A 57,671-nucleotide genomic window follows, 5' to 3' on the forward strand; every position below is an offset into this window, starting at 1 on the left:
CAAAAAATTATGTGTCGCTGAACTTGAATCATTCCTCAATTGCTATCGTGATTTTTCTTAACTTATTCAGCAAGCCCCACTTACCCATTCACGGAAATTTCAGGAACCAGAAAGCGATTAAACACTCGCGACGGCTTCGAGTTCTGCCGCCTCTTTCTCGTTCATCTCGTCGAGTTTCTGCCAAACTTGCTGCATCAATTCATCCAATCCAAGTCTACTAACGGCGGAAATCAACAAAACAGGAGCGCCGCTAATTTCTTTAAGTCGGCTGATTAAATTACCGATTTCTTCGCTTTCGAGATCGATCGCATCTACCTTATTAAAAGCCAAAATCTGCGGTTTATCGGCTAAACCACGCCTGTAAGCCTTCAATTCTTCCTGAATTGTGACATAATTGGCGATCGGATCTTCATCCGTAACATCGATCAAATGCAGCAACAACCGAGTCCGCTCAATGTGCCGCAAAAACTCGTAACCCAAACCAGCACCTTCGTGCGCTCCTTCAATCAATCCCGGAATGTCTGCAAACACCGTACCGTCGCCAGTCGGTTTTTTGACTACGCCCAAATTCGGAACTAAAGTTGTAAACGGATAATCTGCTATCTTGGGGCGAGCTGCAGACAAAGCAGAAATTAAAGTGGATTTGCCAGCATTCGGCAGCCCGAGAATTCCCACCTCAGCTAATAGCTTCAATTCCAAACGCAAAAATTTGTGTTCACCTTCTTTTCCCGGCATCGCATAATCTGGAGCGCGGTTAGAATTGGTCAGAAAACACTTATTCCCCAAACCGCCTTTGCCGCCTTGGGCAACGCAAAAAGTCTGTCCGGGCGTTACTAAATCTGCTAAGATTGCCTGAGTTTCCGCGTCGTAAACAACTGTACCGCAGGGAACTTCGATCGTGCGATCTTCCCCGGAAGCCCCTGTCATATTCTTCGGTGCGCCGCGCTTCCCGTCTTCGGCTTTAAAAATCCGGTTGTACTGAAAATCTAACAGCGTTTGCAGGCTTTCCACTGCCACCATAAACACAGAACCGCCCCGCCCGCCGGTGCCGCCGCTCGGCCCGCCCGCCGGTACATACTTTTCTCTGCGAAAAGCTACCATACCGTCGCCGCCTTTGCCGGCTGCGACTTGAATATCTGCTCGATCGATAAATTGCATAATTTAGTCAGTAGTCAATAGTCAGTGTCAATAGTCATTACTTATTATTATACCAGATGCAAGTACCATATCCCCCTTTTCCTTTAGTCCGCGTCGGCGGACGACAGCCAAGTTTAGTCGCGATTTACAATTGCCGGAAAAATATAATTATACCAATTCTGAAAAGTAGTGCAGAGTGAGAGATGGTACGCGAGCATCTGTAGGGAAACGGCACTGCCGTGTCCGGCTCCGAAATCTTTTAATAATCTGTATAAAAAGTTGAGGATGATACCAAGACTTTTGTTGAATTAGTATTATCAAAGCCGATTTGATATTAGCAGGAATCACGCACGAAAACAGAATAAACTGGGTTTTTATAGCCATTCTTGCAGGAGTCGTAAATTTTTTACCCCACCTCAACCCTCGCCGAACCCGCTCGATCGGGAGTAAGAAATTCACAAAATATGCGAGGATTGCTATATCAGAGACGAATACCTGTAAAAATATTTTATTGTGCCAAAAATAGGTTTCTAAATCATCTAAAATACTCTACTGAAAAGTAGTAATTGCTACTTACACGACTTCTGCAAATACTGATTTAACGTGCTAATTATAGCGGTAAGGTGCTTATGGGCGCATCCTACAGATAGAGGTTTTGCGCCCCGGAATGAATTACCAATTAGCAATTACCCATTCCTATTAACAATAGGACGATACATCTTCCTTACATTCATCTGCCAAATAGCAGAGAGCTCGAAAGCGCATCCCCACCAACTGTTCGTAAAGCGGGTTAATCTTGCACATCGCCGGAATGTGCACGATTTTGCGTCCGAATAAGACGACATCTCGCTCAAACGGACACTGCGGCGGAATCATTTTGCAGACAAAGTGTGCCAGCTTGGGGTCGTGAATTTCCCACCCGTCAAGCCAGTCTTTGACGGGTTGCAGGACATTTTTGTGGTGAGGTTTAGGTAGGCGAGATGACAGGGGTGTTCCGGCGGCGGGGGCGACATTCGCATCAAAGACGATTTGGCTGCTGGGCCCCTGCGGATCATCGCACTTGCTGTCTTCGATGGTGTGTCGCAGAGCTTCGATCGCCTCTACATTGTGCCCCAAAGCTGTGCAAAACTTATAGATTACCTCGTCTTCGCTGAGCGAGTAGGTACCGTCTGCCAAGGCTACCATGACTGCTGTCCTCAAAAAATCCTCGCCTTTGGCGGTGTCTTCCCCTAACACAGCGGCTAATTCCTCTGGGGCAATCGGTTCAAAACCCGCCTCAAAAGATACCGGGTGGAGTTCATCCTCAGTTAGATTTGCAATCATTTTTTGCTCGTCTTCGTCAAAGTTGCCGTCTGCCCAAGCAATTGTCAGCAATCCCCGCAGCCAAGCAGTAATCTCTTCATTGGTGCAGGAAGATTTAGCGTTACTCATTAGCATTTCCACTTGGATGTACCAGTCAATTTGTTCGTTTACAGCGGGCTCAATATTCCCCTCCCAATAATTTTTACTGGTTTTTTGGTCGATGGATGATCTATTTGTGGAAGGTTGGTGCCTGAAGATTGCTCCAAACGCTTGTAGTGGATGTGTTAAAAGCATATTTGTTTCTCAGCAGCATCGCTGACTAGCGAGCTAATCTATTGGCTAATCCTATCCCCTAAAAAGTCATCTATCGCGAGGAATAGGTTTGTTGAATTCATCTTAACTCTAGTTGCACCCATCGAGATGGCGAGCGAATTTTATTCAAACCCGATTGCCATTAGCCACCCAATTTTTCGCAACAAATAAAAGGTTGGCAAGCGTTCGATCTAATCAGACACTGGGTTTGTCGCCCAGGGGCGATCGAACTTCGCTCTCTTTACATTTTAATATATATTTTTGTAAATTTTTCTGTCCAGGCTGGACAATATTAACAGCGAGCCGGATTTAAGCTGTTGAAAAAAAATATCTGAGGAAACTGTTACTGCCTGTTAACAGTTTTAATTGCTGTGTCCGCCTAGATATGACAAATATTTTTAACTTCGGCGGCACAAAATCCAGCGCAATTCCATTGGCGGGCGGGCGTTTGCCATCGGGAAGACATCTCGACCGGTGGCCCAACTGGGAAACCAGGGCGTCGGGGGCCAGGCTCCTTCCGGCAGGTGGTGGCGTTCGTACTCAAACACCAATTCGTCGGATATTTGGACTAAGGGCAACCCTTCCATGGCGGTGGCGAGTTCTTGGGGCGTAAATAAAGTAGACCAGGAGAGTTGGGCCACTTGTCGCACTAGGGCATCCGGCTGGTAGTCGCCGACGGTTAAAAACGTGCTGAACAGCAAAAGACCTCCGGGACACAGGGAATCGCACATTTTAGCGAGGAAAAGCCGTACTTGATCGCTGTCTCGAAAATGTGAGATGACTTCGGCGGCAACTGCCAACTGGTAGCGGGCCGGTTTCATCCGCATTAAGGGATCGAGCACATCGCCTTCAGTCACTGTCACGGGAAGGTTTTCGGCCGTTACTGCAGCTTTCAATTGTTCTGCAAAAGCTGGAGTTAGTTCGATCGCATCTACAGAATAGCCCAATCTCGCTAGGGGCAACGTATTGCGGCCGGTACCAGCCCCCACGTCCAAAATCCGCACTCGATCGGGCGTACCCAATTTAGCAGCCGTTGCCATCAATTTTGCGTCTGGATGAGAGCCGAAAAGCGGAGGTTCTCTGGTATCTACCCAGCTTTTGTACTGTTCTCCAACTGTTGAGGTAGTAACAATGACTTTGCAAGCTAAACCGGTTTGCGGCGGCTGCACTGACTCGTATTGCAGAATCAACATCGATGCTGTGGAGGTGCGGTAGCCTTGTTCTAACTTGGTGGCTAAAAGCTTGCTGAGTTCGTCTCTGCGGTCTTCGGGCAGGGGTCTGTCGAGAGTGCTAAATAGCTTTTCTATCGACTTGAGATAGTGGCTTAGCATTCCCGGTACGCAGGGAAAAATTAATTCTCCGCGAGCGTTTATGCGAGTATTAATTTTGTAGAGGATAGCTTGCTGGAGAATGTCGGGATTTACTACCAGCGGTAGCTGTTCGGTCTGGTTGATTGTACTTTCGGCGCCCATAGATTCCGCGAAGAAGTCATTAGTTATTAGTCATTAGTCATTAGTCAGAGGGAAGGCTATTGAGAGCTGACTGTACAATTTAAGAGTATAAAAAAGCCGATTTTAGATTTATTGGGTTTGGTTGCTTAGTGTTTTTAGATTGTAGAAAATCCGATTTGAGAGCTTTATTTTGGATAAATCTCAAATCTCAAATCTCAAATCGACCAAGCCCAAAACGCGAGTAGGTTCCAAAATCGGAGTTAGTATCAAGATAAGCTGTAGCGCATTTAAATTGTATGTTTCACGGCGAGGTGGAAAAAGCGTCAAATCCTCTCGCCTTCTCCCCTCTCTCCTTCCCCTCGTCAGCCATAACAGGCAATGTATATGGGTAGCAAATTAAAGCTGGGCTTAGTTGCTGCCGGTAAAAGTCACTTGGGGGAATCTTGACTGAGCTTCAGTCATCGGGCGCCGTCTGCCTTCTTCTTGCCAGTAGTTGATTACTTCTGTCGCTTGGTTGAGGATTTCGACGCGATCGTTATCAGCAATCCAGTGTTTGGCTTCGAGTTCGTTTTTGAGGTCTTCCCACGCATCTTTGCGAGGCCAGAAAAAGTAGGATGTCAGCGGGCTAGTTCCTTTGCCGACAACTTGGTCAACGGCGAGGGCAACATTCTCTTCTAGCCAGAGAACTTTTAAGATGAACTTGGACAAGCAAACCTCCAGGGTTCCGATCGAACTTGTTAAAAATTTCTACAATCGCTAAGCGTAGCACACTCTGTTCGATAATTGGTCATCGGCCATGAAAAGTTTTGTGGCGCGGCTGGTTTTAGCGCCACTCAGGGGCTGAGAACAGATAAAATTTGGGTTCTCACCCGCCCTAGGTACAAGGATGGTTAAGTTGTGAACAGAGTTATTGTAGTCTTCGACATTGACGGTGTGGTGCGGGATGTGTCCGGTTCTTATCGGCGGGCGATCGCGGATGCGGTGGAACATTTCACGGCGGGTGCTTTTCGCCCGAATTCTCTCGATATCGACTCTTTGAAGTCTGAGGGAGTGTGGAATAATGACTGGCAGGCATCTTTCGAGTTAGTTTGCCGTTATTTTGAGGGGATTGGGCGATCGAGAAACGAACTCGCTCTCAACTATGACGAATTAGTGGCTTTTTTCCAAAGTCGCTATCGCGGGCCCGATGAGAAAAATTGGACTGGTTACATTTGTAGCGAACCGCTGTTGTTAAGTCCGGCTTACCTGGAAAATTTAACAGTGGGAGGTATTTTTTGGGGCTTTTTTAGCGGGGCGATGCGAGATGAAGCTGCTTATGTTTTATCAGGGAAACTGAGTTTAAATTCCCCTGTGTTGGTGGCGATGGAAGATGCACCGGGAAAACCCGATCCGGCTGGACTTTTCGCGGCAATTGAACAGTTGGAAAACCTGCACGGTTTAGAAAAAAATTTGCCCGTGATTTACGCGGGAGATACGGTTGCCGATATTTACACGGTTGTGAAGGCGCGGGAAGTGCAACCAAATCGGGTTTGGCTGGGAATCGGAATTTTGCCGCCTCATGTTTTGGATGATTTTGTGCGCTGCGATGCTTATGCTGCAGCGCTGAAAACTGCTGGTGCAGCAGCGGTTTTCAGGAATGTCGAAGAGTTGACGGCTGCGCGGATTGGGGAATTAGTTCTGTTGACTGTTGACTGTTGACAGTGAGTCAAAAAAATGAAAATTGCGCGAATTATTTGTTGGCCTCGGGATTCGACTTTACGCCCGACGATGAAGCGCGGATTTGATTTTATTCCGGCGCAGCCGGAATTGATATTATTGACAAACAAATGTAATTTTGTTAAATAATTTGGCACCTTATCCTACTGACAAGTAAATGTAGTTTTGTTACATTTATTTGTCAATTTTTGCATCTTTGAGTTGACAATATCTGCTGCGGTGGCTTAGTACAGAGTAGAGGTCAAGCTCTAGGAGAAAGCAACTATGTTAGTTTCGCGATCGAGTGATAAACAACCTACGCCGGAAGAAACTCGGCAACTAGAAAAGCTCCAAGTCCAAATCGAGCGAGCTGTTGCTGACGGCAAGATATCTAAGCAAGAAATGGAAGACATCAACAGAGCGATTTGGGCTGACGGAAAAGTTTCTGTTGAAGAAGTGGAACTGTACAGAATGTTGGTGACAGATAAGATTGTTGTCGGAGAAGTTGAATACGAGTTTTGAGAAGAAAATTGGGAGCATCTCACGGGAGCATCTCAATGAAAGCAGCCAAGCTAGAAAGTGGAGTTAGGAGTCAGGAGTCAGGAGCCAGGAGAAAAGAGTCAGAAGTCAGAATAAAGGAGCCTGAAGAAGTATTTTTATAAATATGAGATGCTCCCGTTGGAATTGTTATTCAATAGTTTGTTTACTGCTAGCTTAGGATGATATTTGGCAATTCTTGGGAGCATCCCTTTTAGGAATTATACCCCACCATTATGGGGATGCTCGCAGTTTTTTATTGGTGTTGTGAGATTATTTCAAGTGCAAGAATTTGTCTAATGCACTGACTACAACTGGTGGCCAGCGACGGTTATTGGCAACCCAATCGAGGTCTTTGTAGCGGGGATCGAGGCCAACCGCAGCTACCCAATTGCTCTCAGCTTCGCCGCGCTTTCCTGCTTCCCAAAGACAGGCGCTGAGGGCGGCTCTCATGTCGGCAAATTGGGGGTATCTGCGGACGATATTTTTCATGTTGCGAATAGCTTCTTTGGTTTGCCCGTTTTGATAAAGTGCGAGGGCGTGATTGGCGCGCGCAAAGGCATATTCGGGGGCTAATTCAAAGGCTTTGCTGTAGTCGGCAATTGCTGGTTCCCATTTTCCTAAACCGGCTTCGGCGTTGCCTCGGTTGTTGTATGCGGCTGGATCTTTGGGGTCTAATTCTAGCACGTGATTGTAATCGGCGATCGCTTCTTCCCAGCGTCCTAAACCTTCTAAGGCGGTGCCGCGGTTTAGGTATGGATCGGGGGCGTCGGGAGCTAGTTCGATCGCTTTTTCGTAGTCGGAAATAGCTGCTTGTAGTTTGTTTTGGCTGACTCTAGAATTGCCTCGGTTGCTCCAAGCGGCGGCTTGTGAGGGAAATTTGTCAATAATTTGAGTCCAAAAAGTTTCAGCGGCGGGAAATTTGCCTTCATTTGTAGCTTCAAAAGCTTTTTGTACGAGTTCTCCCAGTTCCTGTTCGGGAGTGGCGATATCTGTTGGTTGTACTTGTGCGGTAGCGGGCGCGATATTTCCCAACCAAACTAACCCGGTTACAATTAATACTGTAAAAAATGTCAAAAGTGAGCGAATCATCGTTGTTGGCAGTTTAAACTTTACTAAACATATTATTAACCGAAATTGGGGGCGTTGCTTGGATGGTACCAGTTTCAAAAAAGGATGTGACTGTAGGCAACCTCCGAACCCTTATTTCATCAGTCATTTACAAATCTAAAATCTAAAATCTAAAATCTCAATAAGTTAGGGAGAATTTGGTGAAAAAACGGTTGCTAATTTTGGGCGGGACGGGGGATGCTGCGGAACTGGCGGTAAGAGCGTCTCAAATTGCTGAAATAGAGGTGATATCTTCGCTAGCAGGACGCACTCAACAGCCTTTTACCCCCAAAACGGGTACGGTGCGAATTGGGGGGTTTGGTGGGGCGGCTGGGCTGGCGCAGTTTTTGCTCGATCGCCCGATCGACTTGTTAATTGATGCTACTCATCCGTTTGCCGCTCAGATTTCTGCCAATGCTGCTGTTGCTGCGGCTGAATGCAATGTGCCCTATTTAATGCTGGTGCGTCCAGCTTGGGAGAGGGTGGAGGGCGATCGCTGGATTGAAGTTGCCAGCCACTCGGAGGCTGCAAAAGCTTTATTAGGGCTGTCTCAGCGGGTGTTTCTCACGATTGGTAGGCAGGAATTGGCTGCGTTTGCAGGTTTGGATGCTATTTGGTTTTTAATGCGGGCGATCGATCCTCCAGCACTAAATACTCCTGTTCCTAATGGTAAATTGTTATTAGCAAGGGGGCCTTTTTCATTGGAAGACGAGCGTAGATTACTATTAGAATATCAGATTGATACAATTGTTAGCAAAAACAGCGGGGGCGGTGCTACTTATGCTAAAATTGCTGCGGCTAGGGAACTGGGAATTCCGGTTGTGATGGTGCAGCGACCGCCGATACCCGATGTTGAGCAGGTTGCTGATGTTGAAGGGGCGATCGCTTGGCTGAGGGAGCAATTGAATTAATTTAATCTTACTCACATCTTGCCTCAATTTTAGTAACAGGCAAGATGCCTGTTTCACAAGACATAAATTTTTTTTTGGGGTGGGCATCTTGCCCGCCCCCAAAGGTTACTAACAGGCAAGATGCCTGTTTCACAAAACATAAACTTCCTTCCCGCCTCTGCCTGGGAATACAAATTGATCTGCTGTGCCTCGAATACCCAATTACTTAGATTTTTTCGGACTATTCAAAGAGTTAAGATGATTGTTCATATCCTGCAAATATTTTGATAAAACAGGATACTGTGAAGTTGCTAGTAGTGCATCTTTTTTCTGGCTGACAGTTGTTTCTAAGGGCAAAACGCGATAGTTCGTTTTATTGTTCTGAGTATAGCGGTGTACCCAAGTCGGAAAGGTTTTGATGCTGGTAATTTCTGTAGTTTTTTCGGGAAATGTTTTGCGAATATTTACTTGCAAAATTACGCCTAAGTCTGTATATTTTTTATTTTGACCGGAAATGAAGTTTCCCATTGAATAAATTGCTACAGCTTTGCGAGTTTTGCCATTTTTTCCGGAAAAGTTAAAAATTTTGTAAGGTTGGACGACGTGGGGATGGCTGCCGAGAATGATGTCTGCACCAGCTTTTAATAGGTTTTCAACTAATTGTTTTTGTTCGCTGTTTGGCTGTCGCTGATATTCATTGCCAAAATGCAGGGAAATTGCGATAATATCTGCTCCTTGTTTTCGGGCTTGGGCAATGTCTTTGATTATCTTTTTTTGGTCTATTAGCGAAACTAAGTAGTCTTTGCCTTTGGGTATGGGAATGCCGTTTGTGCCGTATGTGTAGGCTAGCAGGGCTAGTGAAATGTTGTTTTTGGTGCTGATTAAAGTGCGTGAAGCCTCGGCGGCTGATGTGGCTGTTCCTGTTGAGGCAATTTTGCGATCGCTCAGATTGGCGATCGTCCTAATTACTCCTTTTTCTCCACGGTCTAAAGCATGATTGTTGGCGGTTGTCAAGATATTAAATCCGGCTTTTTTAGTCGCATCCGCTAATTGAGCCGGTGCGTTAAATAGCGGATATCCCGTATATCCGCCCGCATCTTCGCCCGCTAAAGGTGTTTCGAGATTTCCGATCACCCAATCGCCTGTTGATAGGATACTTTTAACTGGTGCGAAGAAAGTGTCAAAATTGTATGTTTTCTTTTTTGCGTCGTAGCCCGATCGCGTTTGGGTACTGTGCATCATGATGTCGCCGACAGCAATTAGTTTTGCTTCTTCGATCTCAGACTGTGGTTTGGGGGGAACAGGGGTTGCTATTGGCGATCGACTTTCTGTAGGCTGTGTGTTGGTTTTTGGCGTTTGGATATTGCAGCCTGCGATCGAAAGCATAGCAATTATCGAGAGCAACCGACGAAAATTCATGATTTTTTAGAGTAATTTGTCGGCTAATATGGTATCATAAATAATTTACTTACTGCTCAAAAAATGAAAAAAAACTATCTAATTCTTGCCTTAATTGTTTTTGTAGCAATTACGGGTTTTGGGGTTTTAACTTACGCTCAAACTTCGGGCGATAGACCTTTTGAATTTGCCTTAATTGGCGATTTGCCCTACAGTGCCGAACAAGAAGCAAAATTTCCGAGTTTGATTGCAGATATCAATCGATCGCCCGCAGCGTTTGTCGTCCACGACGGCGACATTAAAAACGGTTCTAGTGTCTGCGATGATGCAACTTTTGTCAGCCGCAAGCAGTTATTTGACAATTTTGAGATGCCGTTTATTCTTGCCTATGGCGATAATGAATGGACAGATTGCCACCGTTCAAAAAACGGCAGTTACGATCCAGTAGAAAGACTCGCTAAACTGCGGGAAATCTTTAGCCCGGGTAATCAAAGTTTGGGAAAGCGCACCTTAACTCTTACCCGTCAAAGCGAAAACCCGCAGTTTGCTAAATTCCGCGAAAATGTTCGCTGGATTTATCATGGCGTTGTGTTTTTCGCGATTAATATGCCGGGAAGCAACAACAATTTTGGCCGCACTCCCGAAGCAGATGCAGAATATGCCGATCGCAATTGGGCTAACTTAGCCTGGATCAAAGAATGTTTTGCTTTAGCCAAACGCAGCAACAGCAAAGGAATTATGTTAGTTGCACAGGCAAATCCCGGATTTGAACTCGATCCGACGGACAAAAGAAGAAGTGGCTACAACGATTTTATCGCAACTTTGGAAACAGAAACAGGCAATTTCCCAGGGCAGGTTGTATTCGTCCACGGCGATACTCACTATTTCCGCATCGATAAACCTTTACCCTATTTTACCGATGAGACTCAACTACCGAGAATGAAAAATTTTACTAGAGTTGAAACTTTTGGTTCTCCAAACGTGCATTGGTTGCGGGCTTTTTATGACCCTACCAATCCTAATTTGTTTGAATTTAAACAGCAAATTGTTCCGGAAAATTAGGCTATCTAACACCATTTTAATGCAAGATAAATATTTTTTTTGCTTAGACTGAAGATAGGTATAATCGAGGAATTTATTTATGACAATCGCAACTGGGCGCCTCACCCTGGAAGAATTTCTGAAACTGCCAGAAACTAAACCGGCCAGCGAATACATTGAGGGGGAAATTATCCAAAAACCGCTGACCAAAATAAAGCACAGCCGATTGCAATCCAAAGCCTGCAACGAAATTAATCAGGTGACGGAAACTCCAAAGATAGCTTATGCGTTTCCAGAGTTGCGGTGTACGTTTGGCGGTCGATCGATTGTTCCAGATATTGCGGTATTATTATGGGAACAGATTCAATTTGATGACAGTGGCGAACCAGTAGATGATGTGCTAATTGCACCGTATTGGGCGATCGAAATCCTGTCGCCACAGCAAAGCTCAAATCGCGTAACTAGAAAAATTATTCACTGTCTTCAACATAATTGTCAGTTGGGGTGGCTGATCGATCCAGATGATCGATCGATTTTAGCGTTTTTGCCCAACCAACAACCGCAATTCTGCGAAGGTAGCGATGTCCTTCCTATGCCCGAAATGATTCCCCTAAATATCACTGCCGAACAGATGTTTAGCTGGTTGAGAATGCAACACATGAATCAGGGCGATCGTCTTTTGTGTACCACTTTTAAAAATCTCCCGGTGTGGTTTGTAGTGAAGACTTTAGTTGTCATTTCAAGTCAGGAGTGAAGTCCTTACTACAAACCAAATTCCCTATTTCCGCCACCTGTCAAATTGGTCTTCGGAACAGCCATTAATAAATTGATTGCTCACCCAACCGTCAAGGAGTGTAAAAGTTTCATTAGGAGGATTACCTGAAAACCTGGCCGCAATTTTCACCCACTTACCTTGTCTGCTGACAGCCCTAACTCCGTCTCCCCTTTTCAATTTAGCAACAACCGGGTACTGATTGCCTGGGCCTTTGCGAATGTTAACAGCGCCACCTTCACCTGTAATAAACGAGCATTGAGTTTGCTTTTTTAAAGCTTCGGCTTTGGCGGGAGAAAGACTTTGCTGCTTGCCGAAAACAGGAAAACTGTAAAGTGAGAAGCTAAGACTTGCAACGACGGCTGCAATAAAAAAGGCTTTTGATTGAGTAAAAATTAGCATTATTTCATTTCCTTGGATTGGCCGAACTGAAGTCCTGACTATGATTTTTTAGAAAAAAACTTCAGTCGTTACTACTAACTATTATTTGACAGAGGCAAACCATTCGGTAACACCTTGGGCGATCGCCTCGGCTAACTTCTTCTGTTCTGTCGGATTCACAATCCATTCAAACTCTTCGGGATTGATCATAAATCCCAATTCCATTAAAACAGATGGAGCAACGGCAGGACGAGTCATTGCTAAGTTGTTCCAGAATACACCATAGCTCGGACGGTTCAACTTGGCAACTAAATAATTGTGCAAAAAGGTTGCCAAACTGTGCGCTTGCGGGTGAAACCAGAAAGCGCCCACGCCTTTAGTCTTAATGGCGTCGCCGTTATCTGGCAAAGCATTGTAGTGAATTGAAATTGCGATCGCAGGTTCTTCTTTTTGAATCATTTCCACCCTGGGTGGCAAATCCAAATCGACATCTTCTACCCGCGTCATTAGCACATTCGCGCCCCGATTTACCAATTCCTCTTGCACCAATTTCGACACAGTTAAAGCTACTGTTTTTTCTCTAATCCCCACTGGACTCACAGCACCTCCATCCTCCGGCCCGCCGTGTCCCGGATCGATCAGAATCTTAATTCCCGACAGCGGCTTTGCTTGCGAATTGGGCACCGCGCTTGTATTCGCAGGCGGGTGTTTTAAAGACAACACTAAAGTTGTGCCGTCGTATCTCAACTTGTAACCCCACTGTTGGGCGGATTTGAGATTAAAAGTGTATTGTACTTGCAGCGGCGATATTTGTTGCCATTCCAAACGCGAAATTACGGGGTCATCCTGGATGCGAATAATGTCAGTTTGAGCGGTAGTATTGTACAGGGTTAAAGTGAAAGTGCGTTCTCCTTCTTGCACCGTGACTGGGACGGGTATTTCTAAGGGAAATAATACCTCTGTCCAGCCGGAAACTTGACGCGAACTGGCGCTGCGAATAATCGATCGCGGAGGCACTGCATCCTTGACAACTCGCACTTCTGATGCTTTAATCCAAGCACCGTAATCGAGCCTGAGCCATTCTCCCTCGCGCCCGATAACTGTTGCTCGCGTTCCCTTCGGCAGCGGTGTCATCCGAGAAAAATCTGTACTCGCGCCGGTTCGGGCAACACCGGGATCTGCTGTTACTTCGGCTATTTCTAAGTCAGCCGGAGAAAGAATAGAAATCTTGCCAGTACCCTCCTGGCTGATAGTTTTATCGTTCATTGTTAGCTCAAATACAGGCACTCCTAAATCCACTTTTTCCCTTTTTGGTAGCGAGGAGTTAGAGTCATTTTCCCCCCTGACCAAGGGGGGGTTGGGGGGGGTTTGACCGCAGCCTTGATACTGTTCGCTGCCGCCTTTTTTGATCGGGGAGTTTTCACCTAACAGTACAGATTTGTTGTCGGGTAGTTCGACTTGCGATCGCGCTTTTAAAGGAATAGTAACGCCCGCCAATTTTACCGAAACTTGAGCATTCGCAGGTGCGATCGCCCCAAAGCAAATATATTCCCCCGGCAAACTCGCCACATCGACTTTCGGCGTCAGGGAATCTTTAGCAAAAGCCAATCCTACAGGGACTTGCGGCTGATTCGACTCCCGCGTCACCTTAATTTTGACTTCCTGATTTTCGTAACGCAAGGTAAAGAGATTTTCGCCGAGTTGCAGCGGAAAAGTTGGGGCGAAATGCCCGGATGCGGTGCGCGAAATTTGGTTGCCATTTACTAACACTTGTCCCGGTGCGGGCGCTGTGCCGATTAAAAAGATGCGATCGGCTGTAGTTTTGTGGTTGGCTGGAGGATAAGAGACGAACAAAGGTTGAGCCGCCACAGCTACAGAGGCGATCGCCATTATCAGCCCAAACACACATAATGCTAAAAATTTTCTCATTCTAAACTGCAACTAATTGAGACTCTGTTGGTTATTTATACTAGAACTTGCGCTAAGAAACCCGGGAGAAATCCGGGAATAAACCGGGTTTCTGAGAATTAGCCGTAAGTCCTATTTACTATACAGGCCCCATTTTATCAGGTTTGTAGTTGCAATTGAGCGCTCGGCAACATAAATTCCCGCGTCAAACCATTAAGTTTTAATTAATTCCGAGGTCGTTCTCCACAGTTGCTCCAACCGATTCGCCGGCATCGTCAAATACAAAACATCCCCCGTACTCAAACAACAATTGAGTAAATCCCAGCCGTGGAGAGTTTGACATTTAGCTTCCACATAAAGAGGCACAAAATCAGCAGACTTAGCAGCATCTTGAATGCGGTGGCCGCAAAAAGGATGTTTTGGCGTAATCAATGTTGCCAAGCAAACCCATAGACTGTCAGCAGTCATTCCGTTGCCCAAAATTCTGCCTCCAATTGCCGCCGCCGCGAAAGCAGGAGCCGCCAATTCCGTCGGGTTCAAAACTCCTTCAAACTCAAAAACTTGCTGCACCATCAAAGCAAAATGTGGGTCTTGATTGCGGACAATAACTGATAGTTTTGGTGCCAATCCTTTAGCGCTCAAGGCAATTTCGACATTAGACATATCGCTGCTAGTTACCGCCAAAAGTGCTGCCGCTTGCTTAACATTAGCAGCTTCCAGAGTAGCGGGCAAACTAGCACTTCCCTGAATGACCGGAATTTTCATTGAGCGAGCCGTGCTCAGAAATCGGCTGTTCGGATCTTGCTCGATCGCCACAATATCGTAACCGTTAGTATGCAGTTCTTTAGCAATTTGGATGCCAATTCCTCCGAGTCCGCAAATAATGTAATGATTGCGCTGCGGAACTCGCGCCACATCCCAATATTCGGTAAAGCGAGTTCCCAATACATAATCGTTGAGCAGTGCGTAGCAGATGCCGATGATGCCGGCTCCAACTAACATCATGATAACTGTAAATAGTTTAATGCTTTCGGGAGCTTGTTCGGCTACTTTTTCATGGCCTCCGGCTCCCGTAATCATCCCTACTGAAAAATAGAGAGAATCAACAATTGAGATATTATCGTCAACACAAATATAGGTAGCAGTAGCAACGGCAATCATTGACAGCAGCGTCAGTACAACAATTACTGCTGCTTGGCTGTGCTGCTGAAATCTGTGCAGCCTAGTTAATGTTTTGAGCAGTTTTTGAGTTAAAGTTTTGTGGGGGCTGCGGATAGTCGGCTGAGTGGCAACAATTAGCCGATCGCCCTGCTGACACTGCCGATCGGCAAGCACCGCCGATACTAAATCAGTTTTGTTAGCAGCCGGCAGATAATAAATCAACATTCGCGATCGATCGTCCCACAAATCGCTCAGTTTTCGATTTTTCCAAGGATGTGTTTCATCGATATATTCTTCGTGAATTGGCCAAGTGCGATCGAACAAACGCAACTGTCCGATCGCCTGACTTCCGAGAGCCGCAAAGGCAAAAACCGGAGCCGCCAACGATGAAACGCTCATGGAAGCGTGATCGGGCAAAGTGTGGTCAATCCTGTCGCCCAAGCTAGTATTGAACAATCTGTTGATGATGCGAATCTGAGGATTGAGAATCCTCGCCTGCATCAAAATTGCCAAATTCACAGCATCATCGTCTGCTGCAATTACTAAAGTGTGAGCGTTTTGAATACCAGCCGCCAACAAGGTAGAAGCTGCTTGCAAATTGCCGACAACCACATCAGAAGTTTCGCCGCGAATTGGGCGATCGCTAATACCAACCACAATCGCTCCTTGCTGTCTCAACAAACAAAAAATCTTGTGTCCCGTGTGGCCCAACCCGCAAACAATGATTCGAGGTTTCATAAAAATTTATTGGCCAGCCAATTTCGGAGCTGTCCTTGTAGTTTTACTTACCATTGTTGACTGCCTAGGCTTTGCAGAATGTAGCTAAAAAGACTATCTAGGAAACTTGTGCCGCCGTAACCTGGAACTTTTGAAACAAGGACACGAGACTGCCGTCTCCCTAAAGCCGCGTTCCCAAGTTTTAAAACAAGGACACAGCAGTGTCCTGTACCTACAGATATGAGGTGCAATAACGTAATTTAATATTTGAAAAATATCCGGGTGTGACAGCCAACCAGCAGAATCTGAATAGGCAGGGACAGGACACTGCCCTGTCCCTACAACTATGACTTCCTACATAAATTTAGCTGCCTTAGCGGCAGGAGTTATTATGAAATTGACTGCACCCTTATTAGCATCCGCTTTAGTGTTCGCCGGTACTGTCCCCTTTGCAAGCCAAGTGCAAGCAGCTACCAGCAACTCTTTGAATAGCACTAGAACAACATTTCAGTGCGTTACTTCCGGCCGAAATTTTGTCACAATTGCACGGCGGGGAAATGTCACGACCGATCCAATGATTCTTTGGAAATCTACCGAGTTCGGCCGCGAATATACACCTTGGCAGCGCTGCCAAATTGTTTCCAATAGATTGACCAAAGCTGTTGCCCAGAATGGCGGAAGACTGAGCAACTTGCAGTTAACAACAGGAATTGTTAATAACTTGCCCGTAGTTTGTTACGTGAACGGACAGGGGCGCTGCAACTCTCAAAATCTGCTGTTCACCTTAGACAAGCGAAATGCTAAAAATCCCGGTGATGCTTTAACGAGATTGATTAATTTTGCCCAAGACGGCAGCGGGCCAGTTACAACGTTCAGAACCGGAGCTCAATCGGCTGCACCGCAGTTTGTTCCCTTTGGAGATATGGTCGATCGAGCTTTTAACTCTCCCAATAATAAACCGTCAGTTCCTGTAGCAAAACCGCAGGGCGATCGAGGTATTTAATAGCCGCGCCTCTAACTTGCACCTGAAAAATTTTGAAAATATTGTGGGGTGGGCTTCTAGCCCGCCCCACAATATTTAGAGTAAAAAAACTACACTGTCACCCCTTCAATTTTCTCATCAGTTAACTCGTACAACTCGCGCAACTGCTGCAACTTATCCGCATCGGGCAGCCAAAAACCCCGCCCGTTAGCCTCCAACATTCTGCCGACAATATTGCGAAAAGCTTCAGGATTTGCCTCCCGCAACTTCTTCGCCATCTCTTCATCCAAAGCATAAGTATCAGCAGCCTGATCGTAAACCCAACTATCAGTAAAATCAGCCGTTCCGCCCCAACCAATTAATGCTGTCATCCGCTGCGAAATTTCATAAGCGCCGCCCGAACCTTGATTGACCATCGCATTAGCCCACTTAGGATTGAGCAACTTAGTTCGATATTCCAAGCGCAGCAAATCTTCTAAATTGTGCGGAGTTGTATCCTTAGAAAAACTTTCGACAAAACTCGTGTTAACCTTTTTGCCGCGCTGCTTTTCTGCGGCTTTCTTCAAACCGCCAGTATTCGCATAATACTCTTGAATATCAGTCAAACCGTATTCAACAGAATCAATTTCTTGAATTATGCGATCGCACCCTTGCAACAACTGAGTCAAAACCTCTGGCCTCGCTTCCCCCTTATCCTTCCTCCCGTAACTAAAAACATTGCGACTTTCCCAAGTTTTGCCCAACTCATCCCCCGATTCCCAACTACCATCCACAACCCGATCGTTAACCAAAGAACCAAAATCCCCAGCCGGATTAGAAAACAACCTTGCGGAATAATTCTGCACACCTTGTCCCTGCAAAATTAAAGCGTGTTTGCGAATAAAATTCTCCGATTCCGGTTCATCAGCATCCGCTGCCCGCACGAACAAATCATCCAACAATTCAATAATATTCACAAAGCTATCTCGGAAAATCCCCGAAAGATTTCCCAACACATCAATCCGGGGATGACCGACATCAGCTAACGGTTTTAATTCATAGCGAACAATGCGGCCAGTACCTTCTTTAAGAGGTTCAGCCCCCACCAATTCTAGCAGAATTCCAATTGATTCGCCCCGCGTTTTTATCGCATCCAAACCCCACAACATCACCGCCACAGTCTCAGGATAATTCCCCTGTTCCTCAAGGTGCTTATCAATAATTTTCCGAGCAATTTCGCGCCCCCTTTCATAAGCCGCCGGAGAAGGCATCCGATAAGGGTCTAAAGCGTGAATATTCCGACCAGTTGGCAACACCCCAGCCCCATCCCGCAACAAATCCCCACCCGGTGCAGGCAGAATATATTCCCCATTCAAACCCCGCAAAAGATTAGTCAACTCATCCGAAGTTTGCAACAACAAATCCCGCACCAACAAACCCTCCTCAAAAACCCCATCAAACCCCTCTTGTGGCACAGGCATTTTGCCTGTGCTTGTTTGTGGCACAGGCATCTTGCCTGTGCTTGTTTGCGAAACAATTGCTTTCACCTGTTCCTGTGATAACCTCTCCCCAAAATAAGCCTCAAGATAAGAGGTCATTTCCTCAGAATTAGGCGGTTCCCCGAGAACGTGCAAACCCGAAGAAAACAAGCGACATTCCACCACCTGCAAATACTCGTAAAGCTTCACCAAATAGCGGTTAAAAGCATCACCACTGAACATTCCCACAGTCTCAAAACTAAAAGCAATACCCAACTTGCGAGCCTCATCAAACGGACAATCAGCCTCCAAACCGCTATCTAAAATTTTCTTACAAATAGCCTCTTTCAGCACATAATTCTTTGCTGTATCTTCCCGATATTCCGCAATCAAATCCCGCAAAGCCATCAATTCCTTGTACAATCCCGCGCGGCCGTAGGGCGGCACGTTGTGAGAAATCAAAACACCGTAACCGCGCCGTTTTGCCAACATCGATTCTGAGGGATTGTTGGCAGCATAGATATAAAGATTCGGCATACTTCCCAACAAAATATCCGACCAAGAATAGCCAGTATTTCCCAGAGGAGATCCCGGCAACCATTCAACAGTGCCGTGCATTCCGAAGTGAACCACAGCATCAGCTTGCAAATCATTTTGCAGCCACTTGTAAAAAGCAGCGTATTGAGGGTGAGGCGTCAAATCGCGATCGAACATTAAGCGCATCGGATCGCCCGAAATTCCCAGAGGCGGCTGCAAACCTATCCACACATTCCCCAGTTGAATGCCACCGATTTGGAACTCGTCGCCGTCTGTCTTAATGCCTGTACCAGTTAAAGATTTCCACTGTTTTTCAATACGACTTGTTAACAGATAGCCCAGCCATTTTTCTAAAGTTTTGACATTAACAGTATTGCCGTAAATCCCCTCCGCATCTGCGTTCATCCGCGTTAATCCGCCTGTATCTGCGGTTGCATCATCCGCCTCTTTCACCCTGCGAATTAACTCCTCACCGTCAGCCGGAATTTCTCCAACTGTATAACCTGCTGCTTGAAGTTTGTGCAGGAAATTTAGCAGCGATTTCGGTACATTTAATAAAGCCGCCGTACCCGCCGCACCGTAACCGGGAGGAAACCCGTAGAGAATAATCGCAATTTTCCTTTCAGATGGCGGAGTTTGGCGCAATTTCACCCAATTATTAATTCTACTGGTCAGGCGTTTGGCGCGATCGGGCACCAGATAAATATCCTCACCCACCAAACCGCCCAGGGGAACAGGATCGATCGCGCCATCCAACTCAGGCAAAGCATACAATACCACACTTTGCAAACCTCCAATCCCCTGACGAGTCCAAGAATGGATATCCTGAATCAGCAGAGGTGCGGACACAAAATAAGGTACATTTTTAGCAGTTAAAATGCGCTTAGCAACTTCCACCTGCCTTCCACCCTCCATCGAACCAGCAGGCCCGCCAACCAAAGGAAAGCCAATAGTAGAAACAATCGCATCAACTTCCACAGCATCTTTAGAAAGCGAAAGAGTTTCAATATTGCCTTGTTTTCGCCGTGCAGTTTCATCAGCAGTAGTCATCCAATCCCGCACCGCTACATGGCCTTCAACGCCATTGATAAAAATCGGCAAAGGCACAATTCCCGCATCTTCAAAATAGCGAATTAATTGAGGAATATAAGGCTGCTTGGTGATAACGTGCTTGCGGTAAAGCAAGATGCCCACAACAGGGGATTTTACTTGCTTGAAATTAGGGAACCCATTGGTTCCAAATTTGGTGGAACGGGCATCTTGCCCGTTAGAAACCTGGTCATAATTTTCCGACAAATTACTCTCAAATTTTGTGGAACGGGCATCTTGCCCGTTATAACCCTTTCTATCAAGATGTCTAGCCTCTTTTGTGGAACGGGCATCTTGCCCGCCCCTAGCACTTTGATGACTCAGATACCAATCCAAATATTGCCGAGGCGATTCAAAATAACCATTATAATCAGGATGCAATAAACCCATATTGGGAGTTTCCACAGGCGGCGGAATTTCTGCAACCTTCAGCCCCAAATACTTTTCGGAAATAATCCAAAACATCGAGACAACATTATCCGCCCCGCCCGCATTCCAGTAACCATAAATAATCAGCCAGTTGCGTAAATCCTGCACTTTTTGCACCGGCACATATTTTAATAACTTCGGCCCAACCTTCAAAAAGCTGATGTAACCAGCCAGCTTATCTTCTTCTCGCCCATTGCTGAACTTATCCAGAATAAACTTAACCGGCTTCGGCATTCCCTTCGGTTTGTCGCCAATTTTAAAAGCACCGATTTGAGTAAGACTCATCAATTCCAAAGCCGACTCAAAAACCAGGCGAATCGGAATATTCTGCACCCTTTCCCGCAGCCACATTACCGCATCGTAATCAAACAGCAAACTCCCGAAAAACACATCAGCATTCGAGAGGGCGGCTGCTACAGCGTCGGGTTCGTCTACGAGGGCGCGATCGCTAAAAACCCGTACTTCCAATCCCTGACAGCCAGAAACAGCCAACTCGGCAGCTTTGCGGTACAAATCAGCATTAAAAGATTCAAACCCTGCAATTAAGACAATGCGTTTCACAGCCCTACCTCGAAATATTTGCTTCTTTTAATGATAGACTAATTGCAGAAAAGCACAGGCAAGATGCCTGTGCCACTTCCAGACAGAACAACACAAAAGATAAACTTCTTCCTTCTCTTTCTTCGCGCCCTTCGCGCCTTCGCGGTTCGTCAAATCTAAGAAAATATTAAAATAATCAGACCAATCCAAACACAAGCATAATTAAAACAGTGAATCGAATTCCTCCCGCAATAGTTATATTAGGTCAAAACAGCCTGCCGATCGCCAAAAAAATCTCCGCACATTTCCCCGGTTCCCAGATTTACGGTTTAATCGATCGCACGAACGACACAGACATCAACTTTAGCAACTTCGGCGAAACATTGCGGGAATTATTTGCAACAGAAACCCCAATCATCGCCATCTGCGCCGCCGGAATAATCATCCGTACCCTCGCCCCGCTGCTGTCAGACAAACGCGCCGAACCGCCAGTTTTAGCCGTCGCAGAAGACGGAAGCGCCGTAGTACCTCTGGTGGGGGGTTTGCACGGCGTTAATGATTTGGCCAGAGAGATTGCAGCCGCCCTAGGCGTACAGCCTGCAATTACCACCACCGGAGATATCCGGTTTCGCACCGCCTTGCTGAGTCCTCCCCAAGGCTATTATTTGGCGAATCCAGAAGATGCGAAGACTTTTATTTCAAATTTGCTCGCCGGGGCAAAAGTACGCCTAGAAGGGGTTGCAAGCTGGCTTTCCGAGAGCAATTTGCCGTTAGCGAAGCCCTCGAAGAGGATCGCCCCCGACGCCCAATTAACTATCCGCGTCACCGAAAAAGCAATTGCGCCGACGCCAGATTGTTTGGTTTACCATCCGCAAATTGCAGCAGTTGCACTCGCGAACCTATCGAATATTCAGCCAGAAATAGCCCTGTATTGCGTGCAGGAATTACTGGCAAAAACAAATTTAGCAGCAGCTTCTGTTGCTGGATTTTTTGCATTAAAACATGAGATGGGAAATCCGGCACTTGAAGCAGTTTCACAATATTTTAAAGTCCCCGTCCGCTTTTTCAATCTCTCCGAACTTGTCGAATTAGACTCAATTGGATTCATCGAAAATAAGGCTGCACAAATTGCCCTGACAGCAGCAGGTGCAAACAGTCAGTTAATCGAATGCGATCGCACTTTATCCCTGAATTGCGCGCTCGCCCTGGCCGCCGAGCCCATAAATGCTAGCGCGATCGGAATTAGCCGCGGCAAACTCGCGATCGTCGGTACCGGCCCCGGAGGCGCGCCCTGGATGTCCCCGGAGGTTAAGGAAATTCTGCGCGAAGCCACGGATTGGGTGGGTTACAAGTTCTATCTCGACTTAGCAGGAACCCTGCGGGAAGGGCAAAAGCGGCACGATTCCGACAACCGCGAAGAGATCGATCGCGCCCGTTTTGCCCTAGATTTAGCAGCATCGGGTCAATCTGTAGCTGTGGTTTCGTCGGGAGATCCGGGTATTTTTGCGATGGCGGCGGCGGTGTTTGAGGCGATCGACTTTGATGCCAAACCCGAATGGCAAGGCATTGATATTCGGGTGGCACCGGGCATTTCAGCCATGCAGGCGGCCGCTGCTGCGATCGGAGCACCCCTCGGACACGATTTTTGCGTGATTTCGCTTTCGGATATTCTCAAGCCTTGGGAGGTCATTGAACAGCGGATTGCGGCCGCTGCTGCTGCCGATTTAGTGATGGCATTTTACAATCCCATCTCGAAACAGCGGATTTGGCAACTCTCCAGGGCGATCGAGATTTTGTTGCAAAGTCGCGATCCTAAAACCCCCGTCATATTGGGGCGAAACCTCGGCCGGCCCGGTCAATCTGTGCGCGTTTGCACCCTCGGCGAATTCCAGCCGCAAGACGCCGACATGAGAACATTAGTTATTGTCGGTTCGAGTCAAACTCGGATTATTCCCCGCAAATATGGAGATGTTTGGGTTTACACGCCGCGCAGGTACGAAAAATAAGTCTAAGTGATTTGTCAAAAGCAACATTTCTCTATTTCCTCTTTCTCTGCGCCCTCTGCGCCCTCTGCGGTTAATAAAAAAAATCTTCTTCACACAACCCGCCACCAATGAACACTAAATTACCAGAAACAATAGAAACAGCTACTTTTGGACTTGGTTGTTTTTGGTCTCCCGACGCGCAGTTTGGAATTATCGAAGGAGTCGTGCGAACTCGCGTCGGTTACGCGGGCGGGACTACAGCCAACCCGACTTATCATAACATAGGGAATCATATTGAAGCGGTCGAAATAGATTTCGATCGATCGCAAATTTCCTATACAGAACTGCTAGAGATTTTCTGGAGAAGTCACAATCCCCGGCAATCTCCTAGTTGGTCTCGCCAGTACATGGATGCCGTTTTCTATCGCAGTGAATCACAAAAGCAATGTGTTGAACAAAAACTCGATCGCGAAAAAGCTAATGGCGGCGAAATTTATACATTAATTCAGCCCTTGACCCAGTTTTTTTGGGCGGAGGATTACCATCAAAAATATTATTTGCGTCAGGAACCGGAACTGATGCAAGAATTCGATCGCACTCAGTTTGTTAACTCCACTGTAGCAGCAAGAGTCAACGGTTATCTCGCCGGCTTCGGCAGTTTCTCCAATCTCCAAGAGGAAATTAGAGATTTTGGTTTGTCTGCAGCCGGATGCGATAAATTAGAGAAAATAGTCTCCAGAATCCCACATTAAATTTTACCCAACTCTGGTGGGCTGGGCGTCCCGCCCGTCCGCAGCAATACGCACCTTACGACTAATTAGACGTGGAACAGCTTAGAGATGACATTCTCACCTTAATCAATAGTTCATTGAGTGGAACTTTTGCATCAGAATTTGACGGCAAATGACTTGTACTGCTTGCATCTACCAATATATTAACCAGTCGAACGCGCTCTTGTCGATAAAACTCGATCTCAGCATCTTCCAGCACCGATTTTTCCTCCCCGCCGAGCTTTCTCGCAATCAAATCGGGAATGTACGACAACTGAAATTTTTCATTTAGTTTTACCAAATTTGCCTCTACCTCCCCCGTTTGCATCAAATGAATCCCAGTCAGCAACACCCGGTAAACATACAGCAGCGGTTTCACCCGGCGCGGCTGTTCTTTCTCAAACAATTTCCACTGATTGTGAGCAAAACCGAGATAGTGGTGGCTGTGGTGCTTGGTTATGCAGTTCGAGGCAATAGCCTTTAATTCCTCGTGTTCCTTTGTAGTGTAAACTATGAGCGGCGAATACAGTTGTTCTAGCACGTAGCCGTTGCGCTTCAACAGCATCTCAAAAAATTTCTTGATGTCGTGAGTTACTAAATCGAGTTGCATTCCCTCCCGAACTTCCGAAACTTCGATTGTTTCTTCTCCAGAAATCAGCCCAATTACTTTCGGTACCGGCAAAATGTGTACTCCCCGCAAGTCGAAGTCAGAATCTGCGGAAGGAAACCCGTATAAGTGCGAACCGCTGACAGTCGCAAACAGCAGCGGATAAGGTTGAACGGAGATAATTGGGGCGAGATTCGAGATGTATTCTGTCATTTTTTCAACATTTTATCAATGCTAATTTCAATTCCGGTTAAACAATCGCAAATACCTGTAGCGGCGGGTTTTACCAACCATATATGTCTCAAATTAACGATCTCGTAAACCCGCCCCTTTTAGCCGATCGCACCTCTGCGAGATTTAATCAAAAACAGATTCGCTTTCTCGTAATTAGGACGTTCCGGTAAGGAAGTTGCAGCAAAAGCGCGATCGAACTCACCGTGCAAGCTCAACCGCCAGCGATTCACCTCATCCCAGGATATTTCTTGGTTGCGGATAGATAAAAGTTGCGATCGATAATCCTGCACGCGAACGGGTACAAACCCCTCCTTGAGCACCGTAATTCCTGACAGCAACAAGCGAATTAAGTGCATCGCGTGCTTCCAACGAATTTCCCCGGTATTGCGGAGGTCTTGCTCCATTTTTTTAAATTGAGACAAAACGTAGCTATTGTAAGTTTGATAAACCAATTGAGAAAGAAAGATTTCCCTAATTTCCAGCAATTCTTGTGCTACAGGAGAAACAGTTTCTACTAAAGGCGTGTACAAACATTCTAGCACATTTGGATTAGCTTTTAGTGCCAAAACTAAAAACTTTTGCAGTTCCCAATAGCATTCCTGATTTTCGTTGTTTTCCAATTGTTCTGGAATGCCGTAAAGCGACCAATGAAGTATTGCCGGCGGCAGGTAAATCCCGCGTCTGTCAGTATCGGATTGCTCGTTATCAAGACCGTAGGCTCTGGAACCAACAATGCAGCGGTAAATTACAGAATCATAGAGGTTGTATTCTGCAAGAAAATCTCCTCCTGACTGCAATCCTTCGCTCTGAAATTGCTTGCGGATACTGAGTTCGTGCCGCCGCAGACTAACTTCTGTTCCGTCTGGGAGTTTGACTAAATATGCGTGGGAATTGTCCGTAGGCGATTGAACGATGACGCCTACTAATCCCGGTTTCCAAGATTGGTTGCTGGCAGGGTTTTTGACCTCGATTTTGGTAACAATTTGGGTTCCTGCGGGTAGGATTAAGTTGAAATTTTGAGGAATATTGGCATTTGCCATGATGAAACCTCCTGCGGGGCACGAGCTACAATCTTAGTGTAGCATATGTGTAGTATAAAAGGGGTTTTGGGCGATCGGGGATTTGGCCTAGTTGAAAATTGTCTAATTATCAAAGAGGGATACCGCCAGCGGGTTGAGGCGAAGGTGTGGGAGATTGTGGAGACTCACCCGACTATTGCAGCAATTCGCAATGGGGAAGCGGTGACGGACTTGCAACTGGTGGCGTTAGAGCGTACACTGAGGCAAGAGTTGCATGGGGGAAACGTGCAGTTGTAGAAGTCGAATATTCGCAAGGCGTTTAATCTGAAGGTGAATAGTTTATTATCGTTTCTGCAAAAGCTGTTCGAGATTGAGGCATTGCCGGATTATCAAGATGTGGTAAGGCGGAATTTTGAGGATTTTATTGCCCAACGGCAGTTTAACTCCAATCAGATTCTGTTTTTAAGGATCGTGCAGAATGTGTTTTTGAAAAAGCGACGGTTGGAGGTGGCGGATTTGTATGAGGAACCGTTAGACAGGTTTGGAGAGGATGCTGTTGAGCGATGGTTTAGTGAAGAACAGGTAGATGAGGTGATTGAGTTTACAGAACGGTTTGTGGCTTAAAACTGAAACACGAAACTAATTTTTTTAGAAAAATATGGCTAACTTTGACGAACTTACTACTCAACTGAAGAAAATTATCACCAACACTCAAAAATCTGCAAAGCAAGCCTGGAAAGCTGGAGAAACCCTACGAGACATTCGTACTAACAAGAATTTTAAGCCTAAATACAAAAATTTCAACGATTATACAAAAAAAGAATTTAATATTACAGCCAATACTGCTGAGCAATACATCAAAATCTATGAAAAAATTCCGCTGGAAATGATAACAGATAATATGTTAGTCTCTCATCTTTACACCCTTGCGGAAATGCCAGATGAGTTAAAAAATAAAGTATTGAAAACGATGCGGTGGGCCGAGGAAAATATTAAAAGCAAAAATAGCGAAAATAAAGTTCCTTATGACGGTAACATGGTACTTGTACTTAAACAGATTATAGAATCCGCCAAAGAAAACTCGTTGTTATCAGACGATATTCTTCAAGAAATTTTTATAGAGAGTTTAAATCAAGATATCGAAGACAGTAATCGCAGAACAAGACATAAGAAAGATCCACTTAAAGAAGCTATTCCTATAGATAAGTTACCAATTCATAATTCTTTTAAAGAGGTATCATCTATATACTCGTATGCTCCTATTAGCGAACAAGGATTAGTAGGTTTATTTTGTACCATCTTCCATATTCTTAGAAAAAAGACAATTAATTACAAAGGAAAGCAATATAATTTTTCTAGAATACTTTACATCCGAGTTGAGTTTCCTGATGCAAAAATTGAGCTAACAAAATCTATAGCTCAGCAATTAAGTTTGTTTCCTTCCGTGGATGATATCGATTTGTTTGGTTCCGTGGATAATATCAATATAGAGCTGGATATTGAATTTGAATTAGAGAGTTTTAACTATTGGAGGCATAAACATCAGGAGGCGACAGAAAATTGCGATATGATTATTTGCTGGGAAATTGGAAAAAGTTTTAAAGAAATTGATATGCCTCCTATTTTATCCATAAAAGAATTACTAGAGATCGGGGAAATTATCCTTCATTAATCAAATAATTAGCAACTTGTGTTTTTAATTTAGAAAACGATGCTCACTGACCCTGAACTCCGATCGCCAGTTGACGCTATTTGGGAGAGATTACGATCGTCGGGACTCTGAAACCCAAAGCAGGATGAGGTTTTTTATCAGCGGCGCAGGTTACAATGGAGAGGTTGCTGAAGTTAGAGCATATTATGGGGATAGAAGTGCGGGACTTGATGAGTTTTATAGATGAAAAATGAAAGTTAGAGAAGTTATTAAAATGTTAGAAGATGATGGTTGGTATTTAGCTAGAACAAAGGGCAGTCATCGTCAATTTAAACACCCAGAAAAGGCTGGGACTGTCACGGTGTCAGGTAATTTAGGCGTGGATATGCCAATTGGTACGCTTAAAAGTGTTTGGCGGCAAGCTCAACTAGAAGAGGAGGAAGATTAATGCGTTATGCTGTTGTAATTGAGAAGGGTGAAACTAGCTACGGTGCTTATGTTCCCGATTTACCTGGATGTGTAGCTGTGGCTGAAAGTTTAGAAGAGGTGAGAAATTTAATTAAAGAGGCGATCGCATTTCATATTGAAGGACTACAAGAGGATGCTTTTCCTATTCCCGAACCTGTCTCTATTTGCGAATATGTTGAAGCTTAAGAAGGTGACGGCGGTTGAAACCGCGGCTACACAAAATTTCGTCCCAGCAGAGGGGGACTAAGAAAGAAAATAAATTCAATGGGCAATACAGGATTTGAACCTGTGACCCCTTCCGTGTGAAGGAAGTGCGCTACCACTGTGCTAATTGCCCGCAGATAATTAATATACCATACCAAGCCCAAATTCGCAACTAAATTTTTCCTAAAAAATCAGCCGCTGGTTTCCGAGTTAAACTCGACACAATGCCAAGAATACAGGCATTTGTCGAGTCTGGCATCAGTTAACCTGCCACCAACCCGCCGCGGGGCCGACAAACCGCACTACCACCCACCAAGCCGCCAAAAGGCCAATCCCGATCCAGCTTCCGCGACTTGTCCACTTGACAAAATCTTGGCTTTGGGTTTTCGTGATTGGCAGCCACGCAACGATGCGTTCTTCCTTACCGTATTCGTCGCCGATCGACTCTTTGCGACGCTTAGATTCACCCATAATCTTTGTCTACTAAATTAGATTTCAACTGGATACCTAACCAAATTATAAGTCAACAGGTGATCTCAAGCCTGCGTCAGCCAAGTCGTATCCAAATAATCAATCCTCGCAAAAGGACTCAAAGCCGCTAAAACCTGCTGTCCATAACTGCGGTGAATCACCCTGCTGTCGAAAATCGCCACAACCCCTTGACGTTCTCGCACAGGCGCGATCGCCCGCTGCAACTCATTCAGCGCCGCCGGCAGCAAATACAACCGAAACCAATCCTTGCGCCGTTCCTTATAATAAGCCACACGCGCCGTCACCAAAGGATTTTCCAAAGAAGGTAGCGGCAAAGTTGCGATCGCCAGCAAGTGAGGCGCCCTCAATTCCCCCTGATGTTCCCGCCAAAACTCCCACCCTGTCACCAAAATCGCATTCTCGCCCACATCTGTTTTTTCTACCTGCACCCGAGAACCGAACTCAGAAGCCAAAATCGCCGCCAGCCTTGCCTTCAGCGGTACATCACCAACAATCAGCACAGTTAAACCCGCCACCGACGCGCTCATCAACAGCAAAGTCCGAATTTCTTCAATTAAAACACCCTGAAATTCCGGCGTATTCGGCAGCGGCAGCCAGTTGGGAATGTACAGTTGAATTAATTCGCTTTGTCGATCGGGCGAAAACTTAACGCTCGTCAATTCTGGAAGCCCCAGCATTTCCCGGAAAATCGGAGCCTTCGGTTCCACATCCACCGCCCCGCCAATCAACACCACAGGCTGACAATCCCAAATTTTGCTCAAAACCTCAGCCACCTGCACCGGCGCGCAGTACAGAGAAAATGACCCAGCCTCCCGATGAATTTCCGCCCACCGCAGTTTTCCGTTGGTTTCCCACCGCTGCCAAAAATTGCTCCAAGCAGCCGGAATTAGGGGGTTTGGCTCGATCGTTTCAAACAGCCCCTTCAAAATATTTTGCTCTGCGGTTTCCAGCAAATAGCACTCCTCTGGTTTCGCCGGATGCCGAAAGAATGCCCGCGTTAGCATTACCCGCCCTTGGAGGATTGCATCGGCTTCCAAAGGCTGAGATTGCATTAAATCATTCCAATCAGCCGGTTGGAAACCTGCCGTCAATTGCTGGCGCGTCCAAACTTCCAAGTCATCCACACCGTCGATAATTGTCGGAATATTCCTGTGAAGTTCCGAATTCCCCGCCAAGCGAGCCGCCAGCCAAGACTCGGGATCGGCTAGCATCAATCCTCGCCCCGTGGCACGATCCGAATAAGTCTCGATCGACCCCTCTGTTTGCAGCCACTCTTGCAAACGCGGAATTTCCACTGCTCTCAAATGCTCGATCAGCGGTGTCGGAGCCACTAAAATCACAGGCTCCGGCCACATCAAAACCGGCATCAAATAGCTGACTCGATACCGCTGTCGGTAAGCTCCAGCGGGAAGCCCTGTTTGGATCAGAGCGCTGCGCCCCAAGCGCAAAGCCCGCGCCACGAGCCGCGCCATCGTTAAATGGTGTGGCCAGTGCGGCTCGGAGTGCGATCGCAGGAAGCGGAGCAATGAGTTGTGGACTTCTACCTCAATCAATCGGTTTTAAAATTGACATTTCTCACTCAACTTGACACTCCCCTGGCTGAAGCCGAGGGGATTCTTAATTCAGCGACTGACCTTAAAATGTTCTGTCCTCACGGCAATACTTAAACTTTTCAACCGTGGAGTACCACCAATTGACGAGTCCAATTCAGAAACACCCCAGCGGATCTATCTCCAAAAGCGTACTAGAATATTTATCTAGAGTTTGGGTATGCCCTACCCTACTTAACAATTCCCAGTAGACAAGTTTATGTTGGCTGGATTGAAACCTACATTTTCGCTTTCGGCTGTTTAGAGTGTTTTCGCCGCACTTTGTCCCCCAGTTCATGCCTAAAAGTGTGTCTTAACTGTTTCACTATGACAAAGGAGTTTAACCTTGACTGTCTTAGTCTACCATATTGTCCCGTCTTGTCCAACTTTTTAAGAAAGTTTTTTGAATTAAAAAGATTGGATTTTAGATTCAGGATTGAGGTAAAGAGAACAGGCAGGATAAATCCTGCAACGCCCTTTCATCCCCGGACTGAATTCACGGGGTTTTCAGGGTATTCCTTATAATCAAAACTGGCCAGAAAATCAACTACTTTTTGACCGAGAGGCAAACTGAATTTACTGTCCTGATGAGTTGCACCTCCCTTCCCAAAATTCCCGTGAGAATTCACCATCAAACTCTCCTGTCCCGAACTAATTAAAATAGTTTGGGTAGGTGACTCAAAAAACTTTGTTGGCTGACTAACCCGTGATATATTAGAGACAAGATTTATCAACTCATTTAATTTATTTGTAGCTGTACTCAATGCTTTACGCAACTGCACTATTCGTTTCTCTTCCAAATTTTGAATTTCGATATTTTTGCCGATAACCATAATATTTCTCTGAGTTTGTACAGCATCCTTAAAAGGAAGAATCGCTAAAAAAGCTGCTGGCAATAAATGCTCATCGCTCTCAAATCTAAAAGTTAGAGTTGTGCGGCGGTAGCCGACTTCAATATTAGGAGGAAAATTCATTGCCCGGTAATGCCGAGCTATTTCGCTGTAAACTGTTGCTAAAGTGCTGTTTGCTGAGTAGTCTAAAAGTGCGTCAACCACAATTTGCACTAACCCAGGCGTATGATTTAAAAATTTTATCGATTCTGACGGCGAATTAAATTGTTGAATCAGAGTGCGATCGCCTGCGGGGCTGAGGTCAACCCACTCGCAAGTAATATCCTCTGCTATGATCCCACACCTAGGAACCAAATACAGTTTTGCTCCTGTTAAAGTTGCTCCCCTCAAATCAGCGCCCACCCAATCTGCATTAATCAAATTTGTTTCTGTCAAATCAGCGTGCACGAAACTAGCACTTCCTAAATTAGTATTTCTTAAATCTGCTCCGTTAAGGTTAGCTCCGCTCAATTTAGCACAGCTCAGATCGGCGCCGTTGAGGTTAGCTCCCGTCAAATCAGCCCATTTAAGGTTAGCTCCGCTCAAATTGGCACTGCTGAGATTCACCTGTTGCAAAGAAGCTTGTCTCATATCGGCATTGCTCAAATTGACGCCGCTAAGTTCTGCTTTCGTCAAATCTGCGCCGTGTAAGTTAGCTTCTTGAAAGTTAGCTGAAGCAGCCGAAGCACCTCTGAGATTTGCACCGGAAAGATTAGCACCGCACAGGTTAGCTTCAGTCAGTTTTACCTCTCTTAAATCTGCTTCAGTCAGGTTTGCGCCGCTGAAGTTAGTTTTGCTGAGTTCGCAGCGGACTAATTCGCTTCTAATCAGGGATGCTCGGATTAATTGAGCTGCACTTAAATCTGCTCTCACTAAGTTTGCTACGTTGATAGTAGCCCCGTTTAAGATTGCCCGCGAAAGATTAGTGCTACTGAGTCTCGCCACATTCAGATTAGCTTCGCTCAAGTTAGCGTCGCTCAAGTTAGCGCCGCTGAGGTTGGTGACAAATAAGCTAGCCCGCCTTAAAATTGATTGGCTGAGGTTGATGCGGCTGAGATTAGCTTCATTCAGGTTGATTCCTGTGAAATCTCTGTCACCTTCTGTGTATCTCTTGACGAGTGCAAATCGTTTGAGCAGTTCTTCAGCTTGCATTTTTTTACTTAAATGAAATGGCAATTTGCTAAATTTTATATGGCATGAATAGAAATGATATCAAATTAATTTATAGTATTTACTCACCGAGCTGATAAAAGCTTTTGACAAACTCAATGACCGTATTTAGCGGCGGGGTGGTAAATCTTTGGGCTTTAATTCCAGGACTGATAGACGTTTTGTTGACTCCGGGCAAATTTGTCAAGTTTCTGCCAAAATCTGGGTGATAGTGAATCATCAAAGTTTCGGCGCTGGAGTTAGCCAGTACAGTTTGGGTAGGCGATTGGAAAAAACTTGACATCGGTTCGCGATCGAGGCGAATCGGCTGAATTTTCATTTCCCCTATTTTTCTCATTGCTTTGGTCAGAGCTACGTTTAATTGCACTACCATATTTGAGACTCTGACGCCCAGGTTATTACCACTTTGGGGTTGAATCATCTTGATCAGAGTAATCAAATTTTTCTGAGTAAATGCTGCATCACTAAAGGGAAGAATCGCAACGAAAGCTGTGGGAAATAGTTGCTCGTCCTGCTCTATTTTAAATGATATGATTGTGCGTCTGGAATTAACTTCGATACTGGGAGGATGGCTCAAAGCAGGGTATTGACGGGCAATTTGGCGGTAGGTAGCTGCAAGGACAAAGTTAGCATCGGGGTCGAGGGGTCGATCGACAATAATTTGAACTGTCGGTGGTGTAGCATTGAAAAACCTTTGAGATTCTTCTGGGGTAAAGCGCTGAATGTGGCTGCGATCGCCGTTAGGGCTGAGGTCAACCCAATCGCAGGTAATGTCATCTGCTTTGACATCAAACCTAGACACCGCGTAAATTTTTGCCCCCGTCAGGGCCGCCCCCGTCAAATCTGCGCCCACCCAATCAGCGTGAATCAAATTCGCTTGAGTCAAATCCGCGTGTACCAGAGTAGCGTTCAACAGATTGACATTGCTCAAATTTGCCCCGTACAAGTTGGCCCCGCTCAATCTCGCTTCATCGAGGTCAGCACCGCTCAGGTTCGCTCCGCTGAGGTCAGCCCACCGGAGATTAGCGCCTCGCAAGTCAGCGCCACTGAGGTTTGCCTGAGACAGATTAGCTTGTCTGAGTTCGGCATTGCAGAGGTTGACTCCTCGCAAGTCTGCCCTGCTGAGGTCGGCTCTGTGCAAGTTGGCCCGTTCCAAGTTGGCCGCTATTAGGGAAGCGCCTCTCAGGTGAGCCCCGCTGAGGTCGGCTTGCTCTAGATTGGCTTCTCTGAGGGTTGCTTCTCTCAAATCTGCTTCGCTGAGATTTGCACCGGTCAAGTTCGCACTGCTGAGGTCGGCTCGGATCAGTTCGGATCTGATCATTGTAGCTTCGACGAGTTGGGCTTCTCTGAGGTCGGCTCGAATCAAGTTTGCCACGTTGAGGATAGCGCCGCTGAGGTTGGCTTTGTAGAGATTGGCACCGCTGAGTCTGGCAACATTGAGTTTGGCTTTTCTCATGTTGGCGTTTGACAAATTGGTGCCGCTCATGTTAGTCAGGCTCAAGATTGCCTCACTGAAATTAGCCCCGCTGAGATCGATCCTGCTGAGATTTGCCTCGCAAAGGAGGATAGCAGTAAAGTCTCTTTCTCCTGCGGCATATTTGGTGATGAGTTCTTGGGCATCCATGCTTTTCAATTTCCCTGATGTGTTAGCTAGAACAAAGCTTTGTTGTGCCAACCTTTAAACTAGAATAAGCATTTTTTGTAACTTGATGCAATATGCCTAGACATCTATATTATGGAACCCTTTTATAAAATCCAAAATGCTAGTGATATTAGCTTGACCTAATTTTGTGCTTTCGGCTAACTTACCCGAGGTTGAGTTGCTCGGCTCGTATTTTTTAATTAGGCGCTTGCCGAAGCCGGGGTGGTGATATACGCTGAGTCTTTGGTCGCGCGAATTAATTAAGATCATCTGTGTAGGAATCTGAAAAAAATTGATGCTTTCGCCGATTTTTGGAAAAGAACTGGAAATTTTGATTTGGTCTACTTTGCTAATAGCTTGGTTGAGAGCTTTGCTGCATAACTGGACGTGTTTAGATTCTTTGACGTTAAGCTTGCCTGCATCGTGAGATTGAATCATTTTCATCAAAGCGATCAGGTTTTTTTGAGTGATGGCGGCGTCGTTAAAAGGAATGATGGCAACGTAAGCGGTGGCAAATAATTTATCGTCGCTGTCCATTTTAAAGGCGAGTACGGTGCGCCTGGAGCTGACTTCGATCGTGGGAGGCTGACTTAAACTCGGGTATTGTTGGGCAATTTGGTAATAAGTGGCAGCTAGGGCAAAATGAGCGCCTTGATCTAAGGGCGAGTCAATCACAATCCGAACTGTGGGCAAGGTTTCGTGAAAAAATTCGTGGGTTCCTCCAGAGTTCAACCAGTAAATTTGGCTGTGGTCGCCGTTGGGGCTCAGATCGACCCACTTGCAGGTCATGCCTTCGGTTTTGATGCCGAGCCGCGAAACTGCGTGGAGTTTGGCTCCGGTTAAGGTGGCTCCGGTTAAGTCGGCTCCAATCCAGTCGGCGCGGATCAAATAGGCATTTGTCAGGTCGGCGTGAACTAAACTGGCATTTGACAGGTCGGCGTGACAGAGGTCGGCTCGGCTGAGGTCGGCACCGCTCAATTTGGCTTCGCTCAGGTCGGCCCAGCGGAGATTGCAGCCGCTGAGGATTGCCCAGCGCAAATTGACGCCGCTGAGGTCGGCGCCGCTGAGTACGGCTTGAGTGAGGTTGGCTTGTCTCAGTTCTGTGCCTCGCAAGTCTGCGCCGCTGAGGTCGGCTCGGCTGAGGTCGGCGCCTTGCAGGTTGGCTTGTTCGAGGTTGGCTTCTGTCAAGCACGCGCCACTGAGATGAGCGCCTCGAAGGTTGGCTTGAGCGAGGTTGGCTCCTCGAAGGGTGGCTTCGGTGAGGGTGGCGCCGCTGAGGTTTGCGCCGCTGAGGTTTGCGCCGCTGAGTTCGGCTCGAATGAGTTCGGCTCTGATCAGTTTCGCTCCTATGAGTATGGCTTTTTTGAGGTCAACTCGCACTAGGTAAGCGACGTTGAGGTCGGCGTCGGTGAGGTCGGCGCCGCCTAGATGGGCGCCACTGAGTCTGGCAATGTTGAGTTTGGCACCGATGAGGTTGGTTTTGCTGAGGTTGGCTCCGCTCAGGTTTGCTACACTCAGATTCGCACCCTTGAGGTTGGCTCCGCTCAAGTTGACGCCGCTGAGGTTGGCCTCAGTCAGGTTGATTCCGGCAAAATTTCTTTCTCCGGCGGCATATTTTTTCAGGAGTTCCTCGACTGTCATGGGGGCGGCACCGTATCAAATATCCCCATTTTATTGCTATGAATATCGGTATTGTAGGACTGGGTTTAATTGGCGGCTCGATCGGGCTGGATTTGCGATCGCGCGGGTTTAATGTTTTTGGGGTTTCCAGTCGGCTGCAGACTTGCTCTCGGGCGCAAGCTCGCGGTGTTGTCAATGAAGCCAGCATACACCTGTCTCTAATGGCAGCAGCCGATGTAGTTTTTATTTGCACGCCGCTGGGGTCGATCGAGCCGATCGTCCGAGAGTTGGTGTCCTATCTTTCCCGGGATACTATTGTAACGGATGTCGGTTCCGTAAAAACACCCATAGTGCAGGCTGTGTCTTCTCTGTGGCCGAACTTTGTCGGGGGACACCCGATGGCGGGGACTGCTGAAAGCGGAATTGAGGCGGCGGTGCCGGATTTGTTTGTCGGGCGGCCTTACGTGGTGACGCCGACTCCCCAGACGCCGGCGCTTGCGGTGGATAAGGTTGAGGAAATTGCGCGGTTGCTGGGTGCTAAAGTTTACCGATGTGAGCCGGAAGAACACGATCGAGCTGTGGCTTGGATTTCTCATTTGCCGCTCATGGCGAGCGCGACGCTGGTTGCTGCCTGCGATCGAGAGGGCGATCGGGATATTGTTAATTTAGCCCAACATTTGGCGAGTTCGGGTTTTCGGGACACGAGCCGCGTTGGCGGCGGCAATCCCGAGCTGGGAGTGATGGTGGCAAAGTACAATCGAGAGGAATTGTTGCGATCGCTCTCTATTTACCGCGACAGTCTTGACGAGTTCATCACCGATATCGCTGCCGAAAATTGGCAAGCTCTCGAACACAAGCTGAAGCTGACTCAACAAGCGAGACAAAATTACAAATTGTGAGCCAAAAAATACTTAAAACTTTCCCCGTCTCGATTATGATTTGTGGATGCCTATATATTGAGTTTCAATGTACACTTATTCTCGACTCAAGCGATTTTTACTAGGTGAATCTCTCCCCACTAGCGCATCGGTTCATGAACGCCTAAGCAACGCTGCAGGACTAGCTGTTCTGGCTTCCGATGCACTTTCGTCTGTTGCCTACGCTACTCAAGAAACTCTGCTCGTGCTGTTACTAGCAGGGAGTAGTAGTTTGAGTTTATCGCTGCCTATTTCTGGAATTATTATTTTACTGTTGGCGATCGTTGCCCTGTCTTACCGACAGACAATTAAAGCGTACCCCAACGGTGGCGGTGCTTACATTGTGGCGCGAGAAAACTTAGGTATTTATCCCGGTTTGGTCGCAGCAGCTTCACTGATGATTGACTACATTTTAACTGTAACAGTCAGTATTTCGGCTGGGGTGGCGGCCTTAACTTCAGCATTTCCCGGATTGGAACCGTATAGAGTGGAACTGTGTTTATTTTTTATTGTCTTAGTCATGTTTGCCAATCTCAGGGGCGTGCGGGAATCGGGCAATATATTTATGGTTCCTACCTATGCGTTTATCGTGGTAATTTTTATCTTGATTGGCACGGGTTTATATCAACAGGCAACAGGTCACGTTTTGCCGACATTAGAAAATATTCCGGCTAAGGAACCTTTGGGATTATTTCTGCTGGCGCGCGCGTTTGCAGCGGGCTGTACGGCCTTGACAGGAGTTGAAGCCATATCAGACGGGGTATTGGCTTTTAAGCCTCCTGAATGGAAAAATGCGAGCCTGACTTTGACCTATATGGGGGTAATTCTAGGAGTGATGTTTGTGGGAATTAGTTACTTGGGTAATATTTATCACGTGATTCCTAGCGAACATGAAACGCTCCTTTCTGTGTTGGGAAAACAGATTTTTGGTGTGGGTATATTTTATTACTATTTGCAGGCAGCAACTCTGTTGATTTTGCTGTTGGCTGCGAATACGAGTTATGCAGATTTTCCGCGACTTTGTTATTTTTTGGCGCGGGACGGGTTCTTGCCCAGGCAGTTGTCGCTGTTGGGCGATCGACTGGTTTATTCTAATGGCATTAATCTGCTCAGCTTCTGCGCTGCTCTTTTAATTATCATCTTTCGAGGCAATACGAGCGCGGTGCTTCCCCTGTATGCGGTTGGAGTTTTCACTTCTTTTACTCTCTCCCAATCTGGAATGGTAGTTCACTGGTTTAAGGAACGAGGTAAAGGTTGGCAACTTAGTGCTGTGATGAACGGTGTTGGTGCAGTGGCAACAACGGGAGTTTTGGCTGTAATTCTCGCTACAAAATTCCTTTTGGGAGCTTGGGTTGTCGTAGTAACTATTCCGATCGTAGTCAGTCTATTTTTAGCTATTCGCCGACACTATCGGTATGTAACGGCTCGCTTGAGCATTCAGGGAATAGAACCGAGGTCTTATCTTCCCAGACCTAGAGTTAAGACGGTAACACATCCGGCAGTGGTGTTAGTCGGGCAGTTGCACCGGGGAACTTTCGAGGCCCTTGATTACGCGCGTTTAATTGCTGATGAAGTTGTGGCAGTTCACGTAGATATTGGTTTGACCGATCGAGAAAAATTACAATTAGCTTGGAAAGATTTGCAGTCAGACATTCCTTTGGAAATTCTCGAATCGCCTTACCGTTCTGTTGGTGAGGCTTTGACTCACTTTTTGACTTTGTTTGAAGAGCAGCGACCGGGAGTGTATTTAACGCTGATCATTCCGGCTTTTGTGACGCGAAATTGGTGGGAGGGACTGCTGCACAATCAAACTGCTTTCTTTTTGAAAGCGGCTTTGCGGGCTAAAAAAAGTCGGGTTGTAACAACGGTTAGATATTATCTTTAAGCAATCTCTAATTAAAAGTTTGCCATTTTTCGCCTGTCAAACAAACTTATTGAGGACTTGTGCAGCAACCCGGTTTGTTTCTGGAGGTTTTGTTGCTCAACCTAAGATGTATCGTAAAAACCCGGTTCTTTGACCCCACACTCCTCCGTGTAGCGCGAGGAATATCGGTTAAAAAACGCGGTTTTTTAAGTTTCGGTGCGTAAGTGAGGTATTAACTCTACAAGTCCACCGACTAGCTGACCGGCGCGGAAGAAACCGGGTTTTTTGGCCTTAGTCCTAAGTTAAAAAACCCCGTTTATGAGAGCCGGAGTGCGTCCAGGGCTGGTGCTGTTACAAATATAATCAAACACACAGTAAAGTGCTCAGTATTTTTACGGTAATGAAGTTATTTAAAATTGACAATCGTCTAAAATTTTAGTAAGTTGTAAGGGACAAGCAACCACTATATTCCTTGAATAAAAAATTATGAGCGAGCCATTAAGCAAACTCAGTGAAGTGTCGATGGTCTCAGCCAATTTTGGCAATGGGTTAGCCTATAGAGAGATTCTCCTGGATTGGTTTAAGTTTTTAGGCGGCAAACCAGGGGAAGTTATTGTGGTTGACGGTGGCAGCGATAGCGACACTCAAAAAGTTTATTGGGAACTCTATCAGGAGGGCTTAATTGATAAGCTGCAAATCATTGCATCGCACCATCAAGACAATGACAAAGATAGATGTTTTATTCAGGAGTATACAGCGGGAGCAATCGCTAGCAAGCCGTATGTATTGTGGTTCAAAATTGACACGTTACCTTACAGAGAAGGCCACGACGGTTGGTTAGAGGAAGCGATCGATTATCTCGAACGAGATGAAATTTTTGCAGTGGGCGGAGGTTTTAACAGATCGTTCCCACATCTCGACGCTTGGGCTGGGTGGTACTTCATTGAAGCCTGCACGATCAATTTTTCTTTGATGAAGCACAGTACCTTCGTTGCAGTCATGCAAGAATTTGCGGGTGAATATATTGCTTCCAGATTTGAAGGAACACACCAGTTTGGCAGGTTTTTGCTGGAAGAAGCATTTAGCGCATATATGGAGGCTCACAACCAATATACTTTGTGTAAGATGGAAGACCCGAGCTGGACGGTATTTCACACGAATGCTCAAGACGAATATTTGCAGGAGGTTCGGGAGAAATATTTGGCTCGCGAAGATGTTAAAACTTTCATGAATGCGGCCCTTGCTAAAGACATCAGTCAATTTCTTTACTACGGAAAGCCACCTGTAAGAAGCAGCAGGATTCAGAAAATTCGCAGGGCTTTGGGAGAAACAAAAGTTGGGGAGTATTGGCGGGAATTGAAAAAAAGTCTGGTTTTTGGGAAACCTGAACTCAACCCTTAGTCAGCTAATTTATATTTAACCAGAAAAGGGAGGAAACGAGCTTTGAGCGGCGCTGACAGCGCTGAAAAACAGCAGAACAGGGAAGAGGTTCACAAATCTTGGATACCTCGCTATGGCAGATAAGTTGGGTAAATCTACCCGGAAAAAATGAAGTGTCATACTTGTAGTGAGTCGAGAAGTTGGCTTCAACTTCTCTATATAAAGATTGCTGCTACTGAACCAAATTATTTTACTAACTACAACATCTCTTCCATTTGTGGCGGTTGTACTGCAACCCACAACAGACTATTTATGCAGCAGCAAAAAAAATTGAACAGGGTTTTGCGAGCTTTGTCTCGGCCAAGTCTTGAGGTTAGTTACGACAATAAAGTCTACTCGAAAAGAACACTGGCAAGATGCCGATGCTCCAACAGCAGAAGTTTTGCTCCCAGAGGATTTTCCTGTGGAAGCAAAGGCGCTCAAACAGTTAGCAAATTTGGCGAATGTTCGACACCCTCAAGGCGGCTGCGTTTGCCGCGCCTGCGCTACTCCTGACTTCCATCCGGGGGATTCGGGGGTGGCGATCGGCTCTATTGTAGAAACAGCAGGAATGGTGATTCCGGCGGCTGTCGGTTCCGATATTAACTGCGGGATGCGGTTACACGTTGCGGATTTGTCGATCGAACAATTCCTCAGTCAGGGCGATCGATTTGTAGAATTGCTCAAAGGCGATTATTTCTTCGGTACTCGCGATGTCACCAGGACTACAAAAACTGCTCGCGCGATGTTCCAACACGGGATTCCAGGATGGCTGGATGCTATGCCAGACGAGGCAACCGGCAGCGCGGCTAATTCGGATAATGAAGACTCGAATGCGGTCGGACGCGCTGGCCCAAAAAAGCCGGTTTCTTCGCAAAATCTTTGGTTTGGATGCGATTTTGCTAGGCATAAACCGGGTTTCTGACACCGCTTGGTAAATCGTATATAGCCATCCTTGCAGGAGTCGTAAATTTTTTACCCCACCCCAGCCCTCCCCTTACTAAGGGGAGGGAGTAAGAAATTCACAAATGATTTAGGAGCGCTATATATTTATTAAAAATTCCCTGAAAGGGTTGACATATCAAAAATGATATGTCATAAATTTAGTCATTAGAAAAGTTGCCTTTCAACTTATCTTGAAAAAGATTGCGGCTGCTGAACCCAAGTCTTTTGTTCCCTAAAAAATCACTTCAACTTTTGGGGGTTGCTATGCAACCCGCAACAGACTATTTATGCAGCAGCCAAAAAACTTGAACAGGCTTTTGCGAGCTTTGTCTCGGCAAGGTCTTGATGTTAGTTACAGCAACAAAGTTTACTCCATTTCTCTCAATAGTTCTTTGAAAGAACACTGGCAAAATGCCGATGCTCCAACAGCGGAAGTCTTGCTCCCAGAGGATTTTCCTGTGGAAGCAAAGGCGCTCAAACAGTTAGCAAATTTGGCGAATGTTCGACACCCTCAAGGCGGCTGCGTTTGCCGCGCCTGCGCTACTCCTGACTTCCATCCGGGGGATGCGGGGGTGGCGATCGGCTCGATCGTAGAAACAGCAGGAATGGTGATTCCGGCGGCTACCGGTTCCGATATTAACTGCGGGATGCGGTTACACGTTGCGGATTTGTCGATCGAACAATTCCTCAGTCAGCGCGATCGATTTGTAGAATTGCTCAAAGGCGATTATTTCTTCGGTACTCGCGATGTCAGCATGACTGCAAAAACTGCTCGCGCGATGTTCCAACACGGGATTCCCGGATGGCTGGATGGTATGCTGGACGAGGCAACCGGCAGCGCGGCTAATTCGGATTTCGAGCAGTTGGCCGCAGAGTGCGATCGCACTTTCCTCGGCGGTTCCATGAATGGCGATGTCAAATGGGCTCCCGAAGAATTAGTCCCAAATGACCAAGAATTTCTGGATGGTACAAGCCCCCGGATTTACCCGTGGAATCAATCCAAAATCGAAAATCGAAAATCCTCAAGCCCCCGCATTTATCCGTGGGGTCAATCTAAAATCTAAAATCTAAAATCTAAAATCGATTGACGGCTTAGTCAGGGATGGCGGGTTAGCTACCATCGGTGGCGGCAATCACTTTGTCGAAATTCAAGTGGTTGAGGAAGTTATCGATCGAGCTACGGCTTATGCTTGGGGAGTTCGATCGGGACAAATCGCTTTCATGATTCACTCGGGTTCGCGGAATGTCGGCAAATACATCGGCGGAATGTGGCGCGATCGAGCGTGCGAGGCCTGGCCGAAAACTCTGAAACATCCTGAATCCCGGCTTTTCCCGCTGTCTGTGGCAGCAAATCCCGAACTTGTGAACAGCTACCTGCAAGCCGAAGCAACCGCCGCTAACTACGGTTTTATCAACCGTTTGCTGCTAGCAGAACTTCTGCGCTGGCGTTTGCGACAAGTTTTCGGCGATGTGGAAGCTCCCTTAGTATACGATTTGCCTCACAATATCACTTTAGCTGAAGGTGCCGGCTGGGTAACGCGCAAAGGCGCTTGTCCCGCACATTCCGGTCAGCCTGTAATTGTACCGGGTTCGATGGGCGCGCCGTCTTATTTGCTGGTTGGTTCGGGGAACGATCGATTTTTGCGATCGGCTTCTCACGGTGCAGGTAGGGCGCGATCGCGCTTCGATATGAGTCGCGCAGGTGCTGACAAAACTGACTCCGCTTTGGGATTAACGGGCGTAGATTGCATTACCTGGCGCGAAGAACGCAGAATCGAAGAAGCACCGGCCGCTTACAAGCCAATTCAACCAGTAATTGACGTTCAGGTTGAGGCGCAAATAGTTGGTGCAGTCGCTAAAATGAAGCCAGTGTTAACGTTTAAAGCTTAGGAACGGGGCATTTGAGAATTAAAAATTAAACAAGGGTAAGGTGCGCGCCGATCGCCCTACTAATTTTTAATTCTCGGCCCTATTTCCGATACCTCATGCCCTATGAATGATTCTCTAGCATTACCAAATCCATCAAAACCTGTCCATCCCCTAAAGCGGCTGCTGAAGTACGGGCGCCGCTACCGCCTGAAAGCTTGGCTGGCAAGTATCTGTTCGCTGCTGAATAAATTCTTTGATTTAGCGCCGCCAGCATTAATCGGTATTGCCGTTGATGTGGTGGTGAAACAGCAAGATTCTCTACTCGCTCAGTGGGGCATAAAAGATGTCTTTTGGCAACTGGCAATTATCACTTTTTTGAGCGCGGTTGTTTGGGCGTTGGAATCTATTTTTGAATATGCCTATGATTATTTGTGGCGCAATTTGGCTCAGGATATTGAACACGATTTGCGTCTGGAAGCTTACAGCCATTTGCAGGAATTAGAATTAGCTTATTTTGAAGAACGCAGTACGGGCGGTTTGATTTCTATTCTCAATGATGATATCAATCAACTCGAACGTTTTTTGGACGACGGCGCTAATGAGGTAATTCAGGTAATGACAACGGTTGGTGTGATTGGCGCGGCTTTTTTTGCTGCATCTCCTCTTGTTGCTGGGCTGTCAATGCTGCCGATACCTTTTATTATTTGGGGTTCGCTCGCTTTTCAAGATCGCCTCGCTCCTCTCTATGCTGATGTGCGGGAAAAGGTGAGTTTTCTGAACGGGCAACTGTCGAATAATTTGATGGGAATTACTACTATTAAAAGTTTTACTTCCGAAGATTATGAAATTCAGCGCATCGAAACACAAAGCCAAGCTTACCGCCAAAGCAACCGACGGGCGATCGTACTTTCGGCTGCTTTTATTCCGCTGATTCGGGTTGTCATTTTCTTGGGGTTTATTGCAACGCTATTTCTGGGCGGTTTGGAGGTGGTGGCGGGCCGGTTGTCTGTGGGAACTTACAGCGTTTTGGTGTTTATGACCCAGCGGTTGCTGTGGCCGCTGACTCGCCTGGGAAATACTCTGGATCAATACCAGCGCGCCATGGCTTCTACTAATCGGGTGATGGATTTGTTGGATACTCCGATCGCAATTCATACGGGTGATATTCGGCTGCCGCTTAGTTCGATTAAAGGTGAGCTGGAATTTAAAAATGTTACCTTTTCTTACAATCAAAGAAAACCGATTTTGCAGTATTTTTCCCTGACTCTGCAGGCGGGGAAAACTACTGCGATTGTTGGGGCGACTGGTTCGGGGAAAAGTACGCTGGTGAAACTAATTTTGAGGCTGTACGAGGTACAGTACGGCAGTATTTATCTCGACGGGATAGAATTAAATAACCTGAATTTAAAAGATTTGCGGAGAGCGATCGGATTGGTGAGTCAAGATGTGTTTTTGTTTCACGGTACGGTGGCAGAAAATATTGCTTACGGCAGTTTTGAGGCAACTAATCGAGAGATAGTAAATGCTGCTAAAATTGCGGAAGCGCACGAGTTTATCGCGCAATTGCCGGACGGTTACATGACTATTGTAGGGGAACGCGGTCAAAAATTGTCGGGGGGACAGCGGCAGCGAATTGCAATTGCGAGGGCTGTTTTGAAGAATCCGCCGATTTTGATTCTTGACGAAGCTACTTCAGCGGTGGATAACGAGACGGAGGCGGCCATTCAGCGATCGCTCGAACGAATTACCAAGAATCGCACTACAATTGCGATCGCCCACCGTCTTTCTACTGTCCGCAATGCCGATTGCATTTGTGTCATGGAAGAGGGGCTAGTGGTAGAATCGGGGCAGCACGAACAACTGATCGAACAGGACGGAATTTATGCGGCGCTCTGGCGCGTGCAATCTGGTATAAGATAGAAACGCAGCGGTTTTGGGTAATTGGGAATTGCTAATTGGGAATTGGGGATGGGGGGTTGGGCATGGGTAACTAATGACAACAGTCAACTGCCAACTGCCAACTGCCAACTGACTACTGACTGCTGACTGTAAAATATTAGTTTATACAAACAAGAAGAGAAAATGTTTCTATTTGATAGCCCTGAGTCCAAACCCAACGAAAATAGCTGGAGTCGCAAATTAGATAAATTCGTGAAAGCTAATCAAAATGAATTGGCTGCTTTGGCTTGGGGGCTATTTCTGGAAAGGGGAGAGGAAAGCGAGGAGATTTTGGCAATTGATATTGCAGAAACTGCGCGTTTTGTGTATTGTAAGAAAGAGGCGGTTGAGGAGTTGAACCGTCAAGTGAGAAGTCATATTCAGGAAGTTGTAGGTGTGTTGAACGCTCACAAGCCTGAGAAGGAAGTGGCGATTTTGGCGATCGGTGAAGGTCAAATTAAGTTGATTCTTTTTGAACCTAAGCCTGAACCTCCTGTTTGTTTTGAGGAAGCTGCAACCGATGTGGATACATTGTTGGCTAAGCTGGAACAGCAGATGGCTGAATATATGAAAGGATAAGATTACTCGGAGCTTGAAATCGCGTCTGCACAAACTTTCGTCCCAGCAGAGAGGGACGAAGAAAAGAAAGGAGTATTTAAGCCTCATTTAGTATCAGTTGTTTGAGGGCTTGGATGACGCTGGAAGGGACTTCTGGTGAGGTGTCTTTGAAGGCTTTAACTAATATGGGGACCATCGCGACATCTCCTATTTTTTCCAGTGCTTCTGCTGCTTTCGCCCTGACAGCGGGGCGGGCATCCTCTAGGGCGGTGCACAAGGTGTCTAGCACCATCTGATAGTATGCGGGATTTTGAATCATGCTGTTAGCCTCCGGTTGGGATAGCGCTTACTTTTGTATCAAACTTTTGGCAAGACTTACGCACTCCGCCAAAGAAACCGGGTTTTTTACTTAATCTCTGGCTAACAACGAAGTATTTTGGTAAAAACCCGGTTTCTGACCTCCCGTGCGTAATTCCTATGGCTAGTTCACGTCTTCGGATACGCCTTCGATGAAGGCAACAAGTCCTTTGCCCCAGGGGTTTGATTCGGTGAAGTGTTCGCCAACTTTTACCGCTGCTTTTTTGCCACCGTTGTAAAGCCGTTTGACGCTGATTAGGTTTTGCCACTCGATGGGTTTTTGCTGTTTGATTTCCTTAAATTCTGCATCAATAATATTGAGTGCCTGTTGTTCGTCTTGCACATAGGTATACTTTTTTTCTAATGCCTGAATGATTTGCACTACTGCATTCAGCGCAGCTTCAGGGGAGGATTGCTGGGCGGCGATGGTGATATTTTGGGCTTGATTGCCGTGGTTATCTCCGAAGTTGAAAGGGGCGTGGAAAGTAGAATTGGAGAAGTCTTGGGTGGGTTTATCAGACATTTCTTTTGTTGTTTTGTAGATTTGCTGAGTGGTTTCGTCAATGTTAGCAAGGATCTCGTTTGGTTGGGGTGGTTTGGCTGGGTGCGGTGCTAGGGACAACTGACGAATCTCGTATTTGTAGTATTTGCAGGCGGCTTGGATGACGAGGATGAGGCGGTGAAATTCTTTGCCGGATTCGGAGGGGATTAAGGTAAGGAGGTGGGGGAGATGGGGGGCGACTTTCTCTGCGTGCTGCTTAGCGATATTGCCTAAGGCATATACCGCGAACCAACGCACCAAATAGTCTGAATCTTCAACGAGTTTAAGTAATCCCGGAATCCCCTTTTCGTCACAGATTTGGCCTAAGGCATGTGCCGCGCCACCACGCACATAAGACTCTGAATCTTCAACGAGTTTAAGTAATCCCGGAATCGCCTTTTCGTCACAGATTTTGCCTAAGGCAGATGCCGCGCTCCTACGCACATCAGACTCTGAATCTTCAACGAGTTTAAGTAATCCCGGAATCGCCTTTTCGTCACAGATTTTGCCTAAGGCATCTGCCGCGCTCCTACGCACATCAGACTCTGAATCTTCAACGAGTTTAAGTAATCCCGGAATCGCCTTTTTGTTACCGATTTTGCCTAAAACATCTGCCGCGCTCCTACGCACATCAGACTCTGAATCTTCAACGAGTTTAAGTAATCCCGGAATCGCCTTTTCGTTACCGATTTTGCCTAAAATATCTGCCGCGCTCCTACGCACATCAGACTCTGAATCTTCAACGAGTTTAAGTAATCCCGGAATCGCCTTTTCGTCACAGATTTTGCCTAAGGCATCTGCCGCGCTCCTACGCACATCAGACTCTGAATCTTCAACGAGTTTAAGTAATCCCGGAATCGCCTTTTTGTTACCGATTTTGCCTAAAACATCTGCCGCGCTCCTACGCACATCAGACTCTGAATCTTCAACGAGTTTAAGTAATCCCGGAATCGCCTTTTCGTCACCGATTTTGCCTAAGGCAGATGCCGCGCTCCTACGCACATCAGACTCTGAATCTTCAACGAGTTTAAGTAATCCCGGAATCGCCTTTTTGTTACCGATATTGCCTAAGGCATCTGCCGCGCTCCTACGCACATCAGACTCTGAATATTTAACGAGTTTAAGTAATCCCGGAATCGCCTTTTCGTCACCGATTTTGCCTAAGGCATCTGCCGCGCCCCAACGCACATAAGACTTTGAATCTTCAACGAGTTTAAGTAATCCCGGAATCGCCTTTTCGTCACCGATTTTTCCTAAGGCATCTGCCGCCATTGTACGCACAAAAGACTCTGAATCTTCAACGAGTTTAAGTAATCCCGGAATCGCCTTTTCGTCACCGATATTGCCTAATTCCTTTGCCGCGCTCCTACGCACATCAGACTCTGAATCTTCAACGAGTTTAAGTAATCCCGGAATCGCCTTTTTGTTACCGATTTTGCCTAATTCCTTTGCCGCGCTCCTACGCACATCAGACTCTGAATCTTCAACGAGTTTAAGTAATCCCGGAATCGCCTTTTCGTCACCGATATTGCCTAAGGCATCTGCCGCGCTCTTACGCACATCAGACTCTGAATCTTCAACGAGTTTAAGTAATCCCGGAATCGCCTTTTCGTTACCGATTTTGCCTAAGGCAGATGCCGCGCTCCTACGCACATCAGACTCTGAATATTTAACGAGTTTAAGTAATCCCAGAATCGCCTTTTCGTCACCGATATTGTTTAAGGCATCTGCCGCGCTCTTACGCACATCAGACTCTGAATCTTCAACGAGTTTAAGTAATCCCGGAATCGCCTTTTCGTTACCGATTTTGCCTAAGGCAGATGCCGCGCTCCTACGCACATCAGACTCTGAATATTTAACGAGTTTAAGTAATCCCAGAATCGCCTCATCCGATCGCGCTTCCCCCAAAAGCTCAACCTTTAACCACCTCGGCACATCCAACCCATCCACCAACCCAACCGTGCGCTGCTGAAACTCCCGCTGCACCTCCCCCGCCAGCCGCGCCCCCAACATCAAATCCACCTCCAAAGCCAGCCGCACCACCCGCACCGCCTGCACCTTATCCCGCAACAACGACAGCATGAACGCCAGAGGCTCCGTCCATTTAAAATAATTTAAATAGAAATGCTGCAACCGTTGATCATCCATCGCATCAATATGCCTTTCAACCAACAGTTTCAGCAATGCCCGCCCTGCATAATACTCCTGAAATAATTGGTGATGAAACTCAATTTCCTCCGGCTTTGCCGCCACCTGCAACAGATGGTGCTCCAGCAAATCCTCTAGCCATTCCTTCGCCTTCGTTGGCGCATCCAGTACCCCCCGATCGCGCAACCAGCACTCCAAAATCTCCTCAGCCCGATCGCGAGAAATCGCCACCCAACCATCGGTGGGGCGCTGCGAGTCACCCTGCAACATCACAAAAGCCAACTGCTGCAAAACCTCCGACTTGAAGCGCCGAAAATCATCCGAAACCAACGCACCGCGCTTAAACTCGTCATACTGGCGATCGAACTCCTGAAACAACTCGCCCTTACTCTGGGGAATTTTCCCGCTATTTTTAAACACCTTACACATCATTTCCAGTAGTAACGGCGTTTCGGCAATCTCTCGCAGGCGATCGCCCAATTGTCGCAGCAGCGAATCCCCATGTTGCGGCAAATGCTTGTGCACAAACTCCCGCATCTGCAGTTGCGTCAGCCCGCACATCTCCAGCTTTTTCTCAATGCCCAAAGATCCGCCCAGCGCCAAATCCCGCGTCGTGAAAATCATCGGCGTATCGGAATTTTCGTCGCGAAATAGCTGCAATTCCTGTCGCCGTTGTTGCGATGGCATCTCATTCACGCCATCCAGCAACAGCAGCAACCTGCCATCCAGCAGCAAATCATCCACCTCTTCCTCGCTAACTTTCAGCTTTGCCTGTCGAAATTCGGCACGGATTGCTTCTAAAATCGAGCGATCGCTCCTCAACTGCACCAACACCGGAATCGGTCGATCGCCCTCATTGAGCGCTTCTAGTGCCAATTCCCACCGAAAACGCTGCAAAACCGTCGATTTTCCCGAACCTGGCTTGCCCACTAGCAGCACATTTCCCTGCTGCACGTACTTGCGGATTCCCGCGAGCACTTCCAGCCGCTCGATTTTCGTTTCTGATTTATTTTCTGGGGATGGACGTTCCGATGAATCCTCCGGTGGCTTTTCCACGCGCACCTCCACCTGTAAATCCGTCAGCGTGTAGAGATGCTGTTGTTTTTTATAAGACTCAACCAGGGATTGCAGATATTTAGGAAAATCAACTGGTGTCGCCATTTGATTATAGATTTTAGAATATGGATTTATTATAGATTTTTTCTCTATCGGCGATCGGCGCTGAAAATTCCGGGAAAAAGTAGCATCAATATTCTGTGTGAGTAACCATCATCTCGCTCCCCCCTAACCCCCCAAAACACAAGGGGGGGACAAGAGCATTCATTCAAAGTCCCCCTTATTAAGGGGGATACGAGGGGGATCGAAACTTCGATAAAAGCGAGATATTATTATCAATATCAGAATAACCAGCAATCAAAATAACCAGCGGGCGGCGAATCGTCATGAAAAATTTGAGCTTTGTCTAAAGTAGGTACAGCCTCCGCCAATTCTCTACCTACTTTTACCTCAAGCGCCCTGTCTGTTAATGGAAAGGAAAATTGATGGCTATCTTGCAAATATTTTGCCTTAGCAACAATCTCATCTTTCTCCAAAATCTGGCTGTTGCTACCAATCAAAATGCTATTACTTTCCTGGCAAACACACACGCACACCTGAGAAAACACACTTTGAAAAGTTGTGATTTTTTCGGCATAAAACTCATCTCTGTGCAGCAGATTTGCTAGCACCACTCCCTCGCTTGACAAGTGTTTTTCGCAGATTTGATAAAATTCTTTGGTGGATAGGCGGTGCGGAAAGTAGCCGTTGCCAAAAGCTACGTCGATCATAATGATATCGTACTGAGTATCTGATTTTTGCTGCTCTAAATACTCTCTGCCGTCTTGAATAGTTACAGTTAGCCGATCGTCGAATTTCACCCCAAAACACTTTTTAGCTGCTTCGATCGCGATCGGATCGACCTCCGCACATTCTATAACAGTGTGCGGCAAATAGTGGTGCAAAACTAAGGGAACTCTGCCGCCACCAAATCCAGCCATGTAGATTCTTTGAGGTTGGCTTTGCCACACTAAACCCAACATCATCGCCTGAGTATATTCAGACACTAGATGTAAAGGATTGTTGAAATCGAAAACAGATTGCAGTAAATCTGTGTGCTGATTGACTTTTTCTACTAAAGATAGCTTAATGTGCGATCGCTCTTTTGTGACTGCAACATAGTGAACACCAGACTCTTTGCAAAAAATAACTTTGTCTGGCTGTTGCTGCAACCAAGCCAGCCGCTGTCCAATAGCGGATAAATTAATAGATTGCCAAGTTTTGTGTTCCTCAATCATCTGATTTTAAATTTTATTTAAACTCGATATTCTCTAAGAATATAGCTTCATTAACCTGGTTTATCTCAAAATGGCTGAGTCGCCCGATATCTGCGAAGAAACCGGGTTTCTAGTGAAGGCTGGCGCAAGTCATGTTCTCATTTTCCAGCAGGGCAAAAAAGGAGAACACAACAGAAATTCAGGCGATTACAGCCGCTTGTACGCCACCAACTCCAAACCTGAAACCGAAAGTTCCACTTTTTCCCAATCTTGCTTGTCACCTTCTAACTTTTCAAAGGCTGCTGAGGTAAGCAAAATCTCTCCGCGTTCCGCCAAATCCTCTCCTAGCTTGGATGCCAGATTAAATTCCGATCCGTACATATCCTCTCCTTCCAGCATCAAAACATCGCCACAGCCAATACCAATGCAGAGGTAAATATCCATCTCCGGCGGCAGTGTCGTGTTGACAGCGGCCGTTTGTTTCAAAGAGTCGATCGCAGCTTCCACCGCTGATTTTACATCAGCAAAAACTGCAAAAATATTGTCTGCTTCCTCCTTAACTACAGTGCCACCGTATTCGGAAATTATCGGTTTGACAATTCCGTGCATCCGGTGAATCATTGCCAAAAAATGAATAATTCCGTAGCGGACTGTCGTGCGCGAAAATCCCGACATATCCATTACTAAAATTGCGTAATTTTTGCGGAAAGTGGCATTAATTTTTTCATCAATTTCAGCCATTCTTTCGGGATGTTCGTTTCTTTCTTGCAGCAACTTTTCCAAGTTAGCGCGGTTATTTGTTTTCATTTTAGTTTAATTAAGTTCCCAATCGCGACACTGTTCTTGAGGGCGGCCAACCGGATGCACCGCACAATTGATGCCATCCTTACCGTAATAATAATCGCACACTTTGCAAGGTTTAGTTTGCTCTAATTTTTTCATCAAGATTGCCCGGATTGTCTGGACTCGGTTGCGATACTTGTTTGCATTCGAGTGACTCGGTTCAATTGCCAAAGCTTGCTCGAAAGCTGCTAAGCTGGAATCGTACAATTTAATAATTTGGGAGCTGTATTTGGTCCAAGCATCGGCATGGCTTTGATACAGTTCGACTGTACTTAAGTTTAAAATTCCGTATTCTGTCCAAGCGTCCGCTGAAGCTCGATCGAACTTAATATTGGCATTGAGCAAAACTTTTTTGATAGTTGCCAAAAGTTCCCTCGGCTGCCAAGGTTTGCTAACATAAGCCTCGGCGCGATCGCCCTGGAACCTCGAAAATAAAGCTAACTGCTGTCCCTTGCCTGTTAAAAATACCACCGGTATGTTCCGAGTTTCGGGATTAGCTTTAATTAAACGACAAACCCCGTAGCCGTCCAGACGGGGCATTATAACATCTAATAATACTAAATCAGGGCAATTTTTCTCAACTTTAGCCAGCGCTTCCACACCGTCAGATGCTTGAATTACATTCAATCCGCTGCATCTCAACTGATGTGAAATGCACTCCCGCTGGCTGCAGGAATCTTCCACCACTAAAACTGTTCTCATCACTCCCCACCTGGTTTTTGAGGTAAACTTGTTCGCTGCTTCGAGTTGTCCTTGCTGAAATTAGTTTACCAGAATAGGATGAATTTGCTATCACTGGCGAGCTAAATTTACTCAAATTGCAACAATTCTTAAAGTGGGAGGAAAGGTGATACTTATCAGAAAATGCGGGTTGCCAATAGGCGGATAATTGTTGAAGGTTTGGGCGGCAAATATTCGGCTTTTAAGCCTTAATAACGGCAAATCGTACTGATATCGGACGAAAACCTTGTTGAATTTCAACAGATAATCGGCTACTGTATACGTTGAAGTTCTTAAGGACGACAAATGAATAGATTGCTCCTCACTTTACTTGTAAGTCCGACGCTGTTTGGATCTCTGATGTCTTTGAGCGCGATCGCAAATCCCGCTCCAATTACCGAAACACTAGGCCAATCGGCTGATTCGCCCAAGTGTGTGCGATCGCCCCACACTCAGCGTCTGACTTGCGTGCGCCTCCCCGCCAAGGCTGCTGCTGCTAATTCTAAAGTAAAAATCAGTTGGCAGCGGCCCGATGATCAGCAGGTGGCAATGCTGGATTTTACGGAAGAAGAAAGTGATGCGGCGGCGGCGCTGTTTGGCTGCGACTGTCAGATGTGTATCAACTCGCTGCGGCAGTTGCGCGGTTTGCCGCCTCTGGATCTAGCTTCTTGAGGGCGAGCCGACAGCATTGGGAGTCAGGCTCAAAAACCCGGTTTCCGATCGCTGCGCGCTTTTGAGTGCCTTTAGCTTTCTCACATTTAGAGAAATTGTAGTCAATTTGTTGCAGGATTTCTAGAGATTTTTTATCTCTATAAATCGGGTCTCTACTTTTTAGCGAGAACTTGTTTAAGTTGAGCAGTTGCTTGCTCAATTTTTTCGATACTACCTGGGTTGACCAATCCGTAGTAGTCAAAAACGTAAACTCGATTATTTTTTGTGGCTGTTAGTTTATTCCAAAATGAATCAGATTTAAATTGGTCTAAAATTCCTTCTCCCCGATCGACTATAATGATTACTTCGGGATTAGCCTCTAAAACCTTTTCCGCTGAAAGCGTCACGTAGCCTCGAACGGGGCTATCTCCTTGCAATTGGGCTGCGACATTTTTCACCTTAAACTTGCCCAGCAAATCTCCAGCCCAACTGCTTTGATTGGGCGAGAAAATCGGTTGTCTGCTTACCAAAACTAAAGTGGCGGGGCTTTGATTCGGGATGTCTGCTAAAAATGTTTGGTAGCGTTTTAACAGAGGTTCTGGATTTGTATTGAGGGATTTAGCTAAAGTTTGTGTTAACTCTTCTAGGGATTTCCAGCTATCAACTTGAGTGAGTAAAGTTTTAATTCCAAGCTGCTGCAATTTTTGCATTGTTTGGTCATGAAATCCCGACGCACCTACGACCAAATCCGGTTTCAATGCGATGATTTTTTCCAAATTAGGAGGGGTGCGTTCGGCAGTGACTGCGGTAATCCCTGTAAATTTGGGGTTGCTGCTGACTAATGCGCTGCCGGGAATTCCTACAAGTTTGCTTGGGTCGAGTTGATGGATAATATCGGCGGTTAAAGGTGTTAAAGCTACAACTTTTTGTGCTGATTCGCTGTTAGTTGTTTGTGGTTGATTGGCTGGCGAACCAGCAGGAGTTGATTGCTGAATTTGGGGTGAAGTGGCGGCGGAGCAAGCAGTAAATGCTAAACTCAGCAACAGGATAGCGGTACGATAAAAAAAAGTTTTGTACATAGTTTAGGCGGGAGTTACAGCGAGTTTAAACCAGGTTGAGACTGAATTGACGGGAAGTTCGATCGCACTCAGAAATGATTGTTGACGGTTGACTGTTGACGGTTGACTGTTTGGATATTTGAACAATACCGATGCAACCGGAAACGATATGACGGGAAGTTCGATCGCACTTTAGCGCTTAATGATTTAAATATCAATAGTTTACGGTAGATTTTGTATAAAAAACCGCACTTATTGCCTGAATGCGGATTTTTTAAGTATCTCTTAACTTTTATTCGACCCTTGGGAATCAATACTAGGCAATAGTTTAAAGCCTGTGGCACTCAGATAGAACAGGGGATTGTGGGAATAAGTTAATAGAAATAATTATGCAAAAATTGGGAACTTAGTGCGAGGGGAAGCTTATACTTATCATAAAAATATTAAGTGTGAATAGTGGGAGCGATCGCACAAATTTGCAAGCCTACAGAAGTTTCTAAAATTATAGCTTCTACGCCAAAAATCTGAGCTAGATTATCAGGATTTAAAACTTGTGCGGGAGTTCCTACACAAAAAAGTTCCCCTTTATTTAACATAGCAATCCGCGAACTGTACCTAGCAGCTAAATTAATTTCATGCAGCACCGTAATAATCGTCAATTTGTGTTCTATATTTAGTTTATTAAGCAAATCTAACAATTGCAACTGATAGCAAATATCTAAATAAGTCGTAGGTTCATCTAACAGCAAAACTTGCGGGTTTTGAGCCAACGCTAAGGCGAGGAAAGCGCGCTGGCGTTCGCCTCCTGAGAGTTGTTCGACGGGGCGATCGCGAAATTCCTCAATCCCAGTTTGACTGATAGCAACTTCCACCTTCTCTGCATCTTCCTTGCTCAATTCCCACTGCCACCAACCCTGATGAGGAGAACGCCCCAAGCTAACTAATTGCCTTACCGTCAAACCTTCGGGTACTGTTTGCTGCTGCGGCAAAATCGCTAATTTTTGAGCAACAATTGCAGCAGGTTCAGTATGAATTGCTTTGCCATCAAGCAACACACTTCCTTGCTGCGGAGTTAGGATGCGGCTAACTAACTTCAACAAAGTAGACTTACCAGAACCGTTGGCACCGATGAGACTCAACCACTCACCAGGTTGCAAAGATAAAGTGATGTTGTGGGCGATCGCAACTTCGCCGTAACCACCAGTTAAATTTTGAATTTCTAAAGACATTATATTTTGGTAATTGGTAATTGGGTATGGGCCATGGGGCATGGGGCATGGGGCATTGGTTACTAATAACTAATGACTAATGACTACTGACTAGAACGCCGATAAAGCAGCCAGACAAACAGCGGAGAACCCAACAAAGCCGTAACCGTACCCACAGGCAATTCTACTGCACCTAAACGAGCCAAAAAATCAGCAAAAGTCAACACCCAAGCACCGCCTATCGCACTTAGCGGCAACACAAACCGATAATCATTACCAACCAACAAACGCACCCCGTGAGGCACAACCAATCCCACAAAACCAATCAATCCGCCGATGCTGACAGCACTCGCAGCTAGCAAAGTAGCAACACCCCCAATCAACAAGCGCGATCGCACCAGCGAAGCCCCCAAACCAACAGCTAAATCGTCGCCCAAAGCCAGCAAATTTATCGATCGACCCAAAAAACATCCTAACAGCAAAGCAGCCAAAATATAAGGTGCCGCTACCTGCAAATCCGACCAACCGCGACCGTTCAAACTACCGATCAACCAATTCAAAGCAGCTTGCAAACGGCTGTCTTCAGCTAACAGCAGCAGTGTAGTTTGTATTGCCCCAAACAGAGAACTCACAGCCACACCAGCTAAAACCAAACGTTCAACAGAAATCCCCGTTTTAGTTTTTCCCAAAAAGTAGACCAGCATCGAAGTTAAAATAGCACCTATCCAAGCTGCCAAAGGCACCCAAGTTTGAAATATTCCCAAAGTCAGCATGGTAATCGCAACCAACCCCGCACCAGCAGAAATTCCTAATACAAAAGGATCGGCTAAACCGTTGCGGAGTAACCCTTGCAGCAAAGCTCCCGACATTCCTAAAGCTGCACCAACCGTCAGCGCTGCGGCCACTCTGGGCAAGCGCAATTCCCAGAAAATAGTCTGATTGACAGCATCACCTCGGTGCAGAAATGCTTGCCACAATTGATCGGCACTCATCGGCACCGCGCCAAAAGAAAGCGAAAGGGCGATGGTTAATAGCAAACCCAATCCTAAGAACACAACTGCCTGAAAAACTCGATATTTTAGCCAGATTTTTTGCAGAGTCACTACATTACACCACAATCTTCCTTAACAGCACTAAATCCCATATTTCCTCTGTTTTGAACGCTCGAACTCGTTAACTACAATAACAATAACCCATTCCCCTGAAGAGGGCTTCAGTGGGAGCAGATGAGCAGGCGATCGCACCCGTCGGCAAAATTAAATGTATAATATTAACGAAGTAAACCGCGATGAGTGAATCATGTCCGCAAATACCGCGCTACCTGCTGCCCTAGCTAAAATCGTTCAGCGCTTTCAGCGACATTCCGATCCCAAACAGCGCTACGAACAACTGCTGTGGTATGCCAAAAGACTCCCAGCATTTCCCGAAAGCGACAAACTGCCGGAAAACAAAGTTTCTGGCTGCGCGTCGCAAGTTTATGTTACTGCAAATTTGGCAGACGGAAAAGTTTTGTATCAAGGCGATTCAGACGCTCAGTTAGTCAAAGGATTAGTTGGCTTGCTGGTGGAAGGTTTGAGCGGATTAACGCCTGCTGAAATTGTTACCATTACCCCAGATTTTATTCAAGACACGGGCTTGAACGTGAGTCTGACACCTTCCCGCGCTAACGGATTTTACAACATCTTTCAAATGATGAAAAATAAGGCCCTTGCTTGTGAATTGAGCAAGCAAGCTGAAACAAATTAAAAAAAAGACTCAACAGCCATGACTCAAACTACAGATTTAACAAAATCAAATTCTGGCAACTATCCCGCCGCAGTTCAAGAATATCTGTGGAATTGGAAAGAAACGCAAATTAAAGTTATTTACGAAACCAGAGGACAGGGCAATCCAGTATTGCTGCTGCCTGCTTTCAGTACGGTTTCGACGCGAGAAGAAATGCGTCCGTTAGCAGAATTATTAGCTCCTCAATTTCAAGTTGTGAGCTTAGATTGGCCGGGTTTTGGCGAATCGGATCGCCCGCGAACCGACTATCAACCGCAATTATACCATCAATTTCTCAAGGATTTTGTTGAGGCAATTTTGAATAGTCCGGTTGCTGTAGTTGCAGCAGGTCATGCTGCGGGTTATGTGATGCAATTAGCGCAATCACAGCCCAATGTTTTGTCAAAGATTGTGTTAGCTGCGCCGACTTGGCGGGGGCCTTTGCCGACGATGAGCAAACAGCAAAGCGGTTGGCATGGAATCGTGAGAGAATTAGTACGATCGCCCTTACTGGGACAATTCCTATACAAACTCAACACTGCACCGTCATTCCTCAGTCTCATGTACCGCCGCCACGTCTATGTGGATGCAGCTAAAGTCACGCCCGATTTCATCCAAAATAAGTGGAAAATTACGCAAAAACCCGGTGCTCGCTACGGTCCCGCTGCCTTTGTGACGGGTGGTTTAGATACGGCAAAAGTGCGATCGGAATTTACCGATAAATTTCAACAATTAGCAGTGCCGGTGATGGTTGTAATTGCTGAGAATGCGCCGCCCAAATCAAAGGCTGAAATGGAAGCATTAACGGAATTACCGGGTGTTGAATCGCGAGTTATTCCTGGTTCTTTGGGTATGCACGAAGAGAATGCAGAAGCTTTAGCAAATGCGGTTAAATCTTTTATTTGAGAGAATTAAAAGAGAATGAACCCCAGAGGGCGCAGAGAAGGCAGATGGGAGAAGAGAAGAGGGGATGAATGCAAGCTGTTTTTTTACGTTAGTTTGGATGGTTTGCTATTGGTTTTGTCTGCCAGTTTATGCTGTCGGAGATTCGCCGATGGTCAATTTGCCAAAGAGTACGATCGAAGGTGCGATCGACTTTCACATTCATTCTTCTCCTGATGTGATTCCCCGCAGGTTGGATGATTTTGAAGTAGCGAAATTAGCTGCTAGGGCGAAGATGAAAGCTGTGGTATTGAAAAATCATTATGCCAGCACAGCAGCGCGGGCAGTTTTGGTTAATACAATAGTACCAGAAATCGAAGTTTTCGGGGGAGTTGTTCTCAATCATTCGGTAGGGGGAATTAATCCCGAGGCTGTAGGCGCAATGCACCGCATCGGCGGCAAATACGGTAAAGTAGTGTGGCTGCCAACG

50 protein-coding genes and 1 tRNA gene (1 of these 51 running past the window's edge) are annotated in these 57,671 nt (G+C 46.3%); 25 read left to right on the forward strand and 26 right to left on the reverse strand.

Annotated elements, in window-relative coordinates; translation table 11 throughout:
- Nucleotides 1-117: 117 nt before the first annotated feature.
- From obgE to QUB14_RS18440, 4 genes are all read right to left on the reverse strand, one after another.
- Entirely contained in the window at nucleotides 118-1,158 is a 1,041-nt protein-coding gene (gene obgE / locus QUB14_RS18425; RefSeq protein WP_333218507.1) for a GTPase ObgE, read from the reverse strand.
- Nucleotides 1,159-1,836: 678 nt separating this feature from the next.
- A complete protein-coding gene (locus QUB14_RS18430) occupies nucleotides 1,837-2,733 on the reverse strand; it encodes a Mo-dependent nitrogenase C-terminal domain-containing protein (RefSeq protein WP_333218508.1) in 897 nt (298 codons plus the stop codon).
- Nucleotides 2,734-3,149: 416 nt separating this feature from the next.
- Nucleotides 3,150-4,223, reverse strand: coding sequence for a class I SAM-dependent methyltransferase (locus tag QUB14_RS18435; RefSeq protein WP_190662358.1), 1,074 nt, complete (start codon nucleotides 4,221-4,223; stop codon nucleotides 3,150-3,152).
- A gap of 387 nt (nucleotides 4,224-4,610) precedes the next feature.
- Nucleotides 4,611-4,922 (reverse strand): 30S ribosomal protein PSRP-3, encoded by a 312-nt coding sequence (locus tag QUB14_RS18440; RefSeq protein ID WP_278187374.1) that lies wholly within the window; start codon nucleotides 4,920-4,922, stop codon nucleotides 4,611-4,613.
- Nucleotides 4,923-5,099: 177 nt separating this feature from the next.
- Here QUB14_RS18440 and QUB14_RS18445 point away from each other — a divergent pair, with 177 nt between their 5' ends.
- Nucleotides 5,100-5,900, forward strand: a complete 801-nt coding sequence (locus QUB14_RS18445) for a TIGR01548 family HAD-type hydrolase (protein ID WP_333218509.1) — start codon at nucleotides 5,100-5,102, stop codon at nucleotides 5,898-5,900.
- Between the two features lie 282 nt (nucleotides 5,901-6,182).
- On the forward strand, nucleotides 6,183-6,419 hold the full coding sequence (locus tag QUB14_RS18450; protein WP_333218510.1) for a hypothetical protein: 237 nt from the start codon (nucleotides 6,183-6,185) through the stop codon (nucleotides 6,417-6,419).
- A 288-nt stretch (nucleotides 6,420-6,707) separates the two neighbouring features.
- On the opposite strand, the gene QUB14_RS18455 is transcribed toward QUB14_RS18450, so the two are convergent.
- Nucleotides 6,708-7,526 (reverse strand): tetratricopeptide repeat protein, encoded by an 819-nt coding sequence (locus tag QUB14_RS18455; RefSeq protein ID WP_333218511.1) that lies wholly within the window; start codon nucleotides 7,524-7,526, stop codon nucleotides 6,708-6,710.
- 179 nt (nucleotides 7,527-7,705) lie between these two features.
- Between QUB14_RS18455 and QUB14_RS18460 the strand changes: the two genes are divergently transcribed.
- The gene (locus QUB14_RS18460; RefSeq protein ID WP_333218512.1) at nucleotides 7,706-8,455 is read left to right on the forward strand and encodes a cobalt-precorrin-6A reductase; all 750 of its coding nucleotides are present in this window, start codon (nucleotides 7,706-7,708) and stop codon (nucleotides 8,453-8,455) included.
- Between the two features lie 201 nt (nucleotides 8,456-8,656).
- Here QUB14_RS18460 and QUB14_RS18465 read toward each other — a convergent pair whose 3' ends face one another.
- Nucleotides 8,657-9,853: a CapA family protein gene (locus tag QUB14_RS18465; protein ID WP_333218513.1), complete on the reverse strand. Its 1,197-nt coding sequence runs from the start codon at nucleotides 9,851-9,853 to the stop codon at nucleotides 8,657-8,659.
- Between the two features lie 63 nt (nucleotides 9,854-9,916).
- On the opposite strand from QUB14_RS18465, the gene QUB14_RS18470 reads away from it, so the two are divergent.
- Both QUB14_RS18470 and QUB14_RS18475 read left to right on the forward strand, forming a co-directional pair.
- Entirely contained in the window at nucleotides 9,917-10,894 is a 978-nt protein-coding gene (locus tag QUB14_RS18470; protein WP_333218514.1) for a hypothetical protein, read from the forward strand.
- 79 nt (nucleotides 10,895-10,973) lie between these two features.
- The gene (locus tag QUB14_RS18475; RefSeq protein ID WP_333218515.1) at nucleotides 10,974-11,627 is read left to right on the forward strand and encodes a Uma2 family endonuclease; all 654 of its coding nucleotides are present in this window, start codon (nucleotides 10,974-10,976) and stop codon (nucleotides 11,625-11,627) included.
- A gap of 24 nt (nucleotides 11,628-11,651) precedes the next feature.
- Here the strand turns inward: QUB14_RS18475 and QUB14_RS18480 are convergent, their stop codons facing one another.
- From QUB14_RS18480 to QUB14_RS18490, 3 genes are all read right to left on the reverse strand, one after another.
- On the reverse strand, nucleotides 11,652-12,047 hold the full coding sequence (locus QUB14_RS18480) for an SH3 domain-containing protein (protein WP_333218516.1): 396 nt from the start codon (nucleotides 12,045-12,047) through the stop codon (nucleotides 11,652-11,654).
- Nucleotides 12,048-12,128: 81 nt separating this feature from the next.
- On the reverse strand, nucleotides 12,129-13,955 hold the full coding sequence (locus tag QUB14_RS18485; protein WP_333218517.1) for an N-acetylmuramoyl-L-alanine amidase: 1,827 nt from the start codon (nucleotides 13,953-13,955) through the stop codon (nucleotides 12,129-12,131).
- Nucleotides 13,956-14,147: 192 nt separating this feature from the next.
- Nucleotides 14,148-15,833, reverse strand: a complete 1,686-nt coding sequence (locus tag QUB14_RS18490; protein ID WP_333218518.1) for an NAD-binding protein — start codon at nucleotides 15,831-15,833, stop codon at nucleotides 14,148-14,150.
- Nucleotides 15,834-16,203: 370 nt separating this feature from the next.
- Between QUB14_RS18490 and QUB14_RS18495 the strand changes: the two genes are divergently transcribed.
- Nucleotides 16,204-16,815 (forward strand): COP23 domain-containing protein, encoded by a 612-nt coding sequence (locus tag QUB14_RS18495; RefSeq protein ID WP_333218519.1) that lies wholly within the window; start codon nucleotides 16,204-16,206, stop codon nucleotides 16,813-16,815.
- A gap of 89 nt (nucleotides 16,816-16,904) precedes the next feature.
- On the opposite strand, the gene QUB14_RS18500 is transcribed toward QUB14_RS18495, so the two are convergent.
- Nucleotides 16,905-20,867 (reverse strand): cobaltochelatase subunit CobN, encoded by a 3,963-nt coding sequence (locus QUB14_RS18500; RefSeq protein ID WP_333218520.1) that lies wholly within the window; start codon nucleotides 20,865-20,867, stop codon nucleotides 16,905-16,907.
- Nucleotides 20,868-21,076: 209 nt separating this feature from the next.
- On the opposite strand from QUB14_RS18500, the gene cobJ reads away from it, so the two are divergent.
- Together cobJ and msrA are read left to right on the forward strand one after the other, a co-directional pair.
- Entirely contained in the window at nucleotides 21,077-22,852 is a 1,776-nt protein-coding gene (gene cobJ / locus QUB14_RS18505; RefSeq protein WP_333218521.1) for a precorrin-3B C(17)-methyltransferase, read from the forward strand.
- A gap of 107 nt (nucleotides 22,853-22,959) precedes the next feature.
- Entirely contained in the window at nucleotides 22,960-23,583 is a 624-nt protein-coding gene (gene msrA / locus QUB14_RS18510; protein WP_333218522.1) for a peptide-methionine (S)-S-oxide reductase MsrA, read from the forward strand.
- A 61-nt stretch (nucleotides 23,584-23,644) separates the two neighbouring features.
- On the opposite strand, the gene QUB14_RS18515 is transcribed toward msrA, so the two are convergent.
- Together QUB14_RS18515 and QUB14_RS18520 are read right to left on the reverse strand one after the other, a co-directional pair.
- Complete coding sequence (locus tag QUB14_RS18515) at nucleotides 23,645-24,421, reverse strand: DNA polymerase beta superfamily protein (protein ID WP_333218523.1); 777 nt, start codon at nucleotides 24,419-24,421, stop codon at nucleotides 23,645-23,647.
- Nucleotides 24,422-24,540: 119 nt separating this feature from the next.
- A complete protein-coding gene (locus QUB14_RS18520; protein ID WP_333218524.1) occupies nucleotides 24,541-25,482 on the reverse strand; it encodes a DNA polymerase beta superfamily protein in 942 nt (313 codons plus the stop codon).
- Nucleotides 25,483-25,527: 45 nt separating this feature from the next.
- Here QUB14_RS18520 and QUB14_RS18525 point away from each other — a divergent pair, with 45 nt between their 5' ends.
- The 5 genes from QUB14_RS18525 to QUB14_RS18545 all read left to right on the forward strand — a co-directional run bounded on the left by QUB14_RS18525 (nucleotide 25,528) and on the right by QUB14_RS18545 (nucleotide 27,766).
- The gene (locus QUB14_RS18525) at nucleotides 25,528-25,758 is read left to right on the forward strand and encodes a hypothetical protein (RefSeq protein WP_333218525.1); all 231 of its coding nucleotides are present in this window, start codon (nucleotides 25,528-25,530) and stop codon (nucleotides 25,756-25,758) included.
- Nucleotides 25,759-25,767: 9 nt separating this feature from the next.
- Complete coding sequence (locus QUB14_RS18530; RefSeq protein ID WP_333218552.1) at nucleotides 25,768-26,085, forward strand: type I restriction-modification enzyme R subunit C-terminal domain-containing protein; 318 nt, start codon at nucleotides 25,768-25,770, stop codon at nucleotides 26,083-26,085.
- Nucleotides 26,086-26,119: 34 nt separating this feature from the next.
- Nucleotides 26,120-27,133: a hypothetical protein gene (locus tag QUB14_RS18535; RefSeq protein ID WP_333218526.1), complete on the forward strand. Its 1,014-nt coding sequence runs from the start codon at nucleotides 26,120-26,122 to the stop codon at nucleotides 27,131-27,133.
- Between the two features lie 229 nt (nucleotides 27,134-27,362).
- Nucleotides 27,363-27,560: a type II toxin-antitoxin system HicA family toxin gene (locus QUB14_RS18540; RefSeq protein WP_265237275.1), complete on the forward strand. Its 198-nt coding sequence runs from the start codon at nucleotides 27,363-27,365 to the stop codon at nucleotides 27,558-27,560.
- Entirely contained in the window at nucleotides 27,560-27,766 is a 207-nt protein-coding gene (locus tag QUB14_RS18545; RefSeq protein ID WP_236506884.1) for a type II toxin-antitoxin system HicB family antitoxin, read from the forward strand. The genes QUB14_RS18540 and QUB14_RS18545 overlap by 1 nt, the downstream gene beginning before the upstream one ends.
- 79 nt (nucleotides 27,767-27,845) lie before the next feature.
- Here QUB14_RS18545 and QUB14_RS18550 read toward each other — a convergent pair.
- The 6 genes from QUB14_RS18550 to QUB14_RS18575 form a co-directional block, all read right to left on the reverse strand.
- Nucleotides 27,846-27,917 (reverse strand) — tRNA-Val (locus tag QUB14_RS18550).
- Between the two features lie 125 nt (nucleotides 27,918-28,042).
- Complete coding sequence (locus QUB14_RS18555) at nucleotides 28,043-28,255, reverse strand: DUF2839 domain-containing protein (protein ID WP_333218527.1); 213 nt, start codon at nucleotides 28,253-28,255, stop codon at nucleotides 28,043-28,045.
- A gap of 65 nt (nucleotides 28,256-28,320) precedes the next feature.
- Complete coding sequence (locus QUB14_RS18560) at nucleotides 28,321-29,829, reverse strand: helicase C-terminal domain-containing protein (protein ID WP_333218528.1); 1,509 nt, start codon at nucleotides 29,827-29,829, stop codon at nucleotides 28,321-28,323.
- Nucleotides 29,830-30,344: 515 nt separating this feature from the next.
- A complete protein-coding gene (locus QUB14_RS18565; RefSeq protein WP_333218529.1) occupies nucleotides 30,345-31,907 on the reverse strand; it encodes a pentapeptide repeat-containing protein in 1,563 nt (520 codons plus the stop codon).
- Between the two features lie 79 nt (nucleotides 31,908-31,986).
- Complete coding sequence (locus QUB14_RS18570) at nucleotides 31,987-33,549, reverse strand: pentapeptide repeat-containing protein (protein ID WP_333218530.1); 1,563 nt, start codon at nucleotides 33,547-33,549, stop codon at nucleotides 31,987-31,989.
- Nucleotides 33,550-33,645: 96 nt separating this feature from the next.
- The gene (locus tag QUB14_RS18575) at nucleotides 33,646-35,208 is read right to left on the reverse strand and encodes a pentapeptide repeat-containing protein (protein ID WP_190662306.1); all 1,563 of its coding nucleotides are present in this window, start codon (nucleotides 35,206-35,208) and stop codon (nucleotides 33,646-33,648) included.
- Between the two features lie 38 nt (nucleotides 35,209-35,246).
- Between QUB14_RS18575 and QUB14_RS18580 the strand changes: the two genes are divergently transcribed.
- From QUB14_RS18580 to ccmS, 8 genes are all read left to right on the forward strand, one after another.
- On the forward strand, nucleotides 35,247-36,086 hold the full coding sequence (locus QUB14_RS18580) for a prephenate/arogenate dehydrogenase (RefSeq protein WP_333218531.1): 840 nt from the start codon (nucleotides 35,247-35,249) through the stop codon (nucleotides 36,084-36,086).
- Between the two features lie 67 nt (nucleotides 36,087-36,153).
- A complete protein-coding gene (locus tag QUB14_RS18585; protein ID WP_333218532.1) occupies nucleotides 36,154-37,989 on the forward strand; it encodes an APC family permease in 1,836 nt (611 codons plus the stop codon).
- Between the two features lie 465 nt (nucleotides 37,990-38,454).
- Complete coding sequence (locus tag QUB14_RS18590) at nucleotides 38,455-39,369, forward strand: hypothetical protein (protein ID WP_333218533.1); 915 nt, start codon at nucleotides 38,455-38,457, stop codon at nucleotides 39,367-39,369.
- A gap of 346 nt (nucleotides 39,370-39,715) precedes the next feature.
- Entirely contained in the window at nucleotides 39,716-40,312 is a 597-nt protein-coding gene (locus QUB14_RS18595; RefSeq protein WP_333218534.1) for an RtcB family protein, read from the forward strand.
- Nucleotides 40,313-40,619: 307 nt separating this feature from the next.
- A complete protein-coding gene (locus QUB14_RS18600; protein ID WP_333218535.1) occupies nucleotides 40,620-41,396 on the forward strand; it encodes an RtcB family protein in 777 nt (258 codons plus the stop codon).
- Between the two features lie 55 nt (nucleotides 41,397-41,451).
- Nucleotides 41,452-42,222, forward strand: a complete 771-nt coding sequence (locus QUB14_RS18605) for an RtcB family protein (RefSeq protein WP_333218553.1) — start codon at nucleotides 41,452-41,454, stop codon at nucleotides 42,220-42,222.
- Between the two features lie 102 nt (nucleotides 42,223-42,324).
- Nucleotides 42,325-44,121, forward strand: a complete 1,797-nt coding sequence (locus tag QUB14_RS18610; protein WP_333218536.1) for an ABC transporter ATP-binding protein — start codon at nucleotides 42,325-42,327, stop codon at nucleotides 44,119-44,121.
- Nucleotides 44,122-44,283: 162 nt separating this feature from the next.
- Entirely contained in the window at nucleotides 44,284-44,718 is a 435-nt protein-coding gene (ccmS, locus tag QUB14_RS18615; RefSeq protein ID WP_333218537.1) for a beta-carboxysome assembly chaperone CcmS, read from the forward strand.
- Between the two features lie 76 nt (nucleotides 44,719-44,794).
- Here ccmS and QUB14_RS18620 read toward each other — a convergent pair whose 3' ends face one another.
- From QUB14_RS18620 to QUB14_RS18640, 5 genes are all read right to left on the reverse strand, one after another.
- Nucleotides 44,795-45,016, reverse strand: coding sequence for a HEAT repeat domain-containing protein (locus QUB14_RS18620; protein ID WP_333218538.1), 222 nt, complete (start codon nucleotides 45,014-45,016; stop codon nucleotides 44,795-44,797).
- 162 nt (nucleotides 45,017-45,178) lie between these two features.
- The gene (locus QUB14_RS18625; protein WP_333297270.1) at nucleotides 45,179-48,904 is read right to left on the reverse strand and encodes a HEAT repeat domain-containing protein; all 3,726 of its coding nucleotides are present in this window, start codon (nucleotides 48,902-48,904) and stop codon (nucleotides 45,179-45,181) included.
- A gap of 236 nt (nucleotides 48,905-49,140) precedes the next feature.
- Entirely contained in the window at nucleotides 49,141-50,076 is a 936-nt protein-coding gene (locus QUB14_RS18630; protein ID WP_333218541.1) for a fused MFS/spermidine synthase, read from the reverse strand.
- A 186-nt stretch (nucleotides 50,077-50,262) separates the two neighbouring features.
- Nucleotides 50,263-50,862 carry an adenylate/guanylate cyclase domain-containing protein gene (locus QUB14_RS18635; protein WP_333218542.1) on the reverse strand — a complete coding sequence of 200 codons (600 nt, stop codon included), beginning with the start codon at nucleotides 50,860-50,862 and terminating at the stop codon, nucleotides 50,263-50,265.
- A gap of 6 nt (nucleotides 50,863-50,868) precedes the next feature.
- Nucleotides 50,869-51,600: a response regulator gene (locus tag QUB14_RS18640; RefSeq protein WP_333218543.1), complete on the reverse strand. Its 732-nt coding sequence runs from the start codon at nucleotides 51,598-51,600 to the stop codon at nucleotides 50,869-50,871.
- A 324-nt stretch (nucleotides 51,601-51,924) separates the two neighbouring features.
- On the opposite strand from QUB14_RS18640, the gene QUB14_RS18645 reads away from it, so the two are divergent.
- A complete protein-coding gene (locus QUB14_RS18645; protein WP_333218544.1) occupies nucleotides 51,925-52,290 on the forward strand; it encodes a hypothetical protein in 366 nt (121 codons plus the stop codon).
- Nucleotides 52,291-52,442: 152 nt separating this feature from the next.
- Here the strand turns inward: QUB14_RS18645 and QUB14_RS18650 are convergent, their stop codons facing one another.
- From QUB14_RS18650 to QUB14_RS18660, 3 genes are all read right to left on the reverse strand, one after another.
- Complete coding sequence (locus QUB14_RS18650) at nucleotides 52,443-53,348, reverse strand: ABC transporter substrate-binding protein (protein ID WP_333218545.1); 906 nt, start codon at nucleotides 53,346-53,348, stop codon at nucleotides 52,443-52,445.
- Nucleotides 53,349-53,770: 422 nt separating this feature from the next.
- Entirely contained in the window at nucleotides 53,771-54,556 is a 786-nt protein-coding gene (locus tag QUB14_RS18655) for an ABC transporter ATP-binding protein (RefSeq protein WP_333218546.1), read from the reverse strand.
- Nucleotides 54,557-54,639: 83 nt separating this feature from the next.
- Nucleotides 54,640-55,638: an iron ABC transporter permease gene (locus QUB14_RS18660; RefSeq protein WP_333218547.1), complete on the reverse strand. Its 999-nt coding sequence runs from the start codon at nucleotides 55,636-55,638 to the stop codon at nucleotides 54,640-54,642.
- A gap of 196 nt (nucleotides 55,639-55,834) precedes the next feature.
- On the opposite strand from QUB14_RS18660, the gene QUB14_RS18665 reads away from it, so the two are divergent.
- The 3 genes from QUB14_RS18665 to QUB14_RS18675 all read left to right on the forward strand — a co-directional run.
- On the forward strand, nucleotides 55,835-56,281 hold the full coding sequence (locus tag QUB14_RS18665; RefSeq protein ID WP_333218548.1) for a SufE family protein: 447 nt from the start codon (nucleotides 55,835-55,837) through the stop codon (nucleotides 56,279-56,281).
- A gap of 18 nt (nucleotides 56,282-56,299) precedes the next feature.
- Entirely contained in the window at nucleotides 56,300-57,205 is a 906-nt protein-coding gene (locus QUB14_RS18670; RefSeq protein WP_333218549.1) for an alpha/beta hydrolase, read from the forward strand.
- Between the two features lie 64 nt (nucleotides 57,206-57,269).
- On the forward strand, nucleotides 57,270-57,671 hold the 5' portion of the coding sequence (locus QUB14_RS18675) for a DUF6282 family protein (protein ID WP_333218550.1). The gene runs 558 nt beyond the window's last position; the window shows 402 of its 960 coding nt (coding positions 1-402); it begins with the start codon at nucleotides 57,270-57,272; its stop codon lies off the right edge, out of view.

Source organism: Microcoleus sp. B3-D2 (assembly GCF_036705345.1).
Lineage (GTDB): Bacteria > Cyanobacteriota > Cyanobacteriia > Cyanobacteriales > Microcoleaceae > Microcoleus.

Coding starts and splice junctions, on each gene's coding strand:
- obgE (WP_333218507.1), bottom strand. CDS start 1,158: ATGCAATTTATCGATCGAGCAGATATTCAAGTCGCAGCCGGCAAAGGC.
- QUB14_RS18430 (WP_333218508.1), bottom strand. CDS start 2,733: ATGCTTTTAACACATCCACTACAAGCGTTTGGAGCAATCTTCAGGCAC.
- QUB14_RS18435 (WP_190662358.1), bottom strand. CDS start 4,223: ATGGGCGCCGAAAGTACAATCAACCAGACCGAACAGCTACCGCTGGTA.
- QUB14_RS18450 (WP_333218510.1), top strand. CDS start 6,183: ATGTTAGTTTCGCGATCGAGTGATAAACAACCTACGCCGGAAGAAACT.
- QUB14_RS18455 (WP_333218511.1), bottom strand. CDS start 7,526: ATGATTCGCTCACTTTTGACATTTTTTACAGTATTAATTGTAACCGGG.
- QUB14_RS18465 (WP_333218513.1), bottom strand. CDS start 9,853: ATGAATTTTCGTCGGTTGCTCTCGATAATTGCTATGCTTTCGATCGCA.
- QUB14_RS18470 (WP_333218514.1), top strand. CDS start 9,917: ATGAAAAAAAACTATCTAATTCTTGCCTTAATTGTTTTTGTAGCAATT.
- QUB14_RS18475 (WP_333218515.1), top strand. CDS start 10,974: ATGACAATCGCAACTGGGCGCCTCACCCTGGAAGAATTTCTGAAACTG.
- QUB14_RS18480 (WP_333218516.1), bottom strand. CDS start 12,047: ATGCTAATTTTTACTCAATCAAAAGCCTTTTTTATTGCAGCCGTCGTT.
- QUB14_RS18485 (WP_333218517.1), bottom strand. CDS start 13,955: ATGAGAAAATTTTTAGCATTATGTGTGTTTGGGCTGATAATGGCGATC.
- QUB14_RS18490 (WP_333218518.1), bottom strand. CDS start 15,833: ATGAAACCTCGAATCATTGTTTGCGGGTTGGGCCACACGGGACACAAG.
- QUB14_RS18495 (WP_333218519.1), top strand. CDS start 16,204: ATGAAATTGACTGCACCCTTATTAGCATCCGCTTTAGTGTTCGCCGGT.
- msrA (WP_333218522.1), top strand. CDS start 22,960: ATGAACACTAAATTACCAGAAACAATAGAAACAGCTACTTTTGGACTT.
- QUB14_RS18515 (WP_333218523.1), bottom strand. CDS start 24,421: ATGACAGAATACATCTCGAATCTCGCCCCAATTATCTCCGTTCAACCT.
- QUB14_RS18520 (WP_333218524.1), bottom strand. CDS start 25,482: ATGGCAAATGCCAATATTCCTCAAAATTTCAACTTAATCCTACCCGCA.
- QUB14_RS18525 (WP_333218525.1), top strand. CDS start 25,528: ATGTGTAGTATAAAAGGGGTTTTGGGCGATCGGGGATTTGGCCTAGTT.
- QUB14_RS18535 (WP_333218526.1), top strand. CDS start 26,120: ATGGCTAACTTTGACGAACTTACTACTCAACTGAAGAAAATTATCACC.
- QUB14_RS18540 (WP_265237275.1), top strand. CDS start 27,363: ATGAAAGTTAGAGAAGTTATTAAAATGTTAGAAGATGATGGTTGGTAT.
- QUB14_RS18545 (WP_236506884.1), top strand. CDS start 27,560: ATGCGTTATGCTGTTGTAATTGAGAAGGGTGAAACTAGCTACGGTGCT.
- QUB14_RS18555 (WP_333218527.1), bottom strand. CDS start 28,255: ATGGGTGAATCTAAGCGTCGCAAAGAGTCGATCGGCGACGAATACGGT.
- QUB14_RS18565 (WP_333218529.1), bottom strand. CDS start 31,907: ATGCAAGCTGAAGAACTGCTCAAACGATTTGCACTCGTCAAGAGATAC.
- QUB14_RS18570 (WP_333218530.1), bottom strand. CDS start 33,549: ATGGATGCCCAAGAACTCATCACCAAATATGCCGCAGGAGAAAGAGAC.
- QUB14_RS18575 (WP_190662306.1), bottom strand. CDS start 35,208: ATGACAGTCGAGGAACTCCTGAAAAAATATGCCGCCGGAGAAAGAAAT.
- QUB14_RS18580 (WP_333218531.1), top strand. CDS start 35,247: ATGAATATCGGTATTGTAGGACTGGGTTTAATTGGCGGCTCGATCGGG.
- QUB14_RS18585 (WP_333218532.1), top strand. CDS start 36,154: ATGTACACTTATTCTCGACTCAAGCGATTTTTACTAGGTGAATCTCTC.
- QUB14_RS18590 (WP_333218533.1), top strand. CDS start 38,455: ATGAGCGAGCCATTAAGCAAACTCAGTGAAGTGTCGATGGTCTCAGCC.
- QUB14_RS18600 (WP_333218535.1), top strand. CDS start 40,620: ATGCAGCAGCCAAAAAACTTGAACAGGCTTTTGCGAGCTTTGTCTCGG.
- QUB14_RS18610 (WP_333218536.1), top strand. CDS start 42,325: ATGAATGATTCTCTAGCATTACCAAATCCATCAAAACCTGTCCATCCC.
- ccmS (WP_333218537.1), top strand. CDS start 44,284: ATGTTTCTATTTGATAGCCCTGAGTCCAAACCCAACGAAAATAGCTGG.
- QUB14_RS18620 (WP_333218538.1), bottom strand. CDS start 45,016: ATGATTCAAAATCCCGCATACTATCAGATGGTGCTAGACACCTTGTGC.
- QUB14_RS18625 (WP_333297270.1), bottom strand. CDS start 48,904: ATGGCGACACCAGTTGATTTTCCTAAATATCTGCAATCCCTGGTTGAG.
- QUB14_RS18630 (WP_333218541.1), bottom strand. CDS start 50,076: ATGATTGAGGAACACAAAACTTGGCAATCTATTAATTTATCCGCTATT.
- QUB14_RS18635 (WP_333218542.1), bottom strand. CDS start 50,862: ATGAAAACAAATAACCGCGCTAACTTGGAAAAGTTGCTGCAAGAAAGA.
- QUB14_RS18640 (WP_333218543.1), bottom strand. CDS start 51,600: ATGAGAACAGTTTTAGTGGTGGAAGATTCCTGCAGCCAGCGGGAGTGC.
- QUB14_RS18645 (WP_333218544.1), top strand. CDS start 51,925: ATGAATAGATTGCTCCTCACTTTACTTGTAAGTCCGACGCTGTTTGGA.
- QUB14_RS18650 (WP_333218545.1), bottom strand. CDS start 53,348: ATGTACAAAACTTTTTTTTATCGTACCGCTATCCTGTTGCTGAGTTTA.
- QUB14_RS18655 (WP_333218546.1), bottom strand. CDS start 54,556: ATGTCTTTAGAAATTCAAAATTTAACTGGTGGTTACGGCGAAGTTGCG.
- QUB14_RS18665 (WP_333218548.1), top strand. CDS start 55,835: ATGTCCGCAAATACCGCGCTACCTGCTGCCCTAGCTAAAATCGTTCAG.
- QUB14_RS18670 (WP_333218549.1), top strand. CDS start 56,300: ATGACTCAAACTACAGATTTAACAAAATCAAATTCTGGCAACTATCCC.